The 57,671-nt window shown below is 65.3% G+C and carries 49 protein-coding genes and 1 tRNA gene (2 of these 50 cut by a window edge); 18 read left to right on the forward strand and 32 right to left on the reverse strand.

The annotated features are described in order from the left end of the window. The 4 genes in view from ASF61_RS03850 to ASF61_RS03865 are tightly spaced (at most 25 nt apart) and all read left to right on the forward strand, a layout consistent with a single transcriptional unit that may run on beyond the window. A protein-coding gene (locus ASF61_RS03850) for a glycosyltransferase family 2 protein (protein ID WP_156369444.1) crosses the window boundary here: on the forward strand, positions 1-609 show its 3' portion. Its footprint begins 303 nt before the window's first position; 609 of the gene's 912 nt are visible here — the last part of the coding sequence; its start codon lies off the left edge, out of view; the stop codon is at positions 607-609. A gap of 25 nt (positions 610-634) precedes the next feature. Then, a complete protein-coding gene (locus ASF61_RS03855; RefSeq protein ID WP_156369445.1) occupies positions 635-2,122 on the forward strand; it encodes an MOP flippase family protein in 1,488 nt (495 codons plus the stop codon). Continuing rightward, entirely contained in the window at positions 2,119-3,120 is a 1,002-nt protein-coding gene (locus ASF61_RS03860; protein WP_056151355.1) for a glycosyltransferase, read from the forward strand. The genes ASF61_RS03855 and ASF61_RS03860 overlap by 4 nt, the downstream gene beginning before the upstream one ends. 12 nt (positions 3,121-3,132) lie before the next feature. Beyond that, positions 3,133-3,999, forward strand: coding sequence for a glycosyltransferase (locus tag ASF61_RS03865; RefSeq protein WP_056151356.1), 867 nt, complete (start codon positions 3,133-3,135; stop codon positions 3,997-3,999). Between the two features lie 228 nt (positions 4,000-4,227). Here the strand turns inward: ASF61_RS03865 and ASF61_RS03870 are convergent, their stop codons facing one another. The 10 genes from ASF61_RS03870 to ASF61_RS03915 all read right to left on the reverse strand — a co-directional run bounded on the left by ASF61_RS03870 (position 4,228) and on the right by ASF61_RS03915 (position 16,711). After that, positions 4,228-4,536, reverse strand: coding sequence for a hypothetical protein (locus tag ASF61_RS03870; protein ID WP_056151359.1), 309 nt, complete (start codon positions 4,534-4,536; stop codon positions 4,228-4,230). Positions 4,537-4,969: 433 nt separating this feature from the next. Beyond that, a complete protein-coding gene (gene xrtB / locus ASF61_RS03875; protein WP_056151529.1) occupies positions 4,970-6,598 on the reverse strand; it encodes an exosortase B in 1,629 nt (542 codons plus the stop codon). Between the two features lie 12 nt (positions 6,599-6,610). After that, the gene (epsG, locus tag ASF61_RS03880; protein ID WP_200919796.1) at positions 6,611-7,519 is read right to left on the reverse strand and encodes a chain length determinant protein tyrosine kinase EpsG; all 909 of its coding nucleotides are present in this window, start codon (positions 7,517-7,519) and stop codon (positions 6,611-6,613) included. A 34-nt stretch (positions 7,520-7,553) separates the two neighbouring features. Next, on the reverse strand, positions 7,554-8,951 hold the full coding sequence (gene epsF, locus ASF61_RS03885; protein WP_056151361.1) for a chain length determinant protein EpsF: 1,398 nt from the start codon (positions 8,949-8,951) through the stop codon (positions 7,554-7,556). Between the two features lie 32 nt (positions 8,952-8,983). Next, entirely contained in the window at positions 8,984-9,787 is an 804-nt protein-coding gene (epsE, locus tag ASF61_RS03890) for a polysaccharide export protein EpsE (protein ID WP_056151532.1), read from the reverse strand. A 43-nt stretch (positions 9,788-9,830) separates the two neighbouring features. After that, positions 9,831-10,778, reverse strand: a complete 948-nt coding sequence (locus ASF61_RS03895; RefSeq protein WP_056151363.1) for an EpsD family peptidyl-prolyl cis-trans isomerase — start codon at positions 10,776-10,778, stop codon at positions 9,831-9,833. A 175-nt stretch (positions 10,779-10,953) separates the two neighbouring features. Then, entirely contained in the window at positions 10,954-12,333 is a 1,380-nt protein-coding gene (locus ASF61_RS03900) for an undecaprenyl-phosphate glucose phosphotransferase (RefSeq protein ID WP_056151365.1), read from the reverse strand. Positions 12,334-12,338: 5 nt separating this feature from the next. Further along, positions 12,339-13,529 carry an XrtB/PEP-CTERM-associated polysaccharide biosynthesis outer membrane protein EpsL gene (gene epsL, locus ASF61_RS03905; protein WP_056151367.1) on the reverse strand — a complete coding sequence of 397 codons (1,191 nt, stop codon included), beginning with the start codon at positions 13,527-13,529 and terminating at the stop codon, positions 12,339-12,341. Positions 13,530-13,929: 400 nt separating this feature from the next. Next, the gene (locus ASF61_RS03910) at positions 13,930-15,837 is read right to left on the reverse strand and encodes an ATP-binding cassette domain-containing protein (protein ID WP_056151368.1); all 1,908 of its coding nucleotides are present in this window, start codon (positions 15,835-15,837) and stop codon (positions 13,930-13,932) included. 145 nt (positions 15,838-15,982) lie between these two features. Continuing rightward, entirely contained in the window at positions 15,983-16,711 is a 729-nt protein-coding gene (locus ASF61_RS03915) for a WecB/TagA/CpsF family glycosyltransferase (RefSeq protein WP_056151370.1), read from the reverse strand. A 174-nt stretch (positions 16,712-16,885) separates the two neighbouring features. Between ASF61_RS03915 and ASF61_RS03920 the strand changes: the two genes are divergently transcribed. From ASF61_RS03920 to ASF61_RS03930, 3 genes are all read left to right on the forward strand, one after another. After that, a tRNA-Arg gene (locus ASF61_RS03920) sits at positions 16,886-16,960 on the forward strand. A gap of 190 nt (positions 16,961-17,150) precedes the next feature. Continuing rightward, entirely contained in the window at positions 17,151-19,112 is a 1,962-nt protein-coding gene (locus ASF61_RS03925; RefSeq protein WP_056151372.1) for an acyltransferase family protein, read from the forward strand. A 177-nt stretch (positions 19,113-19,289) separates the two neighbouring features. Further along, on the forward strand, positions 19,290-20,750 hold the full coding sequence (locus tag ASF61_RS03930) for an Atrophin-1 multi-domain protein (RefSeq protein WP_156369446.1): 1,461 nt from the start codon (positions 19,290-19,292) through the stop codon (positions 20,748-20,750). Position 20,751: 1 nt separating this feature from the next. Here ASF61_RS03930 and ASF61_RS03935 read toward each other — a convergent pair whose 3' ends face one another. From ASF61_RS03935 to ASF61_RS23110, 17 genes are all read right to left on the reverse strand, one after another. Next, complete coding sequence (locus ASF61_RS03935; RefSeq protein WP_056151375.1) at positions 20,752-21,165, reverse strand: GtrA family protein; 414 nt, start codon at positions 21,163-21,165, stop codon at positions 20,752-20,754. Further along, positions 21,158-22,138 carry a glycosyltransferase family 2 protein gene (locus tag ASF61_RS03940; RefSeq protein WP_082491195.1) on the reverse strand — a complete coding sequence of 327 codons (981 nt, stop codon included), beginning with the start codon at positions 22,136-22,138 and terminating at the stop codon, positions 21,158-21,160. Before ASF61_RS03940 ends, ASF61_RS03935 begins: the two co-directional genes overlap by 8 nt. A gap of 19 nt (positions 22,139-22,157) precedes the next feature. After that, positions 22,158-23,918: a hypothetical protein gene (locus ASF61_RS03945; RefSeq protein ID WP_056151377.1), complete on the reverse strand. Its 1,761-nt coding sequence runs from the start codon at positions 23,916-23,918 to the stop codon at positions 22,158-22,160. A gap of 275 nt (positions 23,919-24,193) precedes the next feature. After that, complete coding sequence (locus ASF61_RS03950) at positions 24,194-24,934, reverse strand: response regulator (RefSeq protein ID WP_056151380.1); 741 nt, start codon at positions 24,932-24,934, stop codon at positions 24,194-24,196. Between the two features lie 130 nt (positions 24,935-25,064). Further along, positions 25,065-30,086 carry a two-component regulator propeller domain-containing protein gene (locus tag ASF61_RS03955; protein ID WP_082491196.1) on the reverse strand — a complete coding sequence of 1,674 codons (5,022 nt, stop codon included), beginning with the start codon at positions 30,084-30,086 and terminating at the stop codon, positions 25,065-25,067. Between the two features lie 46 nt (positions 30,087-30,132). After that, positions 30,133-31,314 carry a patatin-like phospholipase family protein gene (locus ASF61_RS03960; RefSeq protein ID WP_056151384.1) on the reverse strand — a complete coding sequence of 394 codons (1,182 nt, stop codon included), beginning with the start codon at positions 31,312-31,314 and terminating at the stop codon, positions 30,133-30,135. Positions 31,315-31,332: 18 nt separating this feature from the next. Next, positions 31,333-33,162 (reverse strand): gamma-glutamyltransferase, encoded by a 1,830-nt coding sequence (gene ggt, locus ASF61_RS03965; RefSeq protein ID WP_056151386.1) that lies wholly within the window; start codon positions 33,160-33,162, stop codon positions 31,333-31,335. A 110-nt stretch (positions 33,163-33,272) separates the two neighbouring features. Next, positions 33,273-34,031: a 3-hydroxyacyl-CoA dehydrogenase gene (locus ASF61_RS03970; RefSeq protein WP_056151388.1), complete on the reverse strand. Its 759-nt coding sequence runs from the start codon at positions 34,029-34,031 to the stop codon at positions 33,273-33,275. A 129-nt stretch (positions 34,032-34,160) separates the two neighbouring features. Further along, a complete protein-coding gene (locus ASF61_RS03975) occupies positions 34,161-34,814 on the reverse strand; it encodes a hypothetical protein (RefSeq protein WP_056151390.1) in 654 nt (217 codons plus the stop codon). 32 nt (positions 34,815-34,846) lie between these two features. Further along, the gene (locus ASF61_RS03980; RefSeq protein WP_082491189.1) at positions 34,847-37,027 is read right to left on the reverse strand and encodes a sodium-translocating pyrophosphatase; all 2,181 of its coding nucleotides are present in this window, start codon (positions 37,025-37,027) and stop codon (positions 34,847-34,849) included. A 96-nt stretch (positions 37,028-37,123) separates the two neighbouring features. After that, positions 37,124-37,780: an adenylate kinase gene (adk, locus tag ASF61_RS03985; protein WP_056151392.1), complete on the reverse strand. Its 657-nt coding sequence runs from the start codon at positions 37,778-37,780 to the stop codon at positions 37,124-37,126. 350 nt (positions 37,781-38,130) lie between these two features. Beyond that, positions 38,131-38,892 (reverse strand): 3-deoxy-manno-octulosonate cytidylyltransferase, encoded by a 762-nt coding sequence (gene kdsB, locus ASF61_RS03990; protein ID WP_056151393.1) that lies wholly within the window; start codon positions 38,890-38,892, stop codon positions 38,131-38,133. Continuing rightward, positions 38,893-39,069 carry a Trm112 family protein gene (locus tag ASF61_RS22550; protein WP_081632595.1) on the reverse strand — a complete coding sequence of 59 codons (177 nt, stop codon included), beginning with the start codon at positions 39,067-39,069 and terminating at the stop codon, positions 38,893-38,895. Continuing rightward, the gene (gene lpxK, locus ASF61_RS03995) at positions 39,050-40,060 is read right to left on the reverse strand and encodes a tetraacyldisaccharide 4'-kinase (protein WP_229205705.1); all 1,011 of its coding nucleotides are present in this window, start codon (positions 40,058-40,060) and stop codon (positions 39,050-39,052) included. Before lpxK ends, ASF61_RS22550 begins: the two co-directional genes overlap by 20 nt. 71 nt (positions 40,061-40,131) lie before the next feature. Continuing rightward, positions 40,132-40,566 (reverse strand): biopolymer transporter ExbD, encoded by a 435-nt coding sequence (locus ASF61_RS04000; protein ID WP_056151394.1) that lies wholly within the window; start codon positions 40,564-40,566, stop codon positions 40,132-40,134. A 9-nt stretch (positions 40,567-40,575) separates the two neighbouring features. Continuing rightward, positions 40,576-41,181, reverse strand: coding sequence for a MotA/TolQ/ExbB proton channel family protein (locus tag ASF61_RS04005; protein WP_056151396.1), 606 nt, complete (start codon positions 41,179-41,181; stop codon positions 40,576-40,578). 586 nt (positions 41,182-41,767) lie between these two features. Further along, complete coding sequence (locus tag ASF61_RS23110; RefSeq protein ID WP_156369447.1) at positions 41,768-41,965, reverse strand: hypothetical protein; 198 nt, start codon at positions 41,963-41,965, stop codon at positions 41,768-41,770. A 91-nt stretch (positions 41,966-42,056) separates the two neighbouring features. On the opposite strand from ASF61_RS23110, the gene xseA reads away from it, so the two are divergent. Next, positions 42,057-43,433 carry an exodeoxyribonuclease VII large subunit gene (gene xseA, locus ASF61_RS04010; RefSeq protein WP_056151398.1) on the forward strand — a complete coding sequence of 459 codons (1,377 nt, stop codon included), beginning with the start codon at positions 42,057-42,059 and terminating at the stop codon, positions 43,431-43,433. Here the strand turns inward: xseA and glk are convergent. Then, positions 43,430-44,455 carry a glucokinase gene (glk, locus tag ASF61_RS04015; protein WP_056151400.1) on the reverse strand — a complete coding sequence of 342 codons (1,026 nt, stop codon included), beginning with the start codon at positions 44,453-44,455 and terminating at the stop codon, positions 43,430-43,432. The two genes, xseA and glk, sit on opposite strands and share 4 nt — an antisense overlap. A 185-nt stretch (positions 44,456-44,640) precedes the next feature. Here glk and ASF61_RS04020 point away from each other — a divergent pair, with 185 nt between their 5' ends. Together ASF61_RS04020 and sodB are read left to right on the forward strand one after the other, a co-directional pair. Continuing rightward, positions 44,641-45,621, forward strand: coding sequence for a LacI family DNA-binding transcriptional regulator (locus tag ASF61_RS04020; RefSeq protein ID WP_056151402.1), 981 nt, complete (start codon positions 44,641-44,643; stop codon positions 45,619-45,621). Between the two features lie 110 nt (positions 45,622-45,731). Beyond that, positions 45,732-46,307, forward strand: coding sequence for a superoxide dismutase [Fe] (gene sodB, locus ASF61_RS04025; RefSeq protein ID WP_056151403.1), 576 nt, complete (start codon positions 45,732-45,734; stop codon positions 46,305-46,307). 79 nt (positions 46,308-46,386) lie between these two features. On the opposite strand, the gene ASF61_RS23875 is transcribed toward sodB, so the two are convergent. Next, entirely contained in the window at positions 46,387-46,833 is a 447-nt protein-coding gene (locus ASF61_RS23875) for a hypothetical protein (RefSeq protein WP_229205702.1), read from the reverse strand. A gap of 206 nt (positions 46,834-47,039) precedes the next feature. Between ASF61_RS23875 and ASF61_RS04035 the strand changes: the two genes are divergently transcribed. The 6 genes from ASF61_RS04035 to ASF61_RS04060 are packed head-to-tail and all read left to right on the forward strand — an operon-like array spanning position 47,040 to position 52,576. After that, positions 47,040-47,318 carry a hypothetical protein gene (locus ASF61_RS04035; RefSeq protein ID WP_056151406.1) on the forward strand — a complete coding sequence of 93 codons (279 nt, stop codon included), beginning with the start codon at positions 47,040-47,042 and terminating at the stop codon, positions 47,316-47,318. A 15-nt stretch (positions 47,319-47,333) separates the two neighbouring features. After that, entirely contained in the window at positions 47,334-48,782 is a 1,449-nt protein-coding gene (locus ASF61_RS04040; RefSeq protein ID WP_229205703.1) for an efflux transporter outer membrane subunit, read from the forward strand. A gap of 55 nt (positions 48,783-48,837) precedes the next feature. Beyond that, positions 48,838-49,338 (forward strand): MarR family winged helix-turn-helix transcriptional regulator, encoded by a 501-nt coding sequence (locus ASF61_RS04045; RefSeq protein ID WP_056151408.1) that lies wholly within the window; start codon positions 48,838-48,840, stop codon positions 49,336-49,338. Positions 49,339-49,348: 10 nt separating this feature from the next. Continuing rightward, positions 49,349-51,493 carry an FUSC family protein gene (locus ASF61_RS04050; RefSeq protein WP_056151410.1) on the forward strand — a complete coding sequence of 715 codons (2,145 nt, stop codon included), beginning with the start codon at positions 49,349-49,351 and terminating at the stop codon, positions 51,491-51,493. Beyond that, positions 51,483-51,683: a DUF1656 domain-containing protein gene (locus ASF61_RS04055; RefSeq protein ID WP_056151411.1), complete on the forward strand. Its 201-nt coding sequence runs from the start codon at positions 51,483-51,485 to the stop codon at positions 51,681-51,683. The genes ASF61_RS04050 and ASF61_RS04055 overlap by 11 nt, the downstream gene beginning before the upstream one ends. A gap of 20 nt (positions 51,684-51,703) precedes the next feature. Continuing rightward, positions 51,704-52,576 carry a biotin/lipoyl-binding protein gene (locus ASF61_RS04060; protein WP_082491191.1) on the forward strand — a complete coding sequence of 291 codons (873 nt, stop codon included), beginning with the start codon at positions 51,704-51,706 and terminating at the stop codon, positions 52,574-52,576. Between the two features lie 28 nt (positions 52,577-52,604). On the opposite strand, the gene ASF61_RS04065 is transcribed toward ASF61_RS04060, so the two are convergent. After that, complete coding sequence (locus ASF61_RS04065) at positions 52,605-52,937, reverse strand: hypothetical protein (protein ID WP_056151415.1); 333 nt, start codon at positions 52,935-52,937, stop codon at positions 52,605-52,607. A 244-nt stretch (positions 52,938-53,181) separates the two neighbouring features. Then, on the reverse strand, positions 53,182-55,140 hold the full coding sequence (locus ASF61_RS04070; RefSeq protein ID WP_056151418.1) for a TonB-dependent receptor: 1,959 nt from the start codon (positions 55,138-55,140) through the stop codon (positions 53,182-53,184). 163 nt (positions 55,141-55,303) lie between these two features. Between ASF61_RS04070 and ASF61_RS04075 the strand changes: the two genes are divergently transcribed. Further along, entirely contained in the window at positions 55,304-56,104 is an 801-nt protein-coding gene (locus tag ASF61_RS04075; RefSeq protein ID WP_056151420.1) for a class III extradiol ring-cleavage dioxygenase, read from the forward strand. A gap of 74 nt (positions 56,105-56,178) precedes the next feature. On the opposite strand, the gene ylqF is transcribed toward ASF61_RS04075, so the two are convergent. Next, entirely contained in the window at positions 56,179-57,102 is a 924-nt protein-coding gene (ylqF, locus tag ASF61_RS04080; RefSeq protein WP_056151422.1) for a ribosome biogenesis GTPase YlqF, read from the reverse strand. Between the two features lie 158 nt (positions 57,103-57,260). On the opposite strand from ylqF, the gene ASF61_RS04085 reads away from it, so the two are divergent. After that, on the forward strand, positions 57,261-57,671 hold the 5' end (the start) of the coding sequence (locus ASF61_RS04085) for an OPT family oligopeptide transporter (protein WP_056151424.1). The gene runs 1,578 nt beyond the window's last position; 411 of the gene's 1,989 nt are visible here — the first part of the coding sequence; the start codon lies at positions 57,261-57,263; its stop codon lies off the right edge, out of view.

Raw genomic sequence — 57,671 nt, forward strand, 5'->3', positions numbered from 1 at the left:
ACCGCGCTGCGCGCAGCAGGCCTCGAAATCGAAGCGTGCGACGATACGCGCTCCTACAAGAAAATGATCCCGCTGCTGCAGCAGGGTGAGCGGCGCGCCATCGTCACGGCCGACGACGACGTGTATTACTGGCGCGACTGGCTGCAACAGCTGGCCGACGCCCGCACGCCGGGCCGGCTGGAAGTGGTATGCCACCGCATGCACCGCATCCGGCTCGACGCTGCCGGCCTGCCGCTGCCCTACTCCGACTGGGAACACGACGTCCACGATACGCGCGCCGACGTGACGCACTTCCCCACCGGCATTGGCGGCGTGCTGTATCCGCCCGGCGTGTTCGGTCCCGAGGTGCTCGATGTGGCGGCGTTTAGCCGGCTGTGCCCGAACGGCGACGACATCTGGTTCTACTGGATGGCGCGCAGCAACGGCGCGCGTTCGAAGCGCGTGCCCGACGTCAACCAGCTGTATTGCTGGGAAGGCTCGCAGGAAGCCGCCCTGTGGCAGAACAACCTGGTTGGCAAGGCCAACGACACGCAGATCGGCGCCATGATCGGCGCCTACGGTTTCTTCGGCGTACCGGCAAGCGCCGCCGGCAAAGCCACTGCCCTCTAATTCAATTACCTCTTTCGGCGATACAGTGGAATTAAAAAACAAGACGATGCAGGCGGTGAAGTGGAACTTCCTCGCTACTGCCCTCGGCACCGTGGTTGGCATCGTCCAGCTGTGGGCCCTGTCGCACATCCTCGCGCCTCAACAGTACGGCATCATCAGCGTCGCGCTGATGGTGGTGACCTTCTTTAACATCTTCATCGATTTCGGCATCTCCAACGCCATCATCCGGCGCCAGGAAATCACCGAGATCGAGCTGTCGTCGCTGTACGCGATCAACGTGGGCCTCGGCGTGACGACGTTCCTGATCGTGTTTTTCAGCAGCCCGCTGATCGCCACGTTCTTCAAGTCGTCGGAACTGGAATTCCAGATCCGCATCATGTCGTTTCTGTTCCTGCTGGCGCCGTTCGGCCAGCAACAGCGCGCCATCATGGCGCGCGACATGCGCTTCAATTTCATCGCCATCGTCACCATCATCACGCTGCTGACCAACTTCGTGGTGGTGGTCGGCCTGGCGCTGCTGTACAAGAAGGCATGGGCCGCATCGGTCGCCTTCTTCGTCAGCGGCGCCGTCAACGCTGCCATCTTCTTCATCTACAGCCTGCGTGAGCGCAAGTTCTCGCTGCAGTTCAGCTGGCCGGCAGCCAAGCCGCATATCCGCTACTCGCTGCAGCTGGTCAGCGATTCGATGATCAACGTGGTCAGCATCAACACCTATCCGGCGCTGATGGCGCGCCTGGTCAGCCTGTCCGCTATCGGCGGTTACAACATCGCCAACAGCATCAGCATCATGCTGATCGAGCGCCTGAAACCGGTGCTGACGCAGGCGCTGTTCCCCGCGTTCGCCAAGATCCAGAACGACGACAGCCGCCTGGCCACCAACTTCCTGCTGGTGACCACCTACGGCTCGCTGGTCAACTTCCCGCTGCTGGTCGGCATGTTCGTGGCCAGTTCCTCGATCGTGGCCACCTTCTTCAACGCCGAATGGCAGTTCATCGACAACCTGGTCAAGATCCTGTGCCTGGTGGGCATGTTCCGCAGCCTCGACGTGCCGGTGATCTCGCTGCTGCTGGTCAAAGCCAAGATGTATCTGAACGTGCGCATGGGCATCGTCAAGCTGGTCACCGGCGTGGTGCTGGCCTATGTGCTGGGCACCAGGTATGGCATTACCGGCATCGTCTGCAGCTTCCTGATCATCCAGATCGGCAATACCGTGCTCGGTTATTTCGTGCTGGTGCGCGCCTGCCTGCAGGGACTGGGCACGGCGTACATCAAGGCCGTGCTGATCCCGCTGGCGCAGGCGCTGCCGATCCTCGTGGTGTCCGGCCTGATCACGCTCTACCCGCCGAGCACCCACCCGAGCGTCAACCTGGCGCTGGTGGTCGGCGCCGGCGTGGTGGCCTACATGCTGGGGCTGGTGTTCTCACCGTTTGCCGTGGTGCGCGACTTCGTCGCCCTGGCCAGCCGCAACGTCAGCCCCAAGCTGGAAACCCTGTTGATGCGGCGGGCAAAATGAGCGAGCTGACTCCTCAGACCAGCGACACTGCCCCGCTGCTGTCGATCGTCGTCCCCTGCTACAACGTCGGCGCGGCCATGTTGCCGCTGCTGCAGCGCGTCACCGCGCAAATGGCCGACGACTGCGAACTGGTGCTGATCGACGATGGCTCGCGCGACGGCACCGCCGACACCGTGCGCGCCTTCCAGGTCGGCTATACCGGACCCGGCCAGATCGCCCTCACCGTCACCCCCAATGCCGGCGCCGCCAAGGCGCGCGAGCTGGGCCTGTCGCTGGCGCGCGGGCGCTTCGTGTATTTCTGCGACAGCGACGACATCATGCAGCCGACCTTCGTGCAGGTCTTCCGCCGCACGCTGGCACAGTACCCGGCGCTCGATTTGCTGTTCTTCTCGTCCGAGATCTCGGTGGTCGAACCGGGCGGCATGCGCCGCCTCGGCCGCAAGCTCGAGTACGATCGCGTGCAGGTGTTCGACCATGGCGCCGACCTGCTCGAATACAATCTGCGCCAGCACATGCACACGGCAGCGGTATGGACCTTCGTTGCGCGGCGTGACCTGCTGCAGGCGGCCGGCGCCAGTTTCACGCGCCGCGGCGCCCACGAAGACCATCTGTTTACGCTCAGCACCATGCTGCACGCACGCTGCGTGGTGGCGTTGCCGGAGCTGCTGTACACGCAGACCCTGCGCGCCGGCTCGCTGACCAATTCGGCCAAGGACGCCCGCTACATCAACGAACGCATCAGCGCCTTCAACGAAGCCGACGCGCTGCTGCGCACGTCGGCGCCCCGGCTGCGCGCGCTCTACGATGCCGAGTCGTTCGACGCCATTGCCGGCATGGTGGCCGACAACCGCCACCTGTTACCGGCCGTGGTGGCCGGGCCTGTCGGTCTTGGCTACTTCGCTGCCCGCGCTCCGCGCGTGGCTGCACGCCTGGGCCGGCGGGTGCTGGGCGCCGTGCGCCGTCGCCTGGCGCCCGGTGCGTCCCCTTCCAAATCCTGAAACGGCTTTCCCATGACTTCCTTAGTAACCGTCTATATTCCGACCAAGAACCGCCTGTCGCTGCTGCGCCGCGCGGTGCAGTCGGTGCTGGGGCAGACCCACGGCGCGATCGAACTGATCATCGTCTCGGACGGCTCGACCGACGGCACCTGCGACTACGTGCGCAGCCTGCAGCAACATGCGAACGTCAAGCTGATCCACAACGACACCTCGGTCGGCGCCTGCGCTGCACGCAACCAGGCGCTCGACATTGCCCAAGGTGAATTCATCACCGGTCTCGATGACGACGACATGTTCATGCCGCACCGCCTCGAGCGCTTTATTGCCGCCTGGCGCACGCGCGAGGCGGCCGGCGAACGTTTCTCCTGCCTGTTCGACCGCCGCATCGTCGATCAGGGCGGCGCGGTGACGCTGGCCAACGCGGCGCCGGTGGCCGGCTACGAGGAAATGCTCGGTGAAAACCTGATCGGCAACCAAGTGTTTACCACACCGGCACGCATGCGCGCTGCCGGCGGTTTCGACGCGGCCATGCCGGCCTGGCAGGACTGGGAAATGTGGGTACGCCTGGTCCAGCACGGCGGCCCGGCCCACAACATCGGCGCCAACAGCTACCTGATGGATGTGTCGCACGAGTTCGAGCGCATCACCCTGAAATCGGGCGACCGCATCATCCAGGCGGCCAAGCTGTTCTACGCCAAGCACGGCCAGGGCGGTCGCGCCCTGCCCGGCCTGCTCAATTCGCTGGGCGCGTATCCACAGATCCGCCTGAGCCTGGGCGACCTGATGGTGATGGCCGGCACCCCGGCCACGCGCCGCCACGCGCTGCGCCAGTTGCGCCGGCGCCAGTTCAAGCCGACCATGGCGGGCACGCTGGCCTGACCGGCAGCGATAGATGAACGATAAGGTTTGACATCGCCTCTGCCGTGAGGCGATTCGTTCAACACGCTGCCGGATGCAAATAAAATCTGATAGGTACGCTAGTCGAACCGCCGCCAAGTTCGCGGTTCGTAGCAATAAAGATTGAGACAAGCTCGGGCTTGTTCGGAACCTACGACTGTCGGCTTTCGCCCCGAAACGGACCTGCTGATGTCGGGCGGGAATTCGTAATCAGCTTTGTTCTTTCGCCCGCTGCAACACCTTCAATACCTTGGGCCGTTTAGCGTAGCGCTTCTGCGCTGCCGCCTCGTCCTTTTCGAGCCTGTCACATCGCAGATCTTTCATAGCCGACGAAATTTCAACCTTGCGCTGAGCATCGTACGGCTCTTCACTGCTCCAATGAGTGCAGCCCGCGAGACGGTCGATCAATTTCTTGATATCCCCACGTTGCCCGGCTTTTAGACTGGCCAGCCGATCGTCGCTCGCTATAGCGTGAGCAGCAAAAAGACATAGGAACATCGGAAGATAGCGTTTCAGCATTGGAGTAGGCTCAATCGTTTAAAGAGTCCGCTTCTGGCCGATAGTTGTCGCCCTAAACCAGATTTTAAAAACGTTCAACCTGACGAAATTTTTCCTGAGATATTAAGCGCTCTGCTATACGGTCGGCTAAAGTGGGTTTGATCCTTATCATCCATTTTTGAAACGACGACGCTTTAACCTTAAGCAGGTAGGTTGCCCAGGCGCATACTGGTGCAGGTACGACCAACTCGAAGAAGTATCGACCTTGATCGTCTTCCACCAAGGCATATACGGAATTCTGTCTGCGTATTTCCTTCACTTACCCTCCTGTTTTATCGCTCGTCTGCATCAGCGGCCTCGGTGTTTGCCACATGGCCGTCAGGATGCACAATAGCATGGACAAAAAAGCGGCCCCCTTGGGGGCCGCTCTCATCCAGAATCCTTCGTTGTCAGCTCAACGTGCCACCAGTGCATGACCGCGCGGGTCGCTGGCCGCCACCAGCTGGCGCAGGAAGTCGTCCTGCACCGCGTAGGCGGCCGCAGCTTCGCTGTCGTCGCGTACCAGCATCGAGGCGCGCACCAGGATGCCGTCCGCCACCTTGCCGCGCAGACCGTCGCGGAAGATCTGCATGCGCATGGCCAGGCCGCCTTGCGGATAAGCGTCGCTGATGCGGGTCCAGTAAGTCACCGCTTCCAGCCGGCCCTGGCCGGTGGCCAGCATGTGCTTGCCAGGCAGCGGCGGCGCCGAAGCCGTCATCGACAACGGTGCCGGCGTCAGCGAGATGACCTTGTAGCCCTGGGCCGGATAGCAGATCTCGGGCAGGTGCAGTTTGACATCCTGGCGCTGCTCCTTGGCATAGGCGAGCGCCAGCATCACCTGCTGGCCCTGGCTGTTGACATAGGTGCGCATCAGCACGTCGTCATACGGCTGCTCGAGATTGCGCCCGCCGTCTTCGGCGGTGGACAGTTCGGCCTGGGTGACCGCGCCCGGCAGTTCGCGCCAGTCGCCGAAGCGGGTCGGCACGCTGCCGGCCAGGTCGATGGTATGCGGATTCGGTGTCAGGGTCGGAGTCAGCGCCCAGGCGGCGCCCACCGACACCAGCATGCCGACCAGCAGACCGACTGCGACGCGCGGCGTCACCCGGCCCAGCTGGTGCCAGGCGCCCGGCTGCAGGGCCGGCAGTTGCAGGCCAGCGCCTTCGTCGCTGGCGCCGCCACGGCGCACCATCCAGCTCAGTGCGCTATCGACACCGATAATCAGCAGCAGCGCCGACAGGAACAGCACCAGGCCCGAAAAGCTGTGCAGGAAACCCTGGCCGGCCGCATCGCCGTAGTGATACGTGATCAGCGACAGGAAGATGATGCGGATGGTGTTGGCGGTAAACGAGATCGGGATGATCAGCATCGCCAGCAGCACGTTGCGCACCAGCGAAGGATGGCGCACCAGGTTCATGTAGAGCAGGCCCAGCGCTTCGAGCGTGAACAGCGAATTGAGGCCGGCGCAGGCATCGGCCACCAGCAGCTGGTACTGGCCGATGGTGAGGATCACGCCGCTGCGGGCGATCGGATAACCCATCCAGTACAGCAAGTGTTCGGTGGCGGTGGAGACCGCGATCTTCATCGGCAGCGTGACCACGTCGACGATCGAGGCTGGCAACGGAATCATGAACAGCATGAAGAAGAAGGCAAACCACATGCGCGACCAGGTGCGCACACCGAAGAATGCGATCATCAGCCCGGCCAGCACCAGCACCAGCGAGCCGACTTCGAGCACGTGCACGCCCTGCGAGCGGCCCAGCACGTAGCAGACCAGGCCGGCAGCCACGACTGGAAAACCGAGTGCCGGCAATGGCGAGCGTTCGAACAACTGCTGCGAAATCAGCTGGCGGGTGCGGAAATACAGAAAGCCGAAGGCCACGGTCATGACGATCGGCCCGTGGGCGTTGCGGTCCGAACTCCACTCCCCCCTGAACAGGTCGATCAGGGTCGGAATATAGAGCGCGGCCAGACCGGCCAGCACGATGATCCATGGCGTGAGCGCGAGACGCGATCCAGCCACGGGAGGATTGAGCGAATGCGCCATGGCCATCTGGGATCAGAAGTGATTGAGGACCGAACCGACCACGTGGACGCGCGCCTCGTTGAGCGAACCGATCAGGTCGTGCACCTTGTCCACGTGCGTGACGTCCTGGCGCGCCACCACGACGGCAGCGCCGGCGCGGCCGGCCACCATCTGGGCGTCCGAGCATTCGTCGCCGGCCGGGGTGTCGATCAGGATCACATCGTAGCGCGGCGCCAGTTCGCGCAGCACCTGGCCCAGCATCGGGCGGCCGAGCAGCTCGGACGGGTTCGGCGGCGGTGCACCGGCGGTCAGCACCGACAGGTCGAGCAGGCTCGGCACGCGCTGCACGGCTTCCAGGCCGTTACGGCCGGACAGCACCGACGACAGGCCGACGCGGTTTTCCAGGCTAAAGATATCGTGCTGGGTCGGATGGCGCATGTCGGCATCGATCAGCAGCGTGCGTTGGCCCTGCTGCGAAAACACCACGGCCAGGTTGGCCGCCAGGAAGCTGCGGCCGTCGCCGCGCTCGGCGCCGGTGATGGCCAGCGCGCGGCGCTCTTCGCCGGTCTCGAACCAGCGCCACATCAGCTGGTTACGCAAGGCGCGCAGCGACTCCACGCGGGCCGTGAATGGTTCGTAAGCGGCCACCACGGATTCGCTGATGGCGCTCTCGCCACGCAGCAGGTAGGGATAGTCGTACTGGCGCGACAGCGCGAATTCGATGTCGGCTTCGGTCAGCACGCCCAGCGCCAGCGCGGCATCGCCGAAACGCACGTTGCGCTCGACCTGGTGGCGCATCACGCGCTCGGCGTCGGCCACCGACAGGCGGCCCACCTTGATGAGGATGGCGCCAATCGAACGATCGGGCACCGACGACGATGACGACGCCTTGTCGCGCATGTCCGAGACGATGTACGGCTGGACGGGAGGATTCTGGTTCATGGTGTTGCTCCGTAATAAGCGGTAATCGTCAGTGTCATTGCTGCGGCAGCAAGGCGGCCGGCGGATTGCTCTTGCCGCTGCGCTTGCTCACGCGGGGCTTGGCGATCGCGCCCAGCACCGGCAAACCGAACACATCGGCCATGTGGCTGGCCGAACGGACGCGCTGGTCCAGCAGTTCCATGACCAGCACGGCACCACCGCCCAGGATCAGGCCGACGACGACCGCCAACGCCAGGTTGAGCAGCAGACGTGGCGAGCTAGGCTTGGTTGGCGGCACGGCCAGCGACAGGATGGCGATATCGGACTGGCGGGCCTGGCCTTCCAGGTTGGTCTGGTTGTAGCGCTGCATGGCGTTCTCGTACGAGCGACGGGCATTGTCCGCTTCGTTGGTGAGCACGGCGAACTCGTCGCGGGCGCCGTTCAGCTCCAGCACGCGCGCTTTTTGCGCGGCCAGTGCGGCGCGCAGTTCGGATTCGCGCTGCTTGTAGATGTTGCTGTTGCTGGCCACACCGCTCGACGCCGTGCGGATCTGCTCCTGCAGGTTGCTGCGCAGCTTGTCGACTTCGGACTTGGCGGCAATGTATTGCGGGTGGTTCGGCGCCAGACGCTGCGACGTGTCGGCCAGACGCGCTTCGGCCGTGGCCAGCTGCGACTTCAAGTTCTGGATCAGGCTGTTGTTCAGCACGTCAGGCGATTCGCCGGCATTGCCGGTAGCCTGGCGCGAACGCGATTGCGCTTCCATCAACAGGCCCTGCACTTGCACCAGTTGGCTCGACAGTTCGTTCAGGCGCGCGGTTTCGACATCGACGCGGTTATCGGCGCTGTAAATGTTGTTTTCCTTCTGGTACTTCGACAGGCGGCTCTGCGCCAGTTCGTACTGCTCGCGCAGCAGCTTGATCTGGGTGTTGATGAAGCCCGAAGCCTGCATCGCCGGATCGGTTTTCAGCTGTACCGAGAAGTCCAGGTAACCCTGGGCAAACGCATTGGCCACGGCAGCCACGAAGGTCGGATCTTCGCCCTTGAAGTTAATCGTCAGCACGCTGCTGTCGCGCGATGGCTCGATTTCGATCTTGGCCAACAGCAGGTTGGCCAGCCAGTCCTTGATGTCGCCTTCGTTGTTGGAATCGCGGAACTGCTGTTGCACGGCCGGGTTTTCCGCCAGTTTCAGGCTTTCCACGGCTTTCAGCGCGACGCTTTTGCTGCGGATGATGTCGGCCTGGGTGGCAACGTAGCCGCTCATCATCTGCACCGGCAAGGTCATGCCGGTGATCGGATCGACGCCCTTGGTGTTGAGCACCAGCGAGGTGCTGGCGCGGTACACCTTGGACATCACGAGGCTGATGCCCAGCGCGGCGATCACCGTCACGAGCAGCACGGCGATGATGATTTTATAGCGCGCACGCAGCGCCAGGAACAGTTGGGTGAAATTCATGTTGAGCTCTCTAAAGGATCGCAGGCGTGACGTTAGAACAGGCTTTCGCGCACGTACAGCACGTCGTTCGGCAGCACAGGATCGTCATACTTGGCTTCGATTTCCTGGATCTTGCCCTGGGTGTCGCGGCGCTTGATGCGCAGGCCGCGCTCGGTGCCGCGCGGGGTCAGGCCGCCACCGGCAGCGAGCGCCTGCAGTACCGTCATCGAGCGTTCGATGCGCATCATGCCTGGACGCTGCACTTCGCCGTAGATGTAGAAGCGCGGTGCGCGGTCGACGTACAGCACGTCGTTGCCGTTCAGTTCGATGGTGGCAGGCACGCTGCCGCGGATCAGGTCGGCCACGTCGATCATCTCGGTGCTGGCCTTGCCATCACGCATGCGCAGCACGGTGACCACGTCGCCGCCGTCCACGTTGACGCCGCCGGCCAGCGCCAGCAGGTCGAGCAGGTTACGGCTGCCGTCGATCGGGTAGCGGCCCGGACGGTTAACCTGGCCCAGTACCGACACCTGCTGGCTTTGCAGCACGGTGACGATCATGTTGACCTGAGGATTTTTCACGTAGCCGCCGGAGACCAGCGCTGCAGCGATTTTCTTTTCTGCGGCAGCGGTGGACAGGCCGCTGACCGACACCTGGCCCACCAGCGGGAAGGTGATGAAGCCGGAAGCACTGACGCGCGTTTCCACGGCCAGGTCGGGATTGTTATAGACCGAAATCTTGACCACGTCGCCGGGGCCCAGCGGCAGTTCGGCGCCGGCAGCGCCATTGGCGGCGGAAGCCGTCCCCAGTACCAGCGCCAGCAGCGGCGCCAAGATCCAAAGTGCGATTTTTTTCATCATGTGCTCTATCGTAAAGAAGGTGATAAGGGAAACGCCGCGCTTATTTCAGACCGGCTACGCCGCGCGCATGGGCATCGGCATCGCTGGTGGCTGCCGGGGCGGCCGCTGCGGGAGCGGCTGCAGGAGGCGTGGCGCCGGGCGCGTCCGCCTTGTTCAGGTACTCGATCTTGGTGGCGCCGCGCAGACGTGCGATCTCGGCAGTGGCGCCATCCTTGGTACGGGTATTCATCAGGAACTGGGCAATCTGCGCTTCCGAAGAGGCGAGGTCGACCGGCGTGTCCTTGATGTCGGTAATCGTCATCAGCGTGCTGCGATCGCCTTCACGCACGATGAACAGCTGGCCCTTCGGCAAGGCCACCAGTTTTTCGCTGAGCGCCGGCGCCAGGTCGGCCGTGCTGCGCGAAATTTGCTGGCGTGCATACTTGATGCCGTTACGGTCGAGATAGCTGGCCACCTCGTCGATCGACTTGGCGTTGTCGATTTCTTTTTTCAGTTCGTCCGACAGGTCGCTGGTGGCCAGGTTCAGCTGGCGCAGCTCCATGGTTTTACGCTGCGAGAACAGCAAAGGATTCTTGTTGAAATAGTCCTGGATCTCGGTCTTGCTCGGCTTCGACGGCGAACCGGCATGCTTTTGCATATAGGCCTGGGCGATGATCAGGGCCTTGGCGCGCTCGATGGCCTGCACCACTTTCGGATCGCGGTCCAGCTTGTCTTCCATGGCCTGGTTCAGTACCACCTGGCGGTCGATCAGCGATTCGATGATCTGCTTGCGTGCCTGCGCCTGCTGGGCCGGCGGCACGTTAGCACGCTGCAATTCCTCGTTGACCTGCAAGGCGGTGATTTCTTCCTTGCCCACCTTGACCAGGGCCTGGCCCGACTTTTGTTCGCCCTTGCCGCAGGCGGCCAGCGAGGCTGCCAGCGCCACCGCCAGCGCTGCCGTTCCAACTGCGCGCGTTGCGCGGGTACTGCCAAATAAAGTGTGCTTCAAGATAGTTTCCTCAGTAATCGCCCGTCCCGGGCGCAGTGTGCGGCCCCCGCCCGGGATTGTCAATATTATAAATTATATGCATTTAAAGCAATGGATAGCGCGATTATTACACAAGTCCCGCAGCGCACCATTTATTAATTTGTAAAAATATTACGCCGCCCTGCGCGGTCTGCCGTCAATGGGCGTTGTCGCGCTTGAGCACCACCAGTACGGTGCGCACGATGATCCACATGTCGAGCCACAGCGACCAGTTGCGCAGGTAATCGAGGTCGAACTGGATACGCGCTTCCATTTTTTCCAGCGTCTCGGTCTCGCCGCGCAAGCCGTTCACCTGGGCCCAGCCGGTAATGCCGGGCTTGGCCTTGTGGCGCAACATATAACCCTTGATCAGCTTGCGGTATTCCTCGTTGTGCGCCACCGCGTGCGGACGCGGACCGACGATGCTCATGCGCCCTTGCAGCACGTTGATGAACTGCGGCAGCTCGTCAAGCGAGGTGCGGCGCAGGAAGCCGCCGATCTTGGTCAACCGCTGGTCGCCCTTCTTCGCCTGCACCACCTTGGCGCCATCCTCGGCCACCGTCATCGAACGGAACTTGTAGACCAGGATCTCTTCGCCGTACAGGCCGTAGCGGCGCTGGCGGAAGATCACCGGACCAGGCGAGGTCAGCTTGACTGCCAGGGCGATCGTCAACATGATCGGCGTGAGCAGGATCTGGATGATCAGGGCCAGCACGAAGTCGCTGATGCGCTTGATCATGCTGTTGATGCCGGTGAACGGCGATTCGCGGATGCCGATCACCGGCATGCCGCCCAGGCTGGCGAAGCGGGCCTGCATCAGGTCGAAGATATAGATATCGGGCAGGAAGTAGACGGACGCGGTCGTATCCTCCAGCTCTTCGAGCAGGGTCATGATGCGCGGCTGGGCCGAGATCGGCTGGCTGATGACGATCATCTTGATGTTGTGCTTGCGCACATAGGCAGGAATATCGCTCATGCGGCCGAGGATCGGGTGCGCCATATTGGCCGGCCGGCGCTCGTCGGCGCGGTCGTCGAAGTAACCGTGCACGGCCATCACCTGGCTCTCGTGACGATTGATGGTGGCGGCAAAGCGCACGCTGACATCGTTGGCGCCGATGATCACGACCGAGGTCTTCTGCCCTTCGAGCGGGGCCGCGCCCAGCTTGAGCACGCAGAGGTGGCCGAACACCAGCAACAGCGGCGTGGCGATGCACCAGGCCAGCAGCACGTCGCTGTCGTAATGCACGAGCATGCCGCTGCTGACGCCGATCAGCGCCAGCACCAGCACCGACAGCCCCCAGCCCAGCACGATATCGCGGGCCACCTTGTGCATCTGGCCGGTACGCCAGGTGCGGTAGGGATCGACATACTTGTACAGCGACGACGACACGAAGAACGCCATCACCATCAGGATCAGCGAATAACCGTTAAAGCCTGTGCCCAGCAGCAGGGTGCACAGGTACAACATGCCCATGATGACAAGCGGATCGACAACACGCTCGAAAAAAGAGACGAGAGGGGTTTCGGAGACTGTCATGAGGCTTAGAAGGAAACGGTGGCGTTAAAGGCGATGCCTTTGGCACGGAAGCTGCGGGTTTGCGCCGCCGTGCTTCCATCGCGCTTGGTGCCGAAAGCATTCAGCCCCAACAACAGGATGCGGGTCGGCTGGTAGGTCAGGCCGACGCTGGCGGTATCGGTGACGTCGTCGAGGCCGGTCAGGTTCTGGATGCCCTGCAAGGGCTTGAACGCGCGCCGCTCGGTGCGATAGCTGGCGACCGCCTCGATCTTGGAGCTGATCGAGTACTTGGCATCGATGCCTTTGCCGGTGGCCAGCGCACTGTTGACGACCACGCCCTCGGCAGCACCGAACTCGCGCCACAACATGCCGGTGAACTGCACCTGCGACAAGGGGTTCCAGTTGACGATCAGGCGACCGTTGCTGCCGGAATCGTTGCGCAAGCTGGACGTATTGGATTCGCGCCGGGCGTAGCCGCCCAGGAAGATCAGCTGGCTGACGCCGCTGATATTCCAGTTGACGTTGATCTTGGCTTCATCCTGCTTGAAACCGTTGTCGAGCGTGACGCCATTGCCGAATACCTGGGTCGGATACACACCCTTGATATTGCGCACCAGGAAGCCGAAGGTGCTGCCGCTGGGGGCCAGGTAATCGAAACCGCCTTCCGTGGTTTTCTCGGTGCGGTTGTTGTACGCCTGCGAGGGCAGGTCGAACTCGAATTTTTCCTCGGTGTAGCCGGCACGCAGACGCCACGACGGATGGAAGCGCCAGAAACCGTTGACATATTCCTTGCGCTGCACGCGCAGGTTGCGCGCACTGGCCGAAAAGTCGGCGAACGAGGCCAGCGATTCGTTGTACTTGATGCCGACGTTGCCGCTGAGGGTTTTGGCGATATTCCAGTTCAGGTCGACCCTGCCATCCTTGCCGGTATAGTCGAGCTGATTGAAACGGTTGAAGCTGACCTTGGTGGCCTTGACCGTGGCGGTCAGGTGCTGGCGGCTGTAGGTGTGGTCGAACGCCAGCCCGGCGATCAGGCTCTTCGACGTATCGGACTGGGCGGCATTGCTGTCAACGGTATTGTCGCTGCGCAGCAAATTGCTGTCGTACGCCACCTGGGTGGAGACAAACGGCTGGAAGGTATCGACTCGCTGGTCCTGCTGCGACTGTGCTGCTGCATGCGTGGTAAAAAGGCTGCCGATCAGGAGGGGCAGCACCATGAGTTTCCCGGCGCCGGGCGCGCGCCTTACCACCACGCTGCCACCATATGCGGTAAACCGATGCACGTCTGAGGTGTTTGGACATTACTGAACATTTTTTTTGCTCTTATTTCGGGGAAATGACGCGCAACGCGTTGGCGACATGATGCCACCAGTCAACCAAATCGTCGCGCACGATACGATGCTACTCAAATCGTAGCATCAATCATGGCAAAACGGCCACGCCGATTACGATTTGTTCAAAAGCGCACAACGCTTTGAAAACAGGCTTTTTTTGACGCCTGCGCCAGACGTCAAAAATCATGCAAATAGCCCAATAAAATTATATGGCATGCAATGTTGGGTGTCTATATCGCACTGCACCATTTTTGCCGTGAAGCGGACCGTGCCGCCTCGCCGGTCAGCCGCGCTGGCGCGCCTCGATCTGCTCCCATTTTTCCAGCGCCGCCAGCAGCTCGTCCTCGATCTCGGCCACGCGCGCGTTGACGCGCTTGGCTTCGCTCGCGTTCTTCTTGTAGAAGTCGGCGTCGCTGAGCTGCAGGTTCAGCGCTGTCTGCTCGTCTTCCAGTGCGGCAATCAGCTTGGGCAATTCGTCCAGTTCGCGCTGCTCCTTGAAACTGAGCTTTTTGGCTTTTGCCGACGGCGCAACAGCAGGCGCTGCAGGCGCTTCGGCCTTGACCGGCGCCGGGCGCGCGGCCGGCTTGCTGGCGGCGGTATCGCGCACGCGCTCCCAGTCCGTGTAGCCGCCGACGAATTCGCGCCACTGGCCCTCGCCCTCGGCCACGATGACCTGGGTGACCACGTTGTCGAGGAAGGTGCGGTCGTGACTGACCAGAAACACGGTGCCGGTATATTCTTCCAGCAATTCCTCCAGCAATTCCAGGGTATCGATGTCCAGATCGTTGGTCGGTTCGTCGAGCACCAGGCAGTTGGCCGGCTTGGCGAACAGGCGCGCCAGCAGCAGGCGGTTGCGCTCGCCGCCGGACAGGGTCTTGACCGGCGAGCGCGCGCGCTCGGGCGAGAACAGGAAATCGTTCAGGTAGCTCATCGAATGCTTGCGCTGACCGTTTACTTCCACCCAGTCGCTGCCGGGCGAGATGGTGTCGATCAGGCTGGCGTCCTCGTTGAGCTGGGTGCGCATCTGGTCGAAGTACGCGACCTGCAGCTTGGTGCCCAGCTTGGCGTGGCCGGTGTCCGGCGCCAGTTCGCCCAGGATCATCTTGAGCATGGTGGTCTTGCCGGCGCCATTGGCGCCGATCAGGCCCACCTTGTCGCCGCGCAGGATGGTGCCGGTGAAGTTGTCGACGATGACGCGGTCGCCGAAGCGCTTGCTGACATTTTCCAGCTCAGCCACGATCTTGCCCGAGCGTTCGCCGGCGCCGACTTCGAGCTTGACCTGGCCCTGCTGCTCGCGGCGGGCGCTGCGTTGCAGGCGCAACGCTTCCAGCCGGCGCACACGGCCTTCGTCGCGCACCCGGCGCGCCTTGACGCCCTTGCGGATCCAGACTTCTTCCTGCGCCAGGAATTTGTCGAACTTCGCATTTTCCACTTCCTCGTTTTCCAGCTGCTCGGCCTTGCGGGCCTGGTACGTGGTGAAATTGCCCGGGTAGGACAGCAGGCGGCCACGGTCGAGTTCGATGATGCGGGTGGCGACGTTGTCGAGGAAGGAGCGGTCGTGGGTAATGAACAGCACGCTGCCGCGGAAGTCGCGCAGCAAGCCTTCGAGCCACATGATGGAAGTGAAGTCCAGGTGGTTGGTCGGCTCGTCGAGCAGCAGCACATCAGGCGCCGACACCAGCGCGCGCGCCAGCGCCACGCGCTTCTGCATCCCGCCCGACAGTGTCTTCATCAGCATGTCGCCGGTCAGGTTCAGTCGGTCGAGCACGGTTTCCACCTTGTTCGACAGGCTCCAGGCATCGGCCGCGTCGAGCTTGACCTGGATCTCGTGCATCCGCTCCATGACGGCGTCGTCATTGCCCTGGCCGAACTGGCCGGTCAGCGCATCGTATTCCTTGAGCAGACCCGGCAGCTCGCCCATGCCCGACGCCACGGCGTCGTGCACGGTCATCTCCGGATCGAAGACCGGCTCCTGCTCGACGTAGGCGATCTGCAGGTTTTGTTGCATCACCAGCAAACCGTCGTCGAGCTTGAAGCGGCCCGAGATAATCTTGAGCAGGGACGATTTGCCGGTGCCGTTGCGGCCGATCAGGCCGACGCGTTCGCCGGCTTCGAGGGAAAATTCTGCGTGGTCGAGCAGCGCGACGTGGCCGAAGGCCAGTTGTGCCGAGGAGAGGGAAATGACTGCCATAGTGATGTATGCGGTGTAGAAGCGTGTAGATGCCGGCTCGGCAAAACACCGGCGTCGCGCGGGGCGCGGCGCCGGGAGAAGATAGAAGCGCGTATTGTACCGACAGGAGGGGGCCGGCAGCGAATTATCGTCAGTTCAGACCGCCTTAGCGGTATTTGAAACACATATACAGGAACACCAGGATGTCGGACGTGTAGCGGCGCAGCAGGCGGCGCGGCTCCAGGCTCAGGCGGAACAACCATTCGAGCCGCAGGCGCTGCACCAGCTTGGGCGCACGCGGCTTGTCGCCGGCCCAGAAGTCGAACAGCGCCCCCACCCCCATCAACAGGTTGGCGCTCAGCGCTGCCCGGTGATCGAGCATCCAGCGCTCCTGAATCGGATTGCCCATCGCCACCAGCACCACCTCGGCGCCGCTGGCATTGATGCGCGCATCGATATCGTCGGCCGTGCGCAGGCCGTCGTAGCCGTCGCAACTGCCCACCACCTGCTGACCGAGCTTGCCTTGCACATGGGCCACGGCGCGCGCCAGGATCTCGGGCCGGCCACCCACCATGAACACCTTCAGCGGTCGCGGACTGCGCGCGAACAGCAGCGGCGTGAAGTCGGTGCCGTTCAGGTTGTCGGCAAAGCGCTTGCCGTGCAGCAGCTTGGCAGCGATGTCGAGACCGATGCCATCGTTGACCAGCAACACGCCCGGATCGCGGACATGGTCGAGCAGGAAGCGGCACTTGACCACCAGGTTGGTGTTGGCAAAAATCAGCAAGGTCTGGCCGCGCTGCGCGATCACCTGCAGCAGGCGCGCCGCCAGCAGGTCGCCGGTGGTGCTGACCACAGGAAACTGGCTGATGGACAGGATTTCAACAGGCTCGGTCATGCTGCCAGCCCGCCATTTCGGAACAGGAGACGCTGCGCGGATGTATTCATGGTGCGGATGAAAGATGGAAAGTTGCTCGGAATCGGGCGATGATAACACTAAGTCAACGACATCCCCGGCCAATTCGCTTGGGCGAGTCGCCGGGCGTCGGCTATAATGCCTGCGCGTAGCGTCCTCCCCGTAGCACAATGGATAGTGCACATGCCTCCTAAGCGTGGGATACTGGTTCGATTCCAGTCGGGGGGACCACCGCCCTGCCTTCTGCTTTCTTTCTGCTTTTTCTCTTTCCCCTTCGCCGGCCGCTGCCTGCGCCGGCCCGGCGCCAACGCTGCTCCCTTTCCGCACGCCAAGCACTCGTCTTCGACCTGCCGTTGCGGTATAGTTCGACATAACCAATAAGCAACACTGTTGGTATTAAAGAACCATTTAACCAAGTCTCATGTCTCAGCAAAAACTCCAGACCGACATCAACGGCCTGCGCGCTGTGAGCGTGCTCATGGTGGTGCTCTATCATTTCAAACTGCGTACCCTTGGCGGCGGCTTTGTCGGGGTCGATGTGTTCTTCGTCATTTCCGGCTACCTGATGACCCGCATCATCGTCGATGGCATGGTGGCTGGGCGCTTTCACTACGGCCATTTCCTGCTCAAGCGCGCGCTGCGGATTTTCCCGGCGCTGTACGCGGTGGTGCTGGCGCTGCTGGCAGCCGGCGCGCTGCTGCTGCCGCCGGCCGACCTGGCCAACCTGGCGGCGCAATGCCTGCGCGCGCTGCTGTTCGTCTCGAACGACTACTATGCCGGCCAGCAGGGTTATTTCAGCGCCGGCATCGACGACCGCTGGCTGCTGCACACCTGGTCGCTGTCGGTCGAGTGGCAGTTCTACATGTTGTACCCGCTGATCGTCTGGGTCGGGCTGCGGCTCGATCGCCTGGCCGGTGGCAACGCCCGCCATCGCGTCTTTACGCTGTTCCTGCTTGCCATGGCGCTCGGCTCGCTGGCCCTGTGCATCGTCATCGATCACCAGAGCGCCTTCTTTTCGGTGGCCACGCGCTCGTGGCAGATGATCGCCGGCGGTCTGGTGTATCTCGGGCGCGATCTGGCGTGGCTGCGGCCCTTGCAAGGGCGGGTGCTCAGCTACGGCGGCCTGGCGCTGATCGTCGCGGCGGCAGCGGTCACGCACCTGCTGCAACTGGAACAGGGCTGGCCGTCGTGTTACGCGGTCATGCCGGTGGCCGGCGCCTGCCTGCTGCTGGCGGCGCGCCATGACAACAATGTGCTGCTGAACAATCCTGTCATGGAACGGCTCGGCGCCTGGTCGTACTCGATCTATCTGTGGCATTGGCCGATCGTGGTCGCCTACACGATTACCGGTGTGCTCGACGACACACCGCAGCTCGCCAAGCTGACCGGCATTCCCCTCTCGATCGTGCTCGGCTACCTGTCGTTCCGCTACATCGAGCCGATGCGGCGGCTGCGGGCGGCGCGCGCGGCGCCAGCGACGGCGGCGCTGTGCGCGGCAGGCGGCGTGCTGCTCGGCGCCTCCTTGCTGGACACGGCCACCGGCGGCCTCCCGCAACGGGTTGCCGATCCTGCCGTGTACCTGGCCACCGCGGCAGCGAGCCGCGCTGCCACCTATCCGGCTGCCTGCGAAAACAGCCCTGGCGACAACCGCCATGTCTGCCGCCTCAACCAGGGGCAGCCGGGCGACAAGGTGCTGGTGCTGGGCGACTCGCACGCCGGCCACCTGTATGCCTGGTTTGCCGCCCACAGCAAGAGCGACACGACGTTTTATATCCGCTCCGGTTGCCCGGTAATTCCCGGTTTCGAACTGAAAATCGAAGACCGTGGTTGCCGCGACTACACGGCAGCTGCATTCAGGCTGGCCGGCTCGGGCGCTTACCGCACCGTGATCGTGTCGCAGAACTGGACCGGTTTTTCGCCGGCAGCCGACGCCATCTGCACCGTCGAGGGCGGGCGTTGCCTGACGCCGCGCCAGGCGGGCGACGCACAACTTGCCGTCACCCGGACCCGGGACGCCTTGCAGCAACTGCTGGCCAGGCATATCCGGGTCGTGGTGGCGGACGCCACGCCGCAGTTTCCGTTCAATGTGCCCAAGACCATTGCCCGCCAGTGGTACTGGCACGGCAGGCTGGTCACGCAAGTCCCGGCGCCCGGGTCCGCAGCGTCGACAGCGCCGTTCGACCGCCTGTTTGCGCAACTGCGCAGGTATCCGCATTTCGCGCTGGTGTCGCTACGCAAGGATTTTTGCCAGGGAGATATGTGTCAGGTGTACGACGCGCATCACCAGCTGCCCGTATTCGTCGACAAGGACCATTTCAATCCGGCCTGGATGGCCATGCATGGCGACCAGTTCCGGCCCTATGTGGCCACTGCCGCGCAGTGACGCAGGGGGCGCCGGAACGGCCGCGCGCAGGTGAATTTCCATACGGCATCTAGCGGTGCAATTGTGCCATCAGGAAAAATTTATTTCACAAAAGCGTTAAATTGCCCTATACTAAGTTTCATAAAAGCATTTACATTCTCACGGTCAGTTACAGCCCTCACCTATCAAGGACTGTACATGAGAACTCGCGCCAACTGGCTCGGCCGCATTATCCGCACCAGCATCATGCTGGGCACCATTGCAACAACTGCAGTACAGGCGCAAAGCGTCTACCACTCGACCACCAGCTACGGCTCCTTTTACCGGCCGTTCGCTGCGGATTCGCTGTGGAACGTCAAGCCCGTCAACCCGGTGCTTGGCACCAACGAAGTCAAGAAACCGCTGATTAACCTCGGCTGGATTCCGTCCATCGACGACGGCGAGTACTCGACCCAGGTCTTCATGGCCAAGGCCGGCGATCCCGCCATGACGGTGATCGGCAAGACCGGCACCAAGGGCGTGGGCGACCCCGACACGGGCAACTTCCGCCCGATTACCATTCCACGCTGGCCTGCCGACGTGGTGGCAGCCAGCGGCGCCGACGGCCATGCGGAGATCATCGACACCGTCAGCGGCGTGGTCCACTCGTTCTACCAGCTCAAGAAGGTGAACGGCAAGTGGACCGCGACCATGTATTCGTGGACCAAGCTCGACGGACGCGGCTTCGGCAATCCGGCGCACTGGAGCCAGGGTGCGCGCTCGTCCGGCGTAGCGACCACGGCCGGCCTAATCCGCCTGCATGAAATCAACGACAACCTCGACACGTATCGCCACGCGCTGGCCATGTCGCTGCCCGGCCACACGCTGGCCAACGGCATCAGCCATCCGAGCTATATCTACCCGGCGACCACGGCCGACACGTCAGCCCACCAGAATACCGGGGTGATACCGCTGGGCGCGCGGCTGATGCTGCCGGCGTCGTTCGATGCGACCGCGCTCAGTACGCCGCAGTTGCGCAAGATCGCCAATACGCTGAAACAGTACGGCGCCTACGTGGTGGACCGCAACTACGATACGGCCTTCCGCATCTACGTGGAAAATGGCGCCAGTTTCAACATCATGCCAAACGGCGTGTGGAACACCGCAGTGGTGGGCGACCTCGAAAAAATCCGCGCCGCGCTGCGCGAAGTGGTCAGCGTGTCGGGCTGGAGCAATGGTAATGGCGTCGCCAGGGCCAACGCCGCGATCCGCAGCTGGGGCGACGGCAAGAGCCTGCTCTCGATGCGCGGCGACTGGCAGACCGAAGGCACATCCACTGTCGTGACCGGCGCCTACGACACCTGGACCGAGGCCGTGGCGATTCCGAAGACCGACAGGAAAATCACGCTGGTCAACTACAGCAACGGCATCAGCCGTGTGTCCGGCTCGATGCCGGCCGCCAAAACGCCGATGCGCTTTACCGCGGTCACCACCAGTACCGCGACGATCCGCCTGCAGCTGTGGGCCGGCAACTCGCTGGCCTACGACAGCGGCTACCTGGCCAACGGTTCCTTCGCGTCGTTCCCGTGGCCGACCGTCACGGGACTGTCGGTCAAACTGCTGGCCCAGGGCGGCATCAACACCGCGTCCACGGCACGCGGCATCCTGGTGGCCGAATGAGCTAGGTTGCCGGACGCTGGCGGAACGTCCACAGCAGATTGATGGTGTACGTCAGCAGCAGCACGACCGCCGTCGCAGCCAGCTGGGCCAGCAGGTAATGCAGGCCGGCGACGGTGGTCAACAGCTGCATCAACACCCCGTTCAGGACGGCGCCAAATGCGGCAGTCGCGGCAAACCGGAGCATCGACTGGCCGCTCGAGGCGCGCTTGAACGTGTAACGCGCGTTGAGAAAATAATTGACGATGGCGCCCACCACGGCGCCGGTGACCGATGCGGCCACCGGCGCCAGCCAGTGCAGCGACACCGTGATGAACAGCACCGCGTAATGGGCCAGCGTGCCCACCGCGCCCACCAGTGCATAGCGCACGAAACGCCACAGGCCCCGGCGCGCGGCCGGTTCACTGTGCTCAAGCATGCGGCCCGTCCTGCTGGTGGCGGCGGCGGATCAGGTAGATCGGACGCCGCTTCGATTCGAAATAGATGCGCCCGATATACTCGCCGAGGACGCCGATGCCGATCAGCTGGATGCCGCCGAGCAGGAACACGCCGGTGGACAGCGAGGCGTAGCCGGGAACGTCGACACCGAACAGCAAGGTGCGGATCACCAGGTACACGGCGCGCAGCATCGACAGCAGCGCCACCACCGTGCCGACATAGGTCCACACCCGCATCGGCAGCGTGCTGAAGCTGGTGAAACCCTCGAGCGCAAAGTTCCACAATTTCCAGCCCGAAAACTTGGTGTCGCCTGCCACGCGCTGCTCGCGCGCATACTCGACCACGGCGGTCCGGTAGCCGACCCAGGCAAACAGGCCTTTCATGAAGCGCCGGGTTTCCGGCAGCTGCTTGAGCGCGTCGGCCACCTCGCGCGTCATCAGACGGAAATCGCCGACGTTTTCCGGAATTTTGACTTCCGCCACGGCATTGTGCATGCGATAGAACATCCCGGCCGTCCATCGCTTGAGCTTGGAATCGGAGGCGCGGTCGCTGCGCTTGGCTAGCACCACGTCGTATCCTTCGCGCCACTTGTCCACCAGCACCCCGATCATGCGCGGCGGATCCTGCAAGTCGGCGTCGAACGGCACGACCAGGTCGCCCCGCGACTCGTTCAGCGCGGCCGAGAGCGCCGCTTCCTTGCCGAAATTGCGGGTCAGGTCGATCACGCGCACACGGGCGTCGCGCTCGGCATGGGCGACCAGCTGACGCAGCGTGTCGTCGCGGCTGCCATCGTTGACGCAGACGATTTCGAAGCGGATGCCGGGCAGGCGCTCCAGTTCCGGTATCACCTGCGCGAAGAAATGCGCGATCACTTCCGATTCGTTATAAAACGGCACCACCAGCGACAACAGCGGCAGGGGCGCAGCCGTCGTGGTTGCCGACGATGAGGTCATCACAGCGTGTTCGGCCAATTTATCGACTCCTGTTCAACGTCGCAGGCGACATAGCGGGTGCGGCACGGGATGCGCGGCGCCGCGCCGCCCATCCCAGCGCACCCAGCACCATCAACAGCAGCGCCAGCGACAGGCTGCTGAGTTTTTTTGCCCAGCCTTCGACCGGCAGCGGCTCGCGCGCGATGCGCAGCGTATGCGTCCCCGCGCCTACCTGCACGGTGGCAAACCTGAACGGCGTGGCGGCCGTCACCGGCAAGCGCCGGCCCTGCTGGTCCTGCGCCACCCAGCCGGGGAAATAAAACTGGCGGATGGCGACCGACACCGCGGTGGCAGCCGTCACGCGCAGCACGAAGTCGCCATGCGACTGGGCCACGGTCTCGATGCGGCCGCTGCCGTCCACGATCCAGGCCTGCTCACTGGCGTCGAGGTGCGGCGCCAGTTGCGGCAACAGCTGGTCGACGGCGCTGGCAAACGGCGCGCCCTTCGGATAGTACTCGGGCGGCGTGATGCGGTACTGCACGCGTGGCGACAGCGCCACCTCGTTGACTGCGATGGGCATGTGCTCGAACTTCTTGAACAGCGCCAGCGCCTGGTAGACGAGCAGACCGGCAAACACCAGCAGCAGCACGCTGGCGATGCGCTGACGCTCGGCCGGCGCCGGCAACACGGCAAACACCACGGCCACCAGGGTCAGCAGGACGAACTCCACCACGATCAGCAGGCGCGACAGGAACTGCAGCGAACGATACGGCGACGGCGCCTCGAAAACGAAGCCGAGCTTGCCCCACATGAACAGCCCGCACAGCGCGGTCACCACGGTCCACATCAGCACCGTGGCGCCGGAGGTGCCGAGGCCGGCCGGCGCCACGGCGGCACGGCGGCGCGCCCGCAGGTATTCGGCCAGCAGGTAAGCGGTCAGCGCCAGGTAGATGGCGGCAAACAGCGTGTACCGCGTCACGACCGGGTTATCGTGCACCGACAACCTGGCGAACAGCCTGGTCGCTTCGATCGGCCGCGCGTACAGCGCAGCCGTATTGGCGGCATCGAACAGGGTCAGCGCAGGAATGAAATACAGCCCGGCCACGCCCACGGCCAAGAGCGCCACCGCCACCATGCTGGCCAGCGTGACCGTTATGCCAGGCCCGGCATTGCCACGACGTTGCCTGCCGAACAGCGCGAGCAGCACATAGGCGGCGATCACCGGCCCCACGATCATGGCCGACAGCAGGTGCGTGAAAAACAGGCCGGTGACGGCGGCGGCCAGCAGCGCCAGCCAGCGCACGCCGGCGGTCACCAGGTAGCGGTGCGCGGCATGGAAGATCAGCGGCACCCAGACATAGGCGGCGTACTCGCCGAGGGCGCCTCGGTTGTAGTAGTCGGTCAGCAAATGGTATGGCGCCGCCGCGTAAGCGAGCCCCAGCAGTGCCGATACCCGTACCGACGCGAAATTGCGCGCCCAGCTGTAGAAGAAGGCGGCCGACGCCAACCCCATCGCACAGGCCGATACCGCGATCACGTACGCCAGCGGCAGCTGATGCAGGAAGATCATGTCGACCAGCGCGAAAAACATGGTGGCAAACGGCGGATAGAAATAGAACGCCGGGCTGCCCATGCCGGCCATCGCATCGGGCATCCAGCGCGGGTACAGCTCGCCGTGGCGGACAGCATCCAGGTACGACTGCAGCCAGATGAAGTGCCAGGGAATATCGTCGGAAGCGCGGGCGCCGAACACCAGTGCCGGCGCAAACAGGGCCAGCAGCACGACGCCGCACGCCAGCACGGTCGTCCGTCTGCCTGGTAAAAATTTTCGATCGAACATAGCACAAGCTGAGAGAGTTCTGTGTTTCCACGCTGCACTGCGCAAATGATTTCACCGTGAAAACAGTTTCATCCGCAAGAGCGAGAGCTGGGCATAACCGCAGCGAATATCTCACAAATCGTAGTGCGATGCACGATAATTCTTTGTTACCGTTTCTTGCTATAGTTTTAACGAAAAGTCACCCGATGTGGCGCGCCGGTTCGCAGCCGCCGCCGTGCATCCGGCCGGCAACGGCGTCAGGACACGTCGCTTGCGCGTACCAAGGTCGCCTGCTGCTCGACCGCGCGCAGCACGTCGGCCAGCACTGCCTGCACCGCTTCGTCCGACAGCCGGGGGACCGGCGCAGCCGGTTCGCCATTGCCCAGCAATCCCTGCAGCGATGCTGCCGCGCCGTCGAGCCCGAGCGTGACGCAACCGGCCAGCAGGCGCTCGAGACGCGCCTGCGCACCGGCCTGATCCCCGTGCCCCAGCAGCGTCTCGAGGTCGGCCCTGGCAGCGGTGAGCTGGTTGCGGAAGCCGTTCAGGTAGACCAGCAGGCGCTCGGCGTTGATGCCCAGGCGCTTGAGCGTGGCGGCCGGATCTTCGGCCTGGTGGGTGTGGCCGTGGGCGGCCTGGTCGAGGAAGGCGGCAAGGTGCACGCGCACCTGTTCGGCCTGGAAGGGCTTGACAATGTAGCCGGCAGCGCCCGCGCTCGACGCTTCCTGCATCACTTCCTTCTCGGACGCGGACGTCACCAGCACGAACGGCATGGCGGCCAGCCCGGCATCGCTTTTTACGCGCTGCAGCACGTCGAGGCCGGACAGGTGCGGCATGCGCAGGTCGCAAAAACAGATGGCCGGCCGCAGGCCGCCTTCAAGCTGCTTCCACGCATCGAGCCCGTCTTCTGCTTCGACGATGTCGAATTTGCCGCAGCTGTCGATCAGGTGCATCAGCACCATGCGCGAGACGACATCGTCGTCGACTACCAGAACTTTCATGTTTCTCCCTGTTCCTGCGTCTGCCTCGGTATTCAGGCACGGTCTTCCAACAGCTTCAACACTGCCTGAATCGCCGGGGACGTGCAAGCAAATTTTCCGTCTTGCCCCTGCTGCCGGCGGCAACCAGCAGCTACTGGCTGCCAGCACTGCCGGCCTGCGCCAGCAGCGCGCGCAGGCGCGGCAGCGCGGCGCTGAGCTGCTGCCACTGTCCCCGGTCGGCGCAGGTCTCGAGTTCGCCGCACAATGCCTGCAGCGCCTGCTCCTCGAGGTAGCCGGCGCTGCCCTTCATGCCATGCAGCAGGCGGCCGGCCGTGTCGGCGTCGCCGGCCGCGATCGCCGCGTCGAGTTCGGCCAGGCGCAGCGGCACGTCCTGGCGGAAGGCGCTGCGCAGCCGCGCGCTGAGATCGGCCACGCCGCTGTGCCGGGCCAGGCGCGCCATGTCGGACACCGCCGGCGCGGCCGGCGCCACGCCGAACATGGCATCGAGGTCCGGCACTGCAGCGTGCGGCCGTTCGCCCGGCCTTGCCGGCGGCGCCGCCGGAACCGCGCGCGGCGCCATCGGCGGCAGCGGGACGCCGCGCTGCAGCTGGCGCTCGATCGCGCGGCTGAGCTGGAAGTGCAGCTTGTCTTCGTCGATCGGCTTGGTCAGAAAATCGTCCATGCCGGCGGCCAGGTAACGGCTGCGGTCTTCCTCGCTGGCGTTGGCGGTGAGCGCAATGATCATCAGTTCCTGGTCGCGCACCGGCGCGTCCTCCGGCCCGCCCGCGCGGATCAGGCGGGTGGCGCTGGCGCCATCCATCTCCGGCATCCGCCCGTCCATCAGGATCAGGTCGTAGCGCGTGAGCGCGCAGGCCTGCACCGCCAGCGCGCCGTTGGCGGCGATGTCCACCTTGTGCCCGAGGTCTTCGAGCAGCATGCGGATGATGATCTGGTTGGTCGGGAAGTCTTCCGCGCACAGCACGCGCAGCTGGTGGCTGTGCGGCTCGCGCGGCACGTGCGGCACGGTCGGCGGCGCCACGCCGTTGGCCAGCGGCAGTTCGAACATGAAGGTGCTGCCCTCGCCCGGTGCGCTGACGGCGTCGATGGTGCCGCCCATCAGTTCCACCAGCTGGCGGCAGATCGCCAGCCCCAGGCCGGTGCCACCGTAGCGGCGCGTGGTTGAGGCGTCGGCCTGCTCGAACTTCTGGAACAGGCGCGGGATCGCCGCCGCTTCGATGCCGATGCCGGTATCCTCCACCAGGAAGCGGATGCGGTGGATCGCGCCCTTGCGCCCGGCCAGCGCAGCGATGTCCGCCGCCGTCTCCCCGGCTGCGGCCACCCGCTCCACGCGCATGGTCACGCTGCCGCTGCGGGTAAATTTGAAGGCATTGCCCACCAGGTTGACCAGCACCTGGCGCAGCCGCGTGGGGTCGCCCACCACGAACTGCGGCAGGTCGTCGGCAAACACCAGTTCGAAACCGACACTGTGGGCGGCGGCCTGCTCCTCGAACAGGCTGACCACGTTTTCGACGGTGGCGCTTAGGGAAAAGTCGATGTTCTCGATGGTGAGCTTGCCGGCCTCGATCTTGGAGAAATCGAGCAGGTCGTTGATGATGGTCAGCAGCGACTGGGCATTGGCCTGGCCGCGCAGGATCTGTTCGCGGGTGGCGTCCTGCAGCGCCGGATCGCGCAGCGCAAAGCCCAGCATGCCGATCACGCCGGCCAGCGGGGTGCGCATCTCGTGGCTCATATTGGCCAGGAACTCGGACTTCTGGCGGGTGGCGTCTTCCGCCTTCTGCTTGGCCTGGCGCAGCCGCTCGTCGTTGTCCTGCAAGGCGCGGTTGGCCAGCGCCAGCTCCTCGGTATGCAGCCGCACCTGGCGTTCCTGCAGCAGCAGCTGCGCCTGGGTCTGACGCAGCGTTTGCAGCGTGTCTTCGAGCTGCTGGTAGGCGCGCGCGTTTTCCAGGCCGGCAGCGGCGTGCGAGGCCAGCGTCTGCAGCAGGTCCAGGTCCACCTGGCGGTAGGCATTGCGTTTCAGGCTCTGCACGCTGAGCAGGCCGACCACGCGGTCGCCCACCACCAGCGGCGCATAGATCATCGACAGCGCACCGGGAATGCGCACGCCGTCCACGCGCACCGGCAGCGCCACCAGTTCCAGGCCGCTGTCGTCCATGTACTGCCGGTACTCGGCCTGCAGGTCGTTGATCAGGAGCGGCTTGCCGTGCGTGAGGCACCACACCGCCAGCTGGTTCGGGTTGTCCAGCCAGCGCTGGTATGGCACCGCGCGCACGCCGTCCTCCACCGCGAACGGAAAGTGGATCACGCCATCTTGCGCGCGCACGAAGCCGATGCCGAAGATCTCCGCGTGCATCAGGTCCTGCACGTGGCGGTAGACGGTACTCATCAGGGTTTCCATGTCGAGCGTGGCGCTCATCTCGCGACCCAGTTCGCTCAGCACGGAAATATTGCGGTGCGCCTTTTCCACTTCCCCGGTCTGGCGCTCCGCGTCCAGGCGGCGCTGCTCGGCATCGGCGCGCTGCGCTTCCGCTTCGAGCCGGCGCACTTCGAGTTCCTGCTTCTGCTGTTGCAGCAGGCGGTTCTTGTGCTGCACTTCGGCCGTGCGCGACTCCACCAGTTCCTCGAGGCGCTGCTGCTGGCGGTGCAGGCTGCGCACGCGCGCCTGGTAGGCGGCGTAGGCGGCGCCGGCCAGCAGCAGCGCCGCCAGCGTGCGGAACCACCAGGTCTTCCAGAACGGCGGCAGGATGGTGATGTTGAGCGTGGCGGCGCTGTCGTTCCACACGCCGTCCTTGTTGGCGGCCTTGACGCGGAACACGTAGTGGCCGGGGTCGAGATTGGTGTAGGTGGCGAAGCGCTTGCTGGCGTCCGTCATCACCCAGTCTTCGTCGAAGCCCTGCAGCTGGTAGGCGTAGCGGTTGCGCTGCGGCGCCGCGTAGTGCAGAGCTGCAAACTCCAGCGAGAACACCGAATCGGCCTGGCGCAGCGTCAGCGCGCCGGTCTGCTCGATGGCCGTTGTGAGCACGTCCGGGTGATCGCCCTGCCCGGCGCTGAGCGACTTGTTAAAGACCTGGAAGTCGGTGATCGCCACCACTGGCGCCACGCTGTTTTCGCGCACGGCCTGCGGCGCGAACGCGGTCACGCCATTGAAGCCGCCGAAATACAGCGTGCCGTCCGCCGTGCGCAGCGCCGCACCATCGAAGTACGCGCCCTCGATGGTGCCGTCGGCGTCGCTGTAGTTGCGCACCATGCCGGTGGCGATGTTGAACTTCGACAGACCGCTGTTGGTGCTGAGCCAGAGGTTGCCGGCGCCGTCGGGCAGGATGGCGGCGATCGCATCGTCGGCGATGCCGTCCCTGCGCAGGTAGCGGCGGAAGGTGACGGCGCCGTCTGCGCCGGTCTGCATTCGGTTCAGGCCGGCGGCCGTGCCCACCCACAGCGTCCCCTGCGCATCCTCGTACAGGCAGTGCACCTCGTCGTGGCTGAGCGAGTGGGGATCGGCCGGGTTGCGGCGGAAGTGGCGAAATGTGCCGGTGGCGCGGTCGAGCAGATCGAGGCCGTTGAAGCTGCCCACCCACAGCCGTCCGCGCCGGTCTTCGAGGACCGGCCGCACCACGTTGTCGGCCAGGCTGGAGCTGTCGGCCGGGTTGTGGCGGTAGGTGTGAACATCCATGGTCTTCGGATCGAGCCGGTGCAGGCCGCCGCGGCTGGCGATCCACAATACGCCGCTGCGGTCGGCCACGATGTTGCGGATGGTGTCGCTGGCCGGGTCGCCGCGCACGAACGACAGCGCGCGCATGGTGCCGCTGGCGGGATCGAGCTGGTTGATGCCCGCGCGCCCGCCGATCCACAAGCCCCCCTTGCCGTCCGGCGCACGCCACAGCGCCGTCACCTGGTCGTCACTGAGGCCGCCGCGCCGCGCCGGATCGCGGCGCCACACCTTGCTGCGCCCGGTCTTCGGGTCGTACAGGTTCAGGCCCGCACCGGTGCCCAGCCACAGCAAGCCGTCACCCTCGGGCGCGGCGGCCATCGCGATTGCGCGCACCTTGTTGTCCGACAGCGCATCCGGGTCCTCGATGTGGCGCACGATGCGCGCAAAGCCGCCGCTGCCCATGTCCACCCGGCTGACGCCATCGTTCCAGGTGCCCACCCAGAACGTGCCCACGCGGTCGCGGAACAGCGCCGACACCTGGTTGTCGGCCAGGCTGTGCGGGTCGCTGAACTGGTGGCGGTAGTGGACCAGCCGCTGCTGGCCCGGCATCCAGCGCAGCAGGCCGTCGGCCTGGGTGCCGATCCACAGCTGCTGCTCGACATCCTCGTACAAGGCGGTGATGCTGGTCCCGGGCCGCAGCCCTTCGGCCGGTCCCAGGCGCCGGCGCTGCGGCGGGCCGCCGCCGTCGACGCGCCATTGTTCCAGCCCGCCCATGCTGCCCACCCACAGCGTCTGCCGGCTGTCGACCTGCAGCGCCAGCACCGCGTTGACGCGGCTGTCGCCGCCGTCGTCGGGCAGGTAATGGACGAATTCCGCGGCGCCCGGCGCCAGCATGTCGAGGCCGGCGGCGGTGGCGACCCACAGGCGGCCGGCGGCGTCGCGCGCCAGCGCGTTGACCTGGTCGCTGGCCAGGCTGCCCGGGTCGGCCGGATCGTGGTGGCGGCTGGTGTACCGCCCGGTGGCGGGGTCGAGCCGGTGCAGGCCGTCGGCAGTGGCCACCCAAAGCCCGCCCAGCCCATCGTCGGCAAGCGCGCGCACGTGGCGGTTACCGTTGCCGCGCTGGGCTGCCTCCTGCGGCGGGTAATGGACAAAAGTGCGGGTGGCGGGATCGTAGCGATCGAGGCCGCCGTCGGTGCCAACCCACAGGCGGCCGGACGGATCGACATGCAGCACGCGCACCCAGTTATCGACCAGCGCGCGCGGGTCGGACACCGCGCTCTTGTAGCTTACGGTACGATAGCCGTCGAAGCGGGTCAGGCCGGCCTGGGTGCCGAGCCAGATGAAACCCTGCGGGTCCTGGGCGATGGCCAGCACCGACTCCTGCGCCAGCCCGTGCTCCACGCTCAGCTGCTCGAAGCGCAGCGTGCGCGGCGGCGCACTGCCCCATGCGGCGGCCGCGCCGAGTCCCCACAGCAGCAGGGCCGGCACCAGCAGGCGGAGACACATGTTGGTCAGGGCACGCAAAAAACGGGGTCTCCCACGCGGGGTATGCTCAGGATTCGAAGAACGCCAGCACGTCTTCCTTGCGCGCCTGGGTATCGCGCTGACCCAGCCGGATCAAGTCGCAAGTATACGATGATTCGAACAACAGGTACGACGCGAGGGCGGCGCCGCGCTTTTCGGTGGCGCCGATGCCGGACAACAGCGTGCGGATCGGCGCCGGCAGGCTGCCCACATGGCGGCTGGCGATGTCGTCGAGCCGTTCCGACGGCGCGATCACCAGCAGCCTGACCGGCTTGAGCGGGGTTTGCTCGAGCAGCGCTTCCGGCAGCAGCGACAGGGTCTTGTTGACGCGCTCGAGCCGTTCGATATCGACCGCCAGCGAATCGAGGAAGATCGAGGACATGGCATGGCCGGCGATCTGCGCCAGGCTCGGATGGCGCGCCGTGCCCTGCTCGTCCCCGCCATCGGCCCTGGGCGCCTCGGTCAGGCGCCCGGCGCCCACCACCAGCACCTTGCGCGCGCCGAGGTGGATGGCCGGCGAAATCGGCGCCAGCTGGCGCATCGAGCCGTCGCCGCAGAATTCGCGGTGGCCACCCAGGTAGAGCGGCGTGGGTGGAAAGATGAACGGGATCGCCGACGACGCCAGCAGGTGCTCGACGCCGATCTGGTCCTGCAGCGCCAGCCGCTGCATGCGCACCCAGGGCGCGATGTCGGCGGCGCTCTGGTAAAACGTCAGGTGGTTGCCGGCGGTGTAGGACGAGGCGGTGACCGCCAGCGCGTGCAGCAGTCCTTCGGACAGCACGGCGTCGAGCCGGGGCAGATCGAGCATGCGGTGCAGCAGTCCGACCAGCGGGGTGTTGTCGAGCAGCGACGCCGGCGGCGCCGCGCGCCACTTGCGCAGCAGCCAGCCGAACGACAGTAGCGAAAGCCAGCGCGCGCCCGAGCGCAGCACACCGAGCGAATCGGCGCGGTACACCTGCGCCACCTCGATGTTCTGCCACACGTCGAGCAGCTTCTGCACGCCCTCGCCGAAGTTGTCGGCGCGGCAGGCCAGCGCGGTGGCGTTGATCGCCCCGGCTGAGGTGCCGCAGATGATGTCGAACGGGTTGCGCGCCGGCGGCCAGCCCGCCTCCCACAGGATCTCGGAGATGGCCTGTAGCACGCCCACCTGGTAGGCGGCGCGCGCGCCGCCGCCGGTGAGGATCAGGCCTGTTTTCTTTTGACGTCCCATGACGCCAGCGTAGCAGGTTTAATCCCCCAGCACCACGCCTTCGCGGCGCGGATCGGCGCCGCCGAACCACTGCGCCTTGCCGTCCACCACGCGCCGCTGGATGCCTTGCAAACCCGAATTCTGTTCGGTCTCGCGCACCTCGTGGCCGCGCGCCTTCAGTTGCGCGATCACCTCGGCGCTGACGCGATTCTTTTCCAGTTCGGTCGGACCGTTGCGGCTGCCGAGGTTGGGCAGGCTGATGGCCTGCTGAACGTCGAGCTGCCAGTCCAGGGTGCCGACCAGCACCTTGGCCACGTAGTTGATGATGGTGGAGCCGCCCGGCGAGCCGGTGGCCAGCACCAGCCGGTGCGTGCCCTTGTCGAACACCAGGGTCGGCGACATGGCGCTGCGCGGGCGTTTGCCGGCCTGCACCCGGTTGGCGATCGGGCCGTTCTCGTCCTGCGAGTCGAACGAGAAATCGGTGAGCTGGTTGTTGAGCATGAAGCCATCGACCATCTGGCGCGAACCGAAAGCGTCTTCCACCGACGTCGTCATCGACAGGCCGCCGCCGTAGGCGTCCACCGCCACCAGGTGCGACGTGGAGGGCTTGTCGATTGCCGTGTCGCGTCCCCACGCCACGTCCATGGTCGCCGGCGTGCCGTAATTGGCGTGCCCCATCGACTTGTCGCCGATCAGGGCGGCGCGACTGGCCAGGTAGCGCTTGTCGAGCATGGCCGCGACGCCCTTGCCCGGCAGCGGCACGAAATCGGTATCGGCCACGTAGCGGTTGCGGTCGGCGTAGGCCAGGCGCCCTGCCTCGCTGAACAGGTGGATGCCGTCGGCGGTGAGCATGCCGTTGACCGGCTTGTAGGGACTGATGTCCTTCACTTCCAGGATGCCCAGCATCTGGGCGATGGCGATGCCACCGGACGACGGCGGCGGCGCGCCGCACACGGTCCACGCCTTGTAGTCGCTGCAGATCGGCGCGCGTTCCTTGGCCTGGTAGCCGGCGATGTCGGCGGCGGTGAGCTTGCCGGGATTGGTCGGATGGCCGGACACCTTGGCAACGATGTCGCGCGCGATGCGTCCCTTGTAAAACGCGTCGGCGCCGCCGTCGGCGATCTCGCGCAGCGTGCGCGCCAGCTCGGGATTTTTCAGGACGTAGCCGACCGGGCGCGGCTGGCCGGCGTCGTCGAAGAAGTAGGCGCGCGCCACCGGATCGCGGGCCAGGTATTTGTCCCACCGGAGCAGCGCGTTCAGGCGCGGGCTGACGGCAAAGCCGTCGTCGGCCAGCTTGATGGCCGGCGCGAACAGGGCTTTCCATGGCAGCCGGCCATGCTGCTTGTGGGCCAGCTCCAGCATGCGCAGCACACCGGGCGCACCGACCGAGCGCCCGCCCACCACGCCGGTCTCGCGCGATACCGGCTTGCCATCCTTGTCCTGGAACAGGTGCTCGTCGGCGGCGGCCGGCGCCGTCTCGCGGCCATCGTAGGACTGCACGCGTTTGCCGTCCGAGTACATCAGGAACGACCCGCCACCGATGCCCGACGATTGCGGCTCCACCAGCGTGAGCACCATCTGGGTGGCGATGGCCGCATCGATGGCCGCGCCGCCCTGCTTGAGGATCTGGTACCCGGCCTGGGTCGCAAGAGGATTGGCGGCAGCCACCATGAACTTCTGCGATGACTTGCCGGCCTTTTCGGTGTAGCCGGTGGCGATTTCGGGCGCCACGTCGTGCGCACTGCCAGCGACCTTGCCCGGCACGCTGGCCGGCGCCTGCAGCTGGGCGTACGCGGGGGCATAGAAAGCGGGAGCGTGCAACGCCCCCAGCACGGCGGCGGCCAGCGCCAGGTTCTTCAAACGTGTCATGGGATCTCCGGGTCGGGGCACGCAACCTGCGGCGCGCCTGAACGGCCATCGTACACGAAATCGTTTAAATCGTTTACTGCTGAACTTGATGCTTATTTGCTCACGCCAGCCTATTTGGCCGCCATGCGGATGGCGCCGTCGAGCCGTATCACCTCGCCGTTGAGCATGGTGTTCTCGATGATGGCGCGCGCCAGCTGGGCGTATTCGTCCGGCTTGCCCAGGCGCGGCGGGAACGGCACCATGGCACCGAGCGCGTCGCGCACCTCTTGCGGCATGCCGAGCATCATCGGCGTCTCGAAAATGCCGGGTGCGATGGCCATCACGCGGATCCCGCTGCGCGCCAGGTCGCGTGCCATCGGCAACGTCAGGCCGGCCACCGCCGCCTTCGACGACGCATACGCCGCCTGGCCCATCTGGCCATCGTAGGCCGCCACCGACGCAGTGTTGATGATCACGCCGCGCTCGCCGTTGTCGAGCGGCGCATTCCTGCCCATCGCTTCGGCCGCCAGGCGCGCCATATTGAAGGTGCCCACCAGGTTGATCGCCACCACGCGCTGGAACAGGTCGAGCGCATGCGCGCCTTCCTTGCCGACGGTCTTGGCGGCCGGCGCGATGCCGGCGCAGTTGACCAGGCCGCGCAGCGTTCCCAGTGAAACGGCTGCCGCCACCGCGCTCTGCGCATCGGTCTCGGACGTCACATCGCAGCGCACGAACACGCCGTCCAGTTCCGCCGCCAGCGCGCGACCGCCCTCTTCCTGCACGTCGGCCAGCACCACCTTGCCGCCAGCTTGCGCCAGCATGCGCGCAGTGGCGGCGCCCAGGCCCGAAGCGCCGCCGGTGATGATGAATACCTGTTCTTTGATTTGCATGGTGTCTCCACGAGTAAGGCCGATTGTCGATGATCGCCGAGTTTAGGTTTACGTTGACGTAAACGTCAACATCACCGTGCGATTGTAACGACTTTCAGTGCGCAGAGATACCGGCGATGCACCTGCCGCTCAGCACTGGATGAAGGCGCCGTTGCGCGAACACAGTCTGCCGCTGGGACTGACCACGGTGTTGCCGGGGCCGTTGTTGTAGCGCTGGCCGTTGGGACCGTAGCAGCCGCCGGCGTCGCAACCGGCGGTGGGCACCGGCGCGCCGGGACGCGCAACGGGATCGATGCGCGAGGGCGTGGCCGGCGTAAGCGGCCGCGGTGGCGTGGGCAGTACCCGCGACGGCGTGGCGGGCAACGGCGTACCACGCAGCGAAGCCCCCGGCACCGGCGTCGTGGCCGCTGGCGGTCTGGCCGCATCGCGCGGATCGCTTTCGGCGGGCGAGACCCGCTCGATCGCCTGCGGCACCGGGCGCCGCGGCATCGGGTCGAGCGCCTTGGCCGTGCGGCACGGCTCTTCGGCCAGGCGCGTACCATCGTCGCTGAGCTTGCAGGGCGGCAGCTTGGCATAGGCTTCTTTCTCGGTATCGACCTCGGGCGCGCGCGGTGGCGCCGGAGTGGACAACTGTGGCGCTGGCGCAGTCTGTGGCACCTGCTGGTGCGCGAGCGCGCCAGCTGCCAGCAGCGCGCCCGCAAGCCACGCCGCCACGCCCAGCCGGACGCCCAGCCGGCGATCTGCGCGCAGGCCCGGCTTCTTACCGATGATTGATCGTTGCATGATGGTCTCCTCCTGCCGGATATCGTACCAGCCTACCGGCTTCGAGACAGGCCCGGCGCGCGGCTGGTGGCGGGTCTGGTGGCTGCCTGGCTTGTCGGGCTTGTAGGGGCCAGCGTGGGCGTAGTCGCCCCCACCTGCGCCACCACCGGCGCGCTCACCGCCAGCCAGCCCGAGGCCGGCAACAGCGGCACCAGCAGCAGCGCCACGATGTTGATGATCTTGATCAGCGGGTTGACTGCCGGGCCGGCCGTGTCCTTGTACGGGTCACCCACGGTGTCGCCGGTGACGGCCGCCTTGTGCGCCTCGGACCCCTTGCCGCCGTGGTGGCCGTCCTCGATGTATTTCTTGGCGTTGTCCCAGGCGCCGCCACCGGTGGTCATGGAAATGGCCACGAACAGCCCGGTGATGATGGTCCCCATCAGCATGCCGCCCAGCGCGGCTGCGCCCAGCAGCAGGCCCACGATCACCGGCACCACCACCGGCAGCAGCGACGGCACGATCATTTCGCGGATGGCCGAGGCAGTCAGCATATCGACCGCCTTGTCGTACTCGGGCCTGGCCTGGCCTTCCATGAGGCCGGCGATGTCGCGGAACTGGCGCCGCACCTCCACGACCACGGCGCCGGCGGCACGGCCCACCGCTTCCATCGCCATCGCGCCGAACAGGTACGGTACCAGGCCGCCGATGATCAGTCCCACGATCACCATCGGATTGGACAGGTCGAACAGCACGCTGCGCCCGGCCGCTTCCAGCGCGTGGGTGTAGTCGGCAAACAGCACCAGTGAGGCCAGCCCGGCCGAGCCGATCGCATAGCCCTTGGTGACGGCCTTGGTGGTATTGCCCACCGCGTCGAGCGGGTCGGTGATGGCGCGCACCGCCTCCGGCATGCCGGCCATTTCGGCGATGCCGCCGGCGTTGTCGGTGATCGGTCCGTAGGCGTCGAGCGCGACCACGATGCCGGCCATCGACAGCATGGCGGTGGCCGCGATGGCGACGCCATAGAGCTGCCCGAGCTGGTAAGCGACGAGGATCGCCGCGCACACGGCCAGCACCGGCCAGGCGGTGGACTTCATCGACACCCCGAGGCCGGCGATGATGTTGGTGCCGTGGCCGGTGGCGGAGGCCTGCGCGATGTGCCGGACCGGCGCGAATTCGGTGCCGGTGTAGTACTCGGTGACGTACACCATCACGCCGGTCAGCGCAATGCCGACCACAGTGCAGCCCAGCAGGCGCAGGCGCAGCGCCGGATCCCCCCAGACGCCCCAGGTCACCGCGATAAAGCCCAGCAGCGACAGCCCGGCCGCCCACCACAGGCCCGTGTACAGGGCCGCCATGATCTTTTTGCCCGGGCGCGCCTTGACCATCGCGCAGCCGATGATGGACGCGATGATCGAAACCGCCCCCAGCAGCAGCGGATAGACCACGGCAGCGACCGGCGCGTTGGCCATCAACAGTGCACCCAGCAGCATGGTGGCGATCAGCGTGACCACATAGGTTTCGAACAGGTCGGCCGCCATGCCGGCGCAGTCGCCGACATTGTCGCCGACGTTGTCGGCAATCACGGCCGGGTTGCGCGGATCGTCCTCGGGGATGCCCGCTTCGACCTTGCCGACCAGGTCGGCGCCCACGTCGGCGCCCTTGGTGAAGATGCCGCCGCCCAGGCGGGCAAAGATCGAGATCAGCGAGGCGCCGAACGCCAGCCCGATCAGGGGTTCCAGCAGCTGGTGGGTATTGACGGTGGCGGCCGCCAGGTCGGGCGGCAGGCCGGCGGTCAGGTACAGGAAGAACAGCGCCACGCCCAGCAGGCCCAGGCCGACGACCAGCATGCCGGTAATCGCCCCGCCGCGAAACGCCACGTCGAGTGCGGCGTTGATGCCGCGCGTGGCCGCCTGCGCGGTGCGCACATTGGCGCGCACCGACACATTCATGCCGATGAAGCCGCAGGCGCCCGAGAGCACGGCGCCGATCAGGAAGCCCAGTGCGGTATTAAAGTCAAGAAAGATGGCGATCAGGACCAGCAGGACCACGCCCACCAGGCCGATGGTGCGGTACTGGCGCGCCAGGTAGGCGGCCGCGCCCTGCTCGATCGCCAGCGCAATGTCCTGCATGCGCGCGTTGCCGGGATCCTGGCGCAGGATCCAGGCGCGCGACCACAGGCCATAAATGACGGCGATGACGCCGCAACCCACTGCTAACCACAGACTGGCTGCCATGATGTCCCCTCTCGTTGTCGAACTGCACGAACGTCAAAAACGGGGACTCGCTGAGCAGCCCATGAAAAAAGCGGACGCTCGGTCCGCTTTCAGGTCTTATTCAGCCAGCGCAGCAAACACGCTGTCGCGGATTTGGTCCACCGCGCCTACCCCGCTGATACGGCGGTACTTCGGTGCTCCCTCGGCGCCCGACTTGGCCCAGTCGTTGTAATAGCCAAGCAGCACTTCGGTCTGGTTGTGATACACGTCCAGGCGTTTTTTCACGGTTTCAGCCTTGTCGTCGTCGCGCTGCACCAGGTCTTCGCCGGTGACGTCGTCCTTGCCTTCGACCTTGGGCGGATTGAACTTGACGTGGTACACGCGGCCCGAACCGGGATGGCAGCGGCGGCCATCCATGCGCTCGATGATGGAAGCGTCCGGCACGTCGATTTCCAGCACGTAGTCGACGTTGATGCCGGCGTCCTTCATGGCGTCCGCTTGCGGGATGGTGCGCGGGAATCCGTCGAACAGGTAGCCGTTGGCGCAGTCGTCCTGCTTCAGGCGTTCCTTGACCAGGCCGATGATCAGATCGTCGGACACCAGGCCGCCGGCGTCCATCACCTGCTTGGCGGCCAGACCCAGTTCGGTACCCGCCTTGATCGCCGCGCGCAGCATGTCGCCGGTCGAGATCTGCGGGATATTGTATTTTTCCTTGATGAAATTAGCCTGGGTGCCCTTGCCGGCTCCTGGTGCTCCTAACAGTATCAGACGCATGAAGTTTCCTAAAACAGATTTTTGGAGGATGTGGTGAATGGTGTAATGGTTGCGTGGACACAGTGCACGGGCACAGCACAGGCAAACAGCGCATGTACACAGTACTAATACTGATTATCCGACTATCTTGGTACGAAACTTACCACAAAACCCGGCCCATCAGCCAGTGCGATAACCGTTTATACCGTTCACCGCAGGCAAAAATGCATTCCCTTGGGGATATTCGTATGAATCGTGCACCAGCACCGTGCGCGCCGGGGCTCGCTGCACCACAGCGACGTTATAGCAGGAGCACCCGCGTGGCCGGCTTGAGATGGATCAAGTCCCTGGGACCAGGCCCGCCTGGCAGGTCACGAATAATGCAGCCGCACCCGGGCCAGGTCGTCGGGCGTATCGACGCCGGCAGCAGGCGCCGTGTCGGTCACGTGCACGGCGATCGGGTAGCCGTGCCACAGCACCCGCAGCTGCTCGAGCGCCTCGATGCCTTCCAGCGGCGAGACGGCCAGCGCGGGGTAGGTTTGCAGGAAGTCGTTGCGGTAGGCGTACAGGCCGATGTGGCGCAGCGGCACGTAGCCGTCCGGCAGCGCCGACTGGATGCGGGCAAAACCGTCGCGGTGCCACGGGATGGTGGCGCGCGAAAAATACAGGGCGCGATCCAGCTTGTCGAGCACCACCTTGACCACGTTGGGATTGAAGGCGTCGGCGGCGTCGTGCAGCGGATGGGCGCAGGTGGCCATCGGCACGTCGGCGCCGATGCGGGCGGCGACGGCCTGCAGCAGGCCGGGATCGATCAGCGGCTCGTCGCCCTGCAGGTTGACCACCACGGCGTCCGCTGCCAGGTCCAGCATGCGCGCCACCTCGGCGATGCGGTCGGTGCCGGACGGATGGTCGGCGCGCGTCATGCACACGTCCACGCCGTGCGCTGCGCAGGCAGCGCGGATATCGTCATGGTCGGTGGCGACGATGATGCGCGCCGCACCGGACAGCTGGGCGCGCTCGGCCACGCGCACCACCATCGGCTTGCCGCCGAGATCGGCCAGCGGCTTGTTGGGCAGCCGGGTGGACGCCAGGCGCGCCGGAATGATGACGGTGAAGCCGGACGACCCCGCCACTTAGTCCGCCTTGTCCTGCAAGGTGCGGGCCTCGTCGGCCCACATGATCGGAATGCCGTCGCGGATCGGGTATGCCAGGCGGTCGCCCTTGCAAATCATTTCCTGGGCTTTCTTATCGTACTCCAGGGGGCCTTTGCAGACCGGGCACACCAGGATATCAAGCAGTCTTGCGTCCACGACATTTCTCCACGATTTGGTCGGCCAGCGCGCCATCGATGTGCGCCGTGACCGGGACGACCCATAGTCGCGGGTCGTCTCTGAGTTCTTCAATTTGCGCACATTTTACTGCATCCTTCTCGGTGATCAAGATCACATCGGCGTGCAGGGCGTCGAAAGGCCGGTCGCGGAAGTCGTGGTGGTCGGGCAGCGGCAGCTCGGCGATGGTCAGACCGGCCGCCTTGAGCATGCCGAAGAACCGCGCCGGGTTGCCGATGCCGGCAGCGGCAGCCAGGCGCCGGCCCGGCTGCTGCAGCGCGGCCAGCGGCATGCGCCGGTTGCGATCGGCCAGCTGCTCGGCGTGGCTGCCGGCCAGCGTCATCCGGATCGGCGCCCGCGCGCCTGCCCCACCGCCGACCGACCGCACCAGCGCATCGGTCAGCAGCGGAGCATTGATCACCGTGAAATCGCGCCGCCGCGAAACCGGTTCGCGCAGCGGCCCGGCCGGCAGCAGCCAGCCGTTGCCGGCGCCGCGGCCGTCGAACAGGATGATTTCGATATCGCGCTGCAGCGCATAGTGCTGCAGGCCGTCGTCGGTGAGCAGCACGTCGAGCTCGGGATGGGCCGCCAGCAGCGCACGGCCGGTGGCGGCGCGGTCGCGCCCCACCATCACCGGGCAGCCGGTGCGCTGGCGGATCAGCAGCGGTTCGTCGCCCACCTCGGCCGGCGTGGCGTCGGCGCCCACCTCGCGCGGCGCGGCGCCGGCGCTGCCGTGGCCGCGCGAGATCACGCCCGGGCGCATGCCGGCCGCCTGCAGCGCCTGCACCAGCCAGATCGTCAGCGGCGTCTTGCCGGTGCCGCCGATGTAGATATTGCCGACCACGACCACCGGCACCGGCAACCGCGACGACGCCAGCCAGCCGGCCAGGAACAGCGCTGCCCGCACCGCGGTGACAGCCCGGAACAGCAACGACAGCGGCCACAGCGCGCACGCGAGCGGCCCCCGGCGCAGCCAGTTGCGGGTCAGCGCGGCTTCCAGAGTCGCGCCTGCCGGCGCCTGCGCCGGCGTCCTGGGCGGTGCGCCTATTTCCCGCCCCCGGTCTGGGCCGCGAACGTGAGCCGGTCGAAACCGGCAATGCGCGCCGCTTCCATCACATTGACCACCATCTGGTGCATCGCGAACTGGTCGGCGTTGACGATCACGACCGGCGCTTTGTCCTTCAGGCCGCTCTTGTCGGCCACGCCGCGCATCGCCTGCGCCAGGCCGGCCACGTCGCGAAACGAGACGGGGTCGCCATTGATCGTGTAGTTGCCCTTGGCGTCGACCGTCACATTGAGTTCGAACGGCTTGTCCTCCGGCTTTTGCGCCTCGGCCGTCGGCAGCGTGATCTGCAGCTCGGTGAACTTGCTGTAGGTGGTGGACACCATCAGGAAGATCAGAATCACCAGCAGCACGTCGATGAACGGAATCAGGTTGATCTCGGGGTCTTCCCTGCCTTTGCCTTTGCGGAAATTCACGGCAGCCCCTTACTTGCGCTGGCGGTGCACGACATCGACGAACTTCACCGCCTGCTGCTCCATGTCGATCACGAAGCTGTCCACCAGCGCGCGGAAGTGGCGGTAGAACACCAGCGTGGGCATGGCGATGGCCAGACCGAAACCGGTGTTGTACAGCGCCACCGAGATGCCGTGCGCCAGCTGCGCCGGATTGGCGCCGGACGGATTTTGCGCGCCGAAGATCTCGATCATGCCCACTACCGTGCCGAACAGGCCCATCAGCGGCGCCAGCGTGGCGATCGTGCCCAGCGTGGTGAGGAAGCGCTCGAGCGTGTGCGCCACGCCGCTGCCCGCTTCCTCGATCGATTCCTTCATCACGTCGCGCGGCGCATCGACGTTGCGCAGCGCCGCCGCCAGCACGGTGCCCAGCGGCGAGCTTTTTTCCAGCTTGTCGAGGATGTCGGGCGTAATCTGGCCGCCACGGTAGACCTGCACCACCTCGTCGAACAGTTTTTTCGGCAGTAATTTGGCGCGGCGCAGGTAGAGCAGGCGTTCGATGATCAGGGCCATGGCAACGATCGAGGCGATCAGCAACAACCAGATAGGCCAACCTGCAGCTTGAAAAATGGCGAGCAAAACTAACTCCTGTGGATGAAATGAACCGGGCGCAAGCCCGAAGCCGCAATGTATCGTGTTGGGCCGCCGCCGGCAAGAGACAGTTATGCCCACATTCTGTTGATAAGATTGTGCGCAAGCACCTGGCGCCATGACTAAGTCTTTGATTCAAAAGCATAATTTTTCCATGCACGAATTTGACGCATGGCCACGGCGCGGCTGGCAGAACAGGACTCGCGAACTTCTGCACAATTTGTGTGGATAAAATTGTGCGCAATCGCCGTGCGATGGCGCAACGGTCTTGATTCATAAGGGAATTTTTTCCCTGAGTAAAAATTTGGCACCGGCCCCGTTTGCGTCCTTTACGCAGATTTTTTGCACCGTGTCCTGCGCCGGCGCAGTGGTTTGTGCACTTCTGCACACATTGTGTGGATAAGATTGTGCGCAAGGCCCGTGCTCACAGTGCAAGCTGTTGATTATAAAGCGATGATGGCCAACGCTCAAAAAAAAGGCAGGCAGTTTGGGGTGCGCTTCCACAGGTAAAATGGCAGTTCTGCACACGTTCTGTGGACAATATTGTGCGTAATAGGCTTAAGCTGATTCTAAGTCATTGATTCGTCACAAATTCCTGTTGCAGCATAAATTTTAGGCACACCATACAATAGCGCTCCGCCAGCAAAGTATGAACAGTTTGTGTGGATAACTTTGTGCGTAACCGTGGCAGGCCCGACCAAAGTCCTTGATCCATAAGGTTTTTTTCTTGATGCAAGTAAATCAGGCAGCCATATTTTTCTTTTAAAATCATGGACCTATCTGTAATACTTCCAGCTCTTTGTATAAGATGACCGCTATGTGACGAGATTCACATTGTGTGGATAGTTTTCATGAATGAAACGATGAACTTCGACCCAGCAAACGACTCTGCCGCCGACGGCGCGCCCGTGCTCACCGTGTCGGCACTGAACCAGGCGGTGGCGCGGCTGCTCGAACGCTCCTTTCCGCTGACCTGGATCGCCGGCGAAATCTCCAATTTCACGCGCGCCAGCTCCGGCCACTGGTATTTCACGCTCAAGGACAATGCCGCCCAGGTGCGCGCGGTGATGTTCCGCGGCCGCGCCCAGTACGCCAACTTCACGCCGCGCGAAGGCGACAAGGTCGAGGTGCGGGCGCTGGTCACGCTGTACGGCGCGCGCGGCGACTACCAGATCAACGTGGAAGCGATCCGCCGCGCCGGCGTGGGCAGCCTGTTCGAGGCGTTTTTGCGGCTCAAGGAAAAACTCGACGCGGCCGGCCTGTTCCATCCCGACCGCAAGCGCGCCCTGCCGATGTTTCCGCGCGTGGTGGGCATCGTCACCAGCCCGCAGGCGGCCGCGCTGCGCGACGTGCTGACGACCTTGCGGCGGCGCGCGCCGCACGTGCACGTGGTGCTGTATCCGACGCCGGTGCAGGGCCAGCTGGCGCCGCAGAAAATCGCCGCCGCCATCGACACCGCATCGCTGCGCAACGACTGCGACGTGCTGATCGTGTGCCGCGGCGGCGGCAGCATCGAGGATCTGTGGTCGTTCAACGACGAGGACGTGGCGTACGCGGTAGCCAACTGCCGCATGCCGGTGATTTCCGGCGTCGGCCACGAGACCGATTTCACGATGTGCGACTTCGCTGCCGACCTGCGCGCCGCCACGCCGACGGCGGCGGCCGAGCTGGCCGTCACGCCGCGCGCCGACTGGCTGGCATCGCTGCGGACCGACGCCACCGACCTGCGCCGCGCCATGCGCCGCGCCGTCAGCGACGCTGCCCAGACGCTGGACGGCTACACGCGGCGCCTGCTCAATCCGAAGACCCGGATCGGCCAGCAGCGTCTGCAACTGTTGGCGCTCTCGACCGCAATGACGCACGCCCACCGCGCGCCGCTGGTGCGCGCCCGCCACCAGCTCGACCGGCTTGGCGAGCGCCTGGCCGCATGCACGCCCGACACGCGCGCCGCCCACGCGGCGCTGCTCGGCCTGCGCGGGCGCGGCGCCGGCGCCATGGTGCGCGCGCTGCAGCAGCGCCGCGCCGCGTTGGCGGCCCTGTCGGCGCAGCTGGAGTTATTGAATCCGCAGCGCACGCTGGAGCGCGGCTACGCGATCGTCACCGACCCGGCCGGCGCGGTGGTGCGGTCGCCGGCGCAGATCGCGGCTGGCGCGGTGCTGGGCGTGCGGGTGGCGCAGGGCAGCGCCAGCGTGGCGGTGGCGACGGTCCGGCCGCTGGCGGACCGGCACGAGGAAAACTAGTCGGTGGACAACATCGCCGACATGCCGATCAGCACCGGGTATTTTTCGGTGATCACATAGGTCGGAATGTGGGCCAGGTAGTCGGAAAAACGCCCTTTCTGTTCGAACCGGGCGCGGAAGCCCGAACGCTCGACGAACTCGCTCATCTGCAGCACCGTGCGCCCGCCGATATAGATGCCGCCCTTGGCGCCCAGGGTCAGCGCCACGTTGCTGGCCACCGTGCCCAGCATCTCGCAGAACGCCTGCAGCGCTTCCTCGCACACGGGGCACTGGCGGCGCAGGCCGCGCGCCACGATCTCCTGCGTGCTCAGCGCCTGCGGCTCGATGCGCGCCCGTTCGCACAGCGCCCGGTACGCCAGTCCCAGGCCGATGCCCGACACCAGCCGTTCGCTCGACACGTGTTCATGGTGGCGGCGCGCATAGCGCAGGATATCGATTTCACGCTCGTTCATCGGCGCGAACGTGGTGTGGCCGCCCTCGCTGTCGATTGCCAGCCAGCGCTCGCCCACCGGCACCAGGTATGACACGCCGAGGCCGGCGTCGGCGCCGACCAGGCCGATCACCGCACCGGCGCGCGGCGCGCCGCCGCCCACCTGGTGCTTGTGCTCGGGCGCCAGGTGCGGCAGCGCGGTGGCCAGCGCGCGCAGGTCGTTGACCACCACCAGCGACTTCAGGCTGAACTGCGAGCACACGGCCTCGATCGAAAACGACCAGTGGTGGTTGGTCATGGTGACCCAGTCGCCGTCGATCGGGTTGGCGATCGCGATGCCGGCGTAGCGGGCCTGGTAGCCGCCCGCCGCCACCGTGGCCGGCTGCGACAGGTAGGCGACCAGGGCTGCGCCCAGCGTCGGGTAGGCGGCGCAGTCGGTCACCCAGACCGCGTCGATCTGCTGCGGTGCGGTTTCCACCGCAAAGCTGGCGCTGCTGCCGCCGATGTCGGCCAGCAGGCGCGGACCGCTGGCGCCGTGGGAAAAACCGGCTTGCGCCGCCGGGTTGACAGCTCGTTGAGCGGGAATCTGCATGTCTCTGACCTCTGATTATTCTTGTTGTGCACTTAGCCAGAACCTAGCTAAACATATCAAGTTGATTATAAGGCACGCCCTTAACTATGGTAATCTTCGCCGGCAAGGATTTCATCATACTTTCACACTTGATTACGGACTGCACGTTGCCAGCTACTGCCCCCTCTTCCGGCCCATCGACCCTGATGGACGTCGCCCGCCTGGCGGGGGTCTCACCGAGTACCGTGTCGCGCATCCTCAACGGCACCGCCAAGGTGTCCGACGACAAGCGCCTGGCCGTGCTGGCCGCCATCGAAAAAGTCAGCTTCGCGCCCAACCAGATGGCGCAGGGCCTCAAGAAGGGCCGCTCGCTCACGGTCGGCATCGTGGTGCAGGATATTTCCTCGCCGTTCTTCGACGAGACGCTGCGCGGCATCGACGACGGCCTCAAGGGTACCGGCTACGCCTCCGTCATCGTCAGCGGCCACTGGAACGCGGAAGAGGAAGCGGACCGCGTACGGCTGCTGCTGGCGCGCAAGGTCGACGGCATCATCCTGCTGTCGGGACGGATCTCCGACGAAGCGGTGCTCGGCTTTTCCAGCCAGCGGCCGATCGTGTCCACCGGCCGCGCGCTGCACACGCCCGGCGCGCTCGGCTTCAAGACCGATAACGAGCACGGCGCCTGGCTGGCCGTGCGCCACCTGATCGAACTGGGCCACCGGCGCATCGCCTTCATTTCCGGCCCGGCCAACAACTACGACGCCGACGAGCGCCTGGCAGGCTACCGCCGCGCCCTGCACGAGGCGCAAATCGAGATCGACCCGGCGCTGGTGGTGGAAGGCAATTACCACGAAGCGAGCGGCATGCTGGCCATGAACCGCCTGTTCGACACCCACCAGCAGTTCACCGCGGTGTTTGCCGCCAACGACCTCAGCGCCTATGGCGCGCGCCTGGCGCTGTACCGCAAGGGCATCCGCGTGCCCGACGATATCTCGCTGGTCGGCTTCGACGATCTGCCGGGCTCGTCGTACACGACGCCGCCGCTGACCACGGTGCGCCAGCCCATGTACGACATGGGGCGCATCGCCACCCGCGCGCTGCTGCGCCTGATCGACGGCGACGCGGTGCAGGCCGACATTCCGCCGGTGGAACTGGTGGTGCGCGAAACCACGCGCCGCGTGCGCTGATCCCACACGCCAAGCGGGGCCATTTTGGCAGCAAAACGGCATCCCCCTTACAATAATGACGTTTCGCCAAAAACCACCTGGTTACAACCTCATCCGATAAAGGAAGCTCCATGGAACATACTCTGCCACCTCTGCCCTATGCCATCGACGCCCTGGCGCCGCACATCTCGCAGGAAACGCTGGAATACCACTACGGCAAGCACCACCAGACCTATGTCACCAATCTGAACAACCTGATCAAGGGTACGGAGTTCGAAAACCTGTCGCTGGAAGAGATCATCAAGAAATCGTCGGGCGGCATCTTCAACAACTCGGCGCAAGTGTGGAACCACACGTTCTACTGGAACAGCCTGACCCCGGGCGGCAAGGCCGTCAGCGGCGCGCTGGCCGACGCCATCAACGCCAAGTGGGGTTCGTTCGATAAGTTCAAGGAAGAATTCACCAAGTCGGCCGTCGGCAACTTCGGTTCGAGCTGGACCTGGCTGGTGAAAAAGGCCGACGGTTCGCTCGACATCGTCAACACCTCGAACGCCGCCACGCCACTGACCACCGATGCCAAGGCGCTCATCACCTGCGACCTGTGGGAACACGCCTACTACATCGACTACCGCAACGTGCGTCCTAAATACCTGGAAACCTTCTTCGCGCTGGCGAACTGGGACTTCGCAGCCGCCAACTTCAACTGACCGAACACGCGCCGGCTGCCTGCAGCAAAAAGCCCGAACCCCTCGCAGGGTTCGGGCTTTTTTTACGTCCGCATAACGGTTATGGACGCGCGGTCGGCACGCCGCCGGTGCGGCGGCCCAGTTCTTCGCCGCCCTCGATATCGCCCTTGACTTCGGTGTCGCTGTCGCCGCGGCTGTCGTGCGGTTCGGCTTCCACGCCCAGACGGTCATCGGGCACGCTGCCGTCGTCGTCGAGCGGCACCGGATCGCGGAAGTCGGCGTCCACCAGGCGTTCCGACGACGGGATCGCCTCCACGTGGTCGTAGCCGACGTCGCCGGCCACCAGGGTTTGCGAACCGACGTCGGTGCGCTCGCCCGTGCCCTGCGCATCGGTGTCGCTGTCGAGCGCCAGGTCGTGGTCATTGGCCACGTCGCTGCCGCTGTCGGAATTGTCGCTCGGTCCGAGGCCGCGCGTGCCGTGGCCGCTGCCCAGGCTGCGGTCGTTACCTGCGGGGATGTTGTCCGGGTCCAGGGTGCTGTCTGCCATGATCTGCTCCTTCAACTGTAAAACCGTATTCCACCATCCACAGGCGCGCCGCTCGGTGCGCGCACGCGCTTAGCTGCGCGCTTAGCTGCGCGATTGCCGCTGCGGTAGCCCCGCCCTATCGCTTCCATAGAAACAATTACTTTACAAATGAACTGTTCAGGTATATAGTTACATTCATCGACAACACATTCACCGAGGAGTTCATCATGAGCACCACCACCAAGGACCTGCTGCGCGCTGCCGCCACTGTCGTCTTCGCCATTGCCGCCACGGCTACCAGCGTGACCAACGCGTTTGCAGCCGATACGGCCGCCGCCGCTGACACCACTGCCGCCGCCGCTGCCGCTGTCAAAGCCGCCCAGCCACACCGCCTCACCCGCGCCGAAGTCCAGGCCCAGGTGATCGAAGCGCGCAAGAACGGCACGCTGCTGGAAACCGAGGCCGACTTCGACGTGGCCCAAACCCGCAAGCAAGTCGCCAAGTAAGCGATGGTTCGCGCCATGATGCCGCGTGCACGCTCCCGGACCCGCAGCGCCGCTGCCGCCATGCTGGCGGGCGTGCTGCTGGTGCTGGCCGGCTGTGCCGACATGGGCCAGATCGCACCGCAGGCCGTGCCCGTCGCGCCGCAGACGCTCAACGCCGGCAAGGCGATCGCCCATGCCGGCGCCGACGTGGCATGGCCCTCGCAGGCGTGGTGGGAAGCGCTGCACGACGAGCAGCTCAACACGCTGGTCGCCACCGCGATCGCCGGCAGCCCGACGCTGCGCGCAGCCGAGGCGCGCGTGCGCCAGGCCGAAGCGCTGGCCGGTGTGGCCCGTGCCGCCACGCTGCCCAAGGTGGACGCCTCGGCCAGCATCGACCGCGAGCTCTATACCGCCAATGGCGCGATCCCGGCCGCGCTGGCCGGCAAGACCGCGTGGAAGAACACGGCCGTGCTGTCCGGCTCGTACGACCTCGACCTGTGGGGCCGCAACCGCGACCTGCTCGCCGCTGCGCTCGACGATGTGCGCATGGCGTCGGCCGAAGCGCAGATGGCGCGCCTGACGCTGGAAACCGCCATCGTGCGCGCCTACATCCAGCTCTCGCTCGACTACACGCTGCAGGACAGCGTGGCCGAGAACGTGGCCCAGCGCCGCCGCATCCTCGAGATCACGCGCCAGCGCCGCGCCGCCGGCCTGGCGACCGAACTGGAAGTGGCGAACATCGAAACAACGCTGCCGGCCGGCCAGCGCGAGCACGAGCAGATCGACGCCTCGATCGCCCTGCTGCGCAACCAGCTGGCAGCCCTGATCGGCAAGGGACCGGGCGACGGCGAAACGATCGCCCGGCCACAGCTGACCCTGCAAGACGGCGCTGGCGCGACAATTCCCGCCACGCTGCCTGCCGAACTCGTAGGTCGCCGGCCCGACATCGTGGCCCAGCGCTGGCGGGTGGAAGCGGCCGGTGCGCGCATCAACGGCGCCAAGGCCGACTTCTATCCGAACGTGAACCTGGCGGCGTTCGTCGGTCTGCAGTCGCTGGGCTTTCCGCGCTTCCTGGAAAGCCACTCGAAGATGACCGGCATCACCCCGGCGATCAGCCTGCCGATCTTCGAAGGCGGCCGCCTGCGCAGCCAGCTCGGCAACCAGACCGCGCTGTACGACGTGGCCGTCGAGCAGTACAACGGCGTGGTGGTGCAGGCGCTGTCGGACGTGGCCAACGCCCTGGTGCGCATCGCCTCGGTCAAGCAGCAGGACCAGCTGGCGCAACAGGCGCTGGCCTCGGCGCGGCGCCAGCAGCAGCTGGCCGAACGCGCCTACAAGGCCGGCATGACCGACTCGCTCAACGTCATCAATGCACAGCTGACTTTGCTTAACGAGCAGCAGCAAATGGCGCAAGTGGCGAGCAAACAACTCGATAACTATGCATTGCTGATGACAGCATTGGGTGGAGGGGTAAAACTGGATTAGGGCCCAGTCTCTGATAGTACAATCGTCCTTTTACGATGAACACAGGAGCAAGGTAATGAGCAGTAGTTTCGACGCGACCAACAAGCGCCTGAAAAACATCCATGCCCGTATTCCCGAATTCCCAGAAGACCTCATGCGCCTGCTGCGCATGACGTATCACGTCCAGAAGCGCATCAAGGACCTGAGCAACGCAGCACTGCGCAAGCACGACCTGGTGGACGCCAGCTACATGGTACTGGCGGTGTTGTACGGATCGGAAAACGAAACGTCCACCGCCTCCACGCTGGGCGAGGCCTGCATGGAAAAACCGGCCAACCTCACGCGCGTGTGCAACGACCTGGAAAAACAGGGCCTGATCTCGCGCGGTAACCGGCCCGGCGACCGGCGCTGCGTGATGATCACGCTCACCGACGCCGGCCGCGCGATGGCCGAAAAAGTGATGCCCGAAGTCTGGGGCACCACCACGCGTGCCTATGACGGCTATGCCGCCTCGGACATCGCAGCACTGGAAGCGCTGCTGGCAAAGCAGCTCGATAACCTGGAAACACTGACATAGGCAACTGAATATGACCCCTCCCCGCGCCGCCCACCCTGAACCCCACCAGAACGCGGCGCGCGGACCGTTCGACTGGGTCGCTGCCGAAACGGCGGCCTGGTTCGGCGACCAGGGGCCACGCCTGCTGTACGTCGCCAAGGCCATGCTGGCCGCCTTTACCGCACTGTGGCTGGCGTTCCGCCTCGAACTCGACTCCCCCTTCACCGCGCTCGCCACCACCATCATCCTGGCCCTGCCCAGCAGCGGCATGGTGCTGGAAAAAGCCTTCAACCGCCTGCTCGGCACCGTGGTCGGCTGTACCGCGTCGGTGATCCTGGTGGCGCTGTTCCCGCAGGCGCCGGCGCTGCTGCTGACCGGCGTGGCGCTGTGGGTTGCGCTGTGCACGGGCGGCGCCGCCATGCACCGCAACCAGCGCTCGTACAGCTTCGTGCTGGCAGGTTACACGGCCTGCATGATCGCGGTGCCCGCCATCGACAACCCGGGCCACGTGTTCACGCTGGCCGTCACGCGCCTGACCGAGGTTGGCCTGGGCATCATCGTCGCCACCGTGGTGCACGACGTGATCTTCCCGCGCCGCCACGCGCACACCGTGATGCGCACCGTGCAGGCGCGCTATGCGAGCTTCATCGGCTTTTGCCAGAAGGTGCTCGAGCACCGGCTGTCGCCGGCCGACACCGAGCTCCATCACCTGAAATTCGCTGCCGACATCGCCGCGCTGGAGTCGGGCCGCGCCGCCGCCTATTTCGAGGCCGGCCACGCCAGCGCCCACACGCGCCAGCTGCATGCGTTCAATGCCGCCTTCATGGACGTGCTGACCACGTTCTACACGGTGCACCGGCTGATCCACCGCCTGCGCAGCGACGCTGCGGCGCCGGGCACGCTCGACGTGCTGGCCCTGGTCGAACCGATCCACGCCCGCATGGCGACAGCGCTCAAGGACGACCTCAGCGCCGCCCGCATGGCGCAGCTGCGCACCGGCCTGGCCGCCGACATCGCTGCCGCACAACGCCAGGCCGACGCCACGGCGCTCGACCGCCCGCACCGGATCGACTTCGACACCGCACTCGAACTGCTGCAGCGTTTTGCGCGCGACCTCGGCGAGTTCGCTGCGCTGTACCACGGCCTGACCGAGGACAGGCGCCAGCAGGTCAGCGATCCGGTGGCCTATACGCCGCGCACGCCGCCTGCCATCGTGCTGGCCTCCGCTTTTCGCGCCGGCGCCACGCTGCTGGTGGCGGCCGGCGCCTGGTACTGGCTGGCCTGGCCCGGCATGGGCAACGTGATCCTGATGGCGACCATCTTCTGCGCGCTGGCCTCGTCCTCGCCGCGTCCCACGGCCATGGTGCACCAGGTGCTGATCGGTTTCCTGATCGCCGTGCCGCTGTCGTTCGTGACGGAGTTCTGGCTGGTGGCGCGCGCCGACGATTTCGCGCCCATGGTACTGGCCACGCTGCCGATCTTCGCGCTCGGCGCCTACATCACCACGATCCCGAAATGGGGCGGCATCGGCGTCGGCCTGGGCCTGTTTCCGGCCACGCTGCTGGTGCCGGCCAACCAGATGCGCTACGACGTCGAATCGTTCCTGTCGAGCGAACTGTCGCTGGTCATGGGCGTGGTGGTGGCCTACGTGATGTTTGCCGTGGTGCTGCCCGAGCACACGATGGGCCAGCGCGACCACGTCGCCGCTGCCCTCTGGCGCGAGGCGCGCAGCGCCTGCACGGCCGGCCTGGGACGCCTGAAACGCCGCTTTGACAACCGCGTGCGCGACCTGCTCAGCCAGTTGAACGCCGCTGCCGGCCCGGCGCCGCGCGAGGCCGCACGCGCCGTGGTGCGCCAGGGTCTGACGCTGCTGGAACTGGGCCACGCCGTGATCGAACTGCGCCAGCTGATCGCCGCCTCGCCAGCGGGTCCGGTGCGCCACAGCCTGCAGCAGGTGGTCGCGCGCGTGGCCCACTACCTGCAAGCGCCGCAGCAGGGCCAGGGCCAGGCTGCGCTGGACGCCATCCTGCAGGCCGGTGCGGCGATCCGCGCCGTGCTGCCCGACGCGGTGCCGGAACGGCTGCCCGCGCTGCACACGGCGCTGGCCGACCTGCATGCCATTTACACGTCCTTGCTGGACCAGATTTCAACAGGAGAAACCCGCCATGCCGCGTGATATCAACTTTTTCGGCGTACTGCTACCCGGCGTGCTGCCGCTGTTCCTGCTGACGCTGCTGCTGCAGGTGGCGCTCGACAGCGTGCTCAATCGCGTCGGCGCCTACCGCCGCAGCTGGCACCCGGCGCTGGTGCGCGTGTGCCTGTTCGTCTGCATCTTCAGCGCCCTGCTGATCACCCTTTATCCATGAACCTGTCTGCGAGATATCCCGTGAGCGCATCCAAAATCTTCCGCTTCATTCTTACCCTGCTGTTGCTGGGCGCCGCCCTCTACCTGGGCCGCCTGGCCTGGGACCATTACATGGAATCGGCCTGGACCCGTGACGGCCGTATCCGGGCCGACGTGATCACCATCAGCGCCGACGTGGCAGGCACCGTCACCGACGTGCGCGTGCGCGACAACCAGTTCGTCCACCAGGGCGACGTGCTGTTCGTGGTGGACCAGGCCCGCTATCAGAACACGCTGGCGCAGGCCAATGCCACGCTGCGCGCCCAGCAGGTGGAAAAAGGCCGCCGCACCAGGGAGGCCGACCGCCGCGCCGCGCTCGACGCCTCGATCATCTCGGCCGAGAACCGCGAGACCGCGCAATTTGCAGTCGGCACCGCGTCGGCCCAGTACCAGGCCGCGCTGGCCGCGCGCGACATGGCTGCGCTCAACGTGGAGCGCACCACCGTGCGTGCCCCGGTCACCGGCTACGTCACCAACCTGAATGTGCACACGGGCGACTTTGCCGCCGTCGGCGCCGCCAAGCTGGCCGTGATCGACAGCGCCTCGTACTACGTGGTCGGCTATTTCGAGGAGACCAAGCTGCCGCTGCTGAAACTGAACGACCCGGTCGAGATGCGCCTGATGAGCGGCGACACGGCGCTGCACGGCCACATCGAGAGCATCGCGCGCGGCATCACCGACCGCGACGCCAACCTGGGCCGCGAACTGCTGGCCGACGTCAATCCCACCTTCAGCTGGGTGCGACTGGCGCAGCGGGTGCCGGTGCGCATCCACATCGACCAGCAGCCGAAAGGCCTGACGCTGGTCGCCGGCACCACCTGCACGGTGGTGATCCATCCGAAGGCTTCAGCGTGAAAAAAGCCCGCTGGCGCGGGCTGGGGTTTCAGTCGTCGCCGCCCGAATGGGTCAGCGCGTACTGCAGGTGCTGCCACCAGTGCTCGCGCGACTGCACGGTGCGCAGGCACTTCTTGTCGATCTCGGTGGTGAACACCTTGTCCTGACACTGCTTGGTCGCCAGCGCATGGCGCTGGTTCTCGACGCCGATCAGCACCACCGACAGCCACACCACCACGGCAAGCAGCAGCAGGGCCGCGCTCCAGGCCACGTGGTTGATGTACGCCCATTCGAACAGGTTTTCGATGGCCGGCGACGACTCCTTGTAGATCTTCATCACCTTGCCTTCGGCTGCCTCGCGCTCTTCGCTGATCTTTTTCATCGCTCGTCCATTCAATAAACCCCAAACCCGTCGTATCTACCCCGGCGCCGTGTCATGCTCCCATGACGATGGCACGACGCGAGGTTACCACTGTTTGCCTTATCGGGACCTCGAAAAACCGTAGCGAGCGGCCCGATGTCGTCTTGAGTAGCGCAAGCGTACGGAGGTACGCTGAGCAACGGAGAAGCGATAGCGGGTCGCGCAGTAGGTTTTTCGAGGTTCCCTTATCGGCCGCTTAAAAACTCTAGCGTGCAGACAGCTTTAACTGGCGGCCATCGGCAGTGTAAATGCCGCCGTTCCCGCGCAGGCAGCTGTACGCCTGCGAGTAATACCGCTTGTCGGTCAGGTTCTGGCCCGAGACCGCCAGCTCCCACTGGCCGACGGTGCGCGCGTAGCGGCCGTCGAGCGTGGTGTAGGACGGGATTCTGCCGGCGCAGCTGTTGGCAAAATCCTCGCCATAGCGCTGGTCATCGACCCACTGCACGCCGAGGTCGGCGCTGTGGCCGGTGGCCGGCACCCAGCTCAGTCGCGCGGTCACGGTGTGTTCCGGTACCAGCACCATCTGCCTGCCGGCGAAGGCGCCGCTGCGGAACTTGGCATCGACGTACTGGTAGTGGGCGCTCACGCGCCAGTCCGGCGCGATGCGCTGCTCGGCGTCGAGTTCGAAGCCCTGGCGCCTGGTCGGGTCGAGGTTGGTGTTGGCGAAGTTGACCGGATCGTAGAAGATCTCGTCGGTCAGGTTGCTGCGGAACAGGCGCGCAGTCGCCTTGCTGGCGGCGTCGATGGCGTAGGTGGCGCCGAGTTCCAGGTCCTTCGATTTCTGCGGACGCAGTGCTTCGTTGATGACCGGCGTGTAGGCGTTTTCATCGGCGTTGGCCAGGCGGTAGCTCTGGCCGGCCTTGCCGAACACGGTCAGACCGCTCGCCGGCATATAGCTCAACTGGATTTCCCAGGCATTCAGGCCTTGCGTCAGGTTGTAGCCGGTGGTGGCGTAGCTCTGGGTATCGCGGTAGTGCTTGTCGAACAATTCGCGCCGTACACCTGCCGAAATACGGCCATCATGGACCGGATCGAAACGCAGTTCGTCACGCAGGTACACCGCTTTCGACTTCTGCTCGGCGTACGGATCGGCCGGTGCGCCGGCCACCTTGACAGTACGCTCCCACTTGGTGAAATCGGCGCCGACGAGCAGTTCGTTGACCATGCCGCGCACCGCACCGAGCTTGCGCACCCGCGGCGAGAACTGCAGCTGCCTGGTATCGAAACTGGAGACATACGGGAAGTCGGACGACAGATAGTTCGAGTCCACGGTGCGTTTGCGGTACGACAGTTCTGCCGCCAGGTCGTGGCCATCGAGACGGTAGGCGCCGAATCCGGTCAGGCGGTCGCTGTCGAGGGCGCCGTAGTCATTTGGCGAGAAGGTCTGACGCGGATTGGCCTTGAACTGCGCTTCGGTCAGCGCACCGGGCAGGCGCGAGTCCTGGCGTGCGCCCTCGTAGCGCACACCCACGCGACCGGCGTCGGTGTGCCATTGCAGGCCGCCGCTCAGTTGCGACTGGCGGAATGCGTTGTTGTCGCGGTAGTTGTCGGTGCGCTGGTGGCCGGCGCTGACATCGGCCGAGAAATCGGACCACGACTGCGCCATGGAAGCACGGGCCTCGCCGGCATGGAAGCTGCCGCCTTCGACGAACACGGAGCCGCTGCCGGCGCGCTGGTCGGGACGTTTGGTGACAATATTGATCACGCCACCGGTGGCGCCGTCGCCGTACAGCACGCTGGCGCCGCCGCGCGTGATCTCGATGCGCTCGACGCTGTCGATCGGGATGGTGGACAGCACCGGATTGCGCAATTCGTTTTCCGACAGCCGCACGCCATCGACCACGATCACCATGTTCTGGGCGCTGTTGGTGCCAAAGCCGCGCAGGTCGAGCGTGAAGTCCGGGCTGCCATCGAGGCTCTGGCGGCCGAACACGCCGCCGATCTTGCGGATCGCGGCGTTCACGTCGCTGGCGCCGGCGCGGCGGATCTCGTCGGCCGTGATGACGGTGGCGCCGATGGGCGCGAGCGACGGATCGGCATCGAAACGGGCGCCGGTGATGACGACCGGCGACAGCGCCTGGGGCACTTGCGCCACAGCGGCAGGGGCGATGAAACAGAGGGAAACGGCGGCAGCGAGCAGGCGCGGACGAAGTGCAGAAGACATGGGATGGATGACCAGTAAAACGGGAAGGCGCACATTATACGCGTGATATTTTGCACGTCCTTCAGCATCCATATTTTGGATGGAACCTATCCATTTTTTCGCCATTGTCGAGCCGACCGCGCGGCCCTATATTGGTCAATTGAATCGACCCGGAGTGCAAGCCATGTCTACCACCCTCCCCACCTATTTCCTGTCCCACGGCGGCGGCCCCTGGCCGTTCATGATGGACCAGGTCGGCCACCTGTACGCGCAGCTCGACGCATCGCTGCGCGACATCCCGCGCCAGATCGGCGGCAAGCCGCGTGCGGTGCTGGTCATTACCGCCCACTGGGAAGGGCGCGACTTCCTGCTGTCGTCGTCGGCCAGCCCCCCGATGATCTACGACTACGGCGGCTTCCCGCCGCACACCTACCAGGTGCAGTACCCGGCACCCGGCTCGCCCGCGCTGGCCGCACGCGTGCAGGCGCTGCTGCAGGCCGGCGGCCACCCGGCAACGCTCGACGACGGACGCGGCTTCGACCACGGCACCTTCAGCGCCATGGTGCCGGTGTTCCCGCAAGCGGACGTGCCGATCGTCCAGCTCTCGCTCAAGCACGGCCTCGACGCGCGCACCCATATCGAGGCCGGGCGGCTGCTGGCGCCATTGCGCGACGAAGGGGTGCTGATCGTGGGCAGCGGCCTCAGTTACCACAACCTGCGCGCCTTCAACGCCCAGGGCGCGGCCGCGTCGCACGCGTTTGACAACTGGCTGCGCGCGACGATGGCGCTGCCGCCGGGCGAGCGCACCCGGGCCCTGATCGACTGGGAACGGGCACCGGGCGCGCGCATGGCGCACCCGCGCGAGGAGCATTTGTTACCGTTGATGGTGGTGCTGGGGGCGGCCGAGCAGGCGGCGGCCAGCGTGCCGTACCACGAAGACGCGTTCATGGGGGCGCTGGCGGTCAGCAGCGTCCGCTTCGGCTAGCAGGCCGCTGCGCCGGCGCCGGAACGCGATGCCCGCCTGGGCGGACCTGGCGGCTTCAAGGGCCGCCGGCGCGATCACGTCCCGCGCTTGCCATTGGCGGCGTTGCGCGCCTTTTCCGCTGCTGCAGCGGCCTTTTCCGCATTCCTGATCGCCATCTCCGCCTCGTGCGCGGCCAGACGCTCGGTGCGCGAGGCTGGCGTTTCGAGCGAGATCCGTCCCAGCACGCCGCTGCGGTAATCGCCGAGGAAGGTGTGCGACGCCTTTTCGAAGTCGTAATCGCCGCCCTTCTGGCGGAAACCGCGCTTGGCTGCAATGCCTTCCACCACGGCGATGCCGTCGAAGCTGGCGATGTCCTTGAAGCCGTACCGCGCCACCAGCAGGTCCGGGTAGTAGCGCAGCATCTCGTCGGCCAGGTACACGGCCACTTCTTCCTCGATCAGGGCATTCGAGCCGATGGCGTGGCTCGCTGCCAGCATCAGGCCGTCGGTGGGCAGCGCGATCTTCGGCCACAGCATGCCCGGGGTATCGACCAGGATGGTGTTCTTGTCGAGGTAGAGCTTCTGCTGCTGCTTGGTGACGGCCGGCTCGTCGCCGACCTTTGCCACGCGTTTTTTCAGCAGGGCGTTCATCAGCGTTGACTTGCCGACATTGGGGATCCCCATGATCATGATGCGCAGCGGCTTGGTCGGCACGCTGCGGTGCGGCGCCAGCTTGCGCGCCAGGTCGATCACGCGCGCCACGTCGGCCGGCTTCTTGGTCGTCATCGGATACGCGGTCACGCCTTCCTGGGCGTTGTAGAAGTCGGCCCACTGGGCGGTGGCTGCCGGGTCGGCCAGATCGGTCTTGTTGAGGATTTTCAGGCATGGCCGCTGGCGGAACTTGCGCAGCTCGGCCACCATGGGATTGGTGCTGGCCTCGGGCAGGCGCGCATCGACCACTTCGATCACCAGATCGATGTTTTCCATCTGCTCGGCCGCCTTTTTCTTGGCGGCGTTCATATGCCCCGGGTACCATTGTATCGACATGCTCTGACCTTCAAAATCGTTCTGACAATCCGCTATTTTACCTGCTGGCCGGGGCAGGATTCGGATATCATGGTCCGTCTGGCGTTTTAATAACCATATAAACAATATTGTCATCCGGAGTGAGTTTGAAGATGAATAGTGCGGCATTATCCAATCCCAGGGAAATCACCATCCGCGGGATTGCCCTCGGCATTCTGATCACGCTGGTATTTACGGCAGCGCAGGTGTACCTGGGCCTGAAAGTCGGTCTCACCTTCGCCACCTCGATACCGGCAGCGGTGATCTCGATGGCGCTGCTCTCGGCATTCAAGAACGCCACCATCCAGGAAAACAACATCGTCCAGACCATCGCGTCGGCCGCCGGCACGCTGGCCTCGGTGATCTTCGTGCTGCCCGGCCTGCTGATGGTCGGCTGGTGGACCCACATCCCGTTCTGGCCCACCTTTGGCGCCTGCGCCGTGGGCGGCGTGCTGGGCGTGATGTACACGGTGCCGCTGCGCCGCGCGCTGGTGTCGCAATCGACGCTGCCCTACCCGGAAGGC

This window comes from Duganella sp. Leaf126 (assembly GCF_001423125.1).
Taxonomy (GTDB): Bacteria; Pseudomonadota; Gammaproteobacteria; order Burkholderiales; family Burkholderiaceae_D; genus Rugamonas.

Bases quoted from the DNA above. Each gene is read 5' to 3' on its own strand.
- ASF61_RS03860 (WP_056151355.1), top strand. From the start codon at position 2,119: ATGAGCGAGCTGACTCCTCAGACCAGCGACACTGCCCCGCTGCTGTCG.
- ASF61_RS03865 (WP_056151356.1), top strand. From the start codon at position 3,133: ATGACTTCCTTAGTAACCGTCTATATTCCGACCAAGAACCGCCTGTCG.
- ASF61_RS03870 (WP_056151359.1), bottom strand. From the start codon at position 4,536: ATGCTGAAACGCTATCTTCCGATGTTCCTATGTCTTTTTGCTGCTCAC.
- xrtB (WP_056151529.1), bottom strand. From the start codon at position 6,598: ATGGCGCATTCGCTCAATCCTCCCGTGGCTGGATCGCGTCTCGCGCTC.
- epsG (WP_200919796.1), bottom strand. From the start codon at position 7,519: ATGAACCAGAATCCTCCCGTCCAGCCGTACATCGTCTCGGACATGCGC.
- epsF (WP_056151361.1), bottom strand. From the start codon at position 8,951: ATGAATTTCACCCAACTGTTCCTGGCGCTGCGTGCGCGCTATAAAATC.
- epsE (WP_056151532.1), bottom strand. From the start codon at position 9,787: ATGAAAAAAATCGCACTTTGGATCTTGGCGCCGCTGCTGGCGCTGGTA.
- ASF61_RS03900 (WP_056151365.1), bottom strand. From the start codon at position 12,333: ATGACAGTCTCCGAAACCCCTCTCGTCTCTTTTTTCGAGCGTGTTGTC.
- epsL (WP_056151367.1), bottom strand. From the start codon at position 13,529: ATGGTGCTGCCCCTCCTGATCGGCAGCCTTTTTACCACGCATGCAGCA.
- ASF61_RS03910 (WP_056151368.1), bottom strand. From the start codon at position 15,837: ATGGCAGTCATTTCCCTCTCCTCGGCACAACTGGCCTTCGGCCACGTC.
- ASF61_RS03915 (WP_056151370.1), bottom strand. From the start codon at position 16,711: ATGACCGAGCCTGTTGAAATCCTGTCCATCAGCCAGTTTCCTGTGGTC.
- ASF61_RS03925 (WP_056151372.1), top strand. From the start codon at position 17,151: ATGTCTCAGCAAAAACTCCAGACCGACATCAACGGCCTGCGCGCTGTG.
- ASF61_RS03930 (WP_156369446.1), top strand. From the start codon at position 19,290: ATGAGAACTCGCGCCAACTGGCTCGGCCGCATTATCCGCACCAGCATC.
- ASF61_RS03935 (WP_056151375.1), bottom strand. From the start codon at position 21,165: ATGCTTGAGCACAGTGAACCGGCCGCGCGCCGGGGCCTGTGGCGTTTC.
- ASF61_RS03940 (WP_082491195.1), bottom strand. From the start codon at position 22,138: ATGACCTCATCGTCGGCAACCACGACGGCTGCGCCCCTGCCGCTGTTG.
- ASF61_RS03950 (WP_056151380.1), bottom strand. From the start codon at position 24,934: ATGAAAGTTCTGGTAGTCGACGACGATGTCGTCTCGCGCATGGTGCTG.
- ASF61_RS03955 (WP_082491196.1), bottom strand. From the start codon at position 30,086: ATGTGTCTCCGCCTGCTGGTGCCGGCCCTGCTGCTGTGGGGACTCGGC.
- ASF61_RS03960 (WP_056151384.1), bottom strand. From the start codon at position 31,314: ATGGGACGTCAAAAGAAAACAGGCCTGATCCTCACCGGCGGCGGCGCG.
- ggt (WP_056151386.1), bottom strand. From the start codon at position 33,162: ATGACACGTTTGAAGAACCTGGCGCTGGCCGCCGCCGTGCTGGGGGCG.
- ASF61_RS03970 (WP_056151388.1), bottom strand. From the start codon at position 34,031: ATGCAAATCAAAGAACAGGTATTCATCATCACCGGCGGCGCTTCGGGC.
- ASF61_RS03975 (WP_056151390.1), bottom strand. From the start codon at position 34,814: ATGCAACGATCAATCATCGGTAAGAAGCCGGGCCTGCGCGCAGATCGC.
- ASF61_RS03980 (WP_082491189.1), bottom strand. From the start codon at position 37,027: ATGGCAGCCAGTCTGTGGTTAGCAGTGGGTTGCGGCGTCATCGCCGTC.
- adk (WP_056151392.1), bottom strand. From the start codon at position 37,780: ATGCGTCTGATACTGTTAGGAGCACCAGGAGCCGGCAAGGGCACCCAG.
- ASF61_RS23110 (WP_156369447.1), bottom strand. From the start codon at position 41,965: ATGATTTTAAAAGAAAAATATGGCTGCCTGATTTACTTGCATCAAGAA.
- xseA (WP_056151398.1), top strand. From the start codon at position 42,057: ATGAACTTCGACCCAGCAAACGACTCTGCCGCCGACGGCGCGCCCGTG.
- glk (WP_056151400.1), bottom strand. From the start codon at position 44,455: ATGCAGATTCCCGCTCAACGAGCTGTCAACCCGGCGGCGCAAGCCGGT.
- ASF61_RS04020 (WP_056151402.1), top strand. From the start codon at position 44,641: ATGGACGTCGCCCGCCTGGCGGGGGTCTCACCGAGTACCGTGTCGCGC.
- sodB (WP_056151403.1), top strand. From the start codon at position 45,732: ATGGAACATACTCTGCCACCTCTGCCCTATGCCATCGACGCCCTGGCG.
- ASF61_RS23875 (WP_229205702.1), bottom strand. From the start codon at position 46,833: ATGGCAGACAGCACCCTGGACCCGGACAACATCCCCGCAGGTAACGAC.
- ASF61_RS04035 (WP_056151406.1), top strand. From the start codon at position 47,040: ATGAGCACCACCACCAAGGACCTGCTGCGCGCTGCCGCCACTGTCGTC.
- ASF61_RS04040 (WP_229205703.1), top strand. From the start codon at position 47,334: ATGATGCCGCGTGCACGCTCCCGGACCCGCAGCGCCGCTGCCGCCATG.
- ASF61_RS04045 (WP_056151408.1), top strand. From the start codon at position 48,838: ATGAGCAGTAGTTTCGACGCGACCAACAAGCGCCTGAAAAACATCCAT.
- ASF61_RS04050 (WP_056151410.1), top strand. From the start codon at position 49,349: ATGACCCCTCCCCGCGCCGCCCACCCTGAACCCCACCAGAACGCGGCG.
- ASF61_RS04055 (WP_056151411.1), top strand. From the start codon at position 51,483: ATGCCGCGTGATATCAACTTTTTCGGCGTACTGCTACCCGGCGTGCTG.
- ASF61_RS04065 (WP_056151415.1), bottom strand. From the start codon at position 52,937: ATGAAAAAGATCAGCGAAGAGCGCGAGGCAGCCGAAGGCAAGGTGATG.
- ASF61_RS04070 (WP_056151418.1), bottom strand. From the start codon at position 55,140: ATGTCTTCTGCACTTCGTCCGCGCCTGCTCGCTGCCGCCGTTTCCCTC.
- ASF61_RS04075 (WP_056151420.1), top strand. From the start codon at position 55,304: ATGTCTACCACCCTCCCCACCTATTTCCTGTCCCACGGCGGCGGCCCC.
- ylqF (WP_056151422.1), bottom strand. From the start codon at position 57,102: ATGAACGCCGCCAAGAAAAAGGCGGCCGAGCAGATGGAAAACATCGAT.